Consider the following 57671-nt stretch of genomic DNA (forward strand, 5'->3'; position numbering starts at 1 on the left):
TGAGCTATTACGCACTCTTTAAATGGTGGCTGCTTCTAAGCCAACATCCTAGTTGTCTGTGCAACCCCACATCCTTTTCCACTTAATAGTTATTTGGGGACCTTAGCTGGTGGTCTGGGCTGTTTCCCTTTCGACTATGGATCTTATCACTCACAGTCTGACTCCCGGATATGAATGAATGGCATTCGGAGTTTATCTGAATTCGGTAACCCGAGATGGGCCCCTAGTCCAAACAGTGCTCTACCTCCATCATTCTCAATTCCGAGGCTAGCCCTAAAGCTATTTCGGAGAGAACCAGCTATCTCCAAGTTCGTTTGGAATTTCTCCGCTACCCACACCTCATCCCCGCACTTTTCAACGTACGTGGGTTCGGTCCTCCAGTGCGTTTTACCGCACCTTCAACCTGGACATGGGTAGATCACATGGTTTCGGGTCTACGACAACATACTCATTCGCCCTATTCAGACTCGCTTTCGCTGCGGCTCCGTCTCTTCAACTTAACCTCGCATGCTATCGTAACTCGCCGGTTCATTCTACAAAAGGCACGCTATCACCCATTAACGGGCTCTAACTTGTTGTAGGCACACGGTTTCAGGATCTATTTCACTCCCCTTCCGGGGTGCTTTTCACCTTTCCCTCACGGTACTGGTTCACTATCGGTCACTAGGGAGTATTTAGCCTTGGGAGATGGTCCTCCCGGATTCCGACGGAATTCCTCGTGTTCCGCCGTACTCAGGATCCTCCTAGGTGTTATCCAAATTTCGCCTACGGGGTTTTTACCCTCTTTGACATACTTTTCCAAGTATTTCGACTATCTGAATAGACTACCATATCGGAGTCCTACAACCCCAACAAGCAAGCTTGTTGGTTTGGGCTTTTCCCGTTTCGCTCGCCGCTACTCAGGGAATCGAATTTTCTTTCTCTTCCTGCAGGTACTTAGATGTTTCAGTTCTCTGCGTCTACCTCGACTGCGCTATGTATTCACGCAGACGTAACATCCTATAAAAGATGCTGGGTTTCCCCATTCGGAAATCTCTGGATCATAGCTTACTTACAGCTCCCCAAAGCATATCGGTGTTAGTCCCGTCCTTCATCGGCTCCTAGTGCCAAGGCATCCACCGTGCGCCCTTATTCACTTAACCTTTGACCTTACGGTCGGTTTTGAGTACTTCTTCTAGCGATAGAAGGTTGCTCAAGAAAATAAGCGTTGAACTTATTAAAAAACTCTTTTAACATTTCAACTCGGTGTGTGTTACTTGTTTTGATTTTTTCTTCGATATCCAGTTTTCAATGAACAAAGCATAACGACCATTGTCGTTAATGGAGCCTAGCGGGATCGAACCGCTGACCTCCTGCGTGCAAAGCAGGCGCTCTCCCAGCTGAGCTAAGGCCCCGGGTATTTACTTGAGAGTAGACCTCTCAAAACTGAACAAAGGCAAACGATGTGTAGTCTTCCGAAATATTCCTTAGAAAGGAGGTGATCCAGCCGCACCTTCCGATACGGCTACCTTGTTACGACTTCACCCCAATCATCTATCCCACCTTAGGCGGCTGGCTCCAAAAAGGTTACCTCACCGACTTCGGGTGTTACAAACTCTCGTGGTGTGACGGGCGGTGTGTACAAGGCCCGGGAACGTATTCACCGCGGCGTGCTGATCCGCGATTACTAGCGATTCCGGCTTCATGTAGGCGAGTTGCAGCCTACAATCCGAACTGAGAGAAGCTTTAAGAGATTAGCTTAGCCTCGCGACTTCGCAACTCGTTGTACTTCCCATTGTAGCACGTGTGTAGCCCAGGTCATAAGGGGCATGATGATTTGACGTCATCCCCACCTTCCTCCGGTTTGTCACCGGCAGTCTCGCTAGAGTGCCCAACTAAATGATGGCAACTAACAATAAGGGTTGCGCTCGTTGCGGGACTTAACCCAACATCTCACGACACGAGCTGACGACAACCATGCACCACCTGTCACTTTGCCCCCGAAGGGGAAGCTCTATCTCTAGAGTGGTCAAAGGATGTCAAGACCTGGTAAGGTTCTTCGCGTTGCTTCGAATTAAACCACATGCTCCACCGCTTGTGCGGGCCCCCGTCAATTCCTTTGAGTTTCAACCTTGCGGTCGTACTCCCCAGGCGGAGTGCTTAATGCGTTTGCTGCAGCACTGAAGGGCGGAAACCCTCCAACACTTAGCACTCATCGTTTACGGCGTGGACTACCAGGGTATCTAATCCTGTTCGCTCCCCACGCTTTCGAGCCTCAGCGTCAGTTACAGACCAGAGAGCCGCCTTCGCCACTGGTGTTCCTCCATATATCTACGCATTTCACCGCTACACATGGAATTCCACTCTCCTCTTCTGCACTCAAGTCTCCCAGTTTCCAATGACCCTCCCCGGTTGAGCCGGGGGCTTTCACATCAGACTTAAGAAACCGCCTGCGCTCGCTTTACGCCCAATAAATCCGGACAACGCTTGCCACCTACGTATTACCGCGGCTGCTGGCACGTAGTTAGCCGTGGCTTTCTGGTTAGATACCGTCAAGGGATGAACGTTCTACTCTCATCCTTGTTCTTCTCTAACAACAGAGTTTTACGATCCGAAAACCTTCTTCACTCACGCGGCGTTGCTCGGTCAGACTTTCGTCCATTGCCGAAGATTCCCTACTGCTGCCTCCCGTAGGAGTCTGGGCCGTGTCTCAGTCCCAGTGTGGCCGATCACCCTCTCAGGTCGGCTATGCATCGTTGCCTTGGTGAGCCATTACCTCACCAACTAGCTAATGCACCGCGGGTCCATCCATCAGTGACGCAAAAGCGCCTTTCAACTTTCTTCCATGCGGAAAATAGTGTTATACGGTATTAGCACCTGTTTCCAAGTGTTATCCCCTTCTGATGGGCAGGTTACCCACGTGTTACTCACCCGTTCGCCACTCTTTTTCTTTCGGTGGAGCAAGCTCCGGTGAAAGAAAAAGCGTTCGACTTGCATGTATTAGGCACGCCGCCAGCGTTCGTCCTGAGCCAGGATCAAACTCTCATAATGATTTGTTTGAATGACCATACGGTCATTAAGCTCATAAAAATTAACTTTGCTAGCTATTGCTTGCATGTATTTGTTTCAATAAATTGAAACGTCCTACACATTGGTTCGTTTGCTTGCTTTGTTCAGTTTTCAAAGGTCTACAGTGCTGTGTTAGCAACTTTTATATCATATCAGAGCGACAATTGATTGTCAACTCTTTTTTAAAAGTTTTTTTCGCTCGTTGTTTTTCAACTTCGCAGCGGCTGTCTCAGCGACTTCATTAGAATAACAAATGATTTGTTATTTGTCAACAACTTTTTTTAATTAATTTTGTTGATGTATCAACGTCGATTAACTATTTTAAAATTGCGACTTCGTTATAATATCATCTGTCGAGCTGTGCGTCAACCACTTTTTTCAATTCTTTTTACGAATTCATTTCAGTCATTTGGCACATGTAATAATATACCAACTAAATCCCTTGCGGTCAATCATTTTCTATGGCTTTTTTTAATTTTTACAAACCCGTCTAATCACATTGAATCCAGCTTTTATCGTTCGCATTTAATCCGTTTTCTAGCAATTACCCTGGCTTTTTCCCCTCTAATTCCTCACTGTTTTTCTCCCTGATCCAGCAGACAAGAAAAAAAGCCGCCCATCTCTTGCGAGTGGACGGAGCTTTTTTATCTCATTGTCGGGAATAACAAAACGTCACGAATCGATTGTGCATCGGTCAACAGCATCACTAAGCGGTCGATCCCGATCCCTAATCCACCAGTTGGCGGCATACCGTATTCAAGTGCTTCTAAGAAATCTTCATCCACCCCATGGGCTTCATCATTTCCTGCTTCGCGCTCTTTTTCTTGTCCTTCAAAACGTTCTCTTTGATCGATTGGGTCATTCAATTCCGTGAAGGCATTCGCAAATTCACGACCAACGATAAATAATTCAAAGCGATCCGTAAAGCGTTCATCTTCTGGATTCTTTTTCGCTAATGGCGAAACTTCCACTGGATGACCAAAGACAAAGGTTGGCTGCTGTAACGTTTCTTCAACAAATGTCTCAAAGAATTCATTGATGATATGGCCAACAGTCATGGCATCAGTGATTTCAACATGATGTTCTTTCGCTAAACTACGCGCTTCTTCAACGGACATTGGTTGCCAGAAATCAACACCTGTTTGATTTTTGATTGCATCGACCATATGGATTCGTGCAAAGTCGCTAGCTAAATCGACTTCTTGTCCATCGTATTGGATCGTTGCTGTATGCAAGACTTTTTCAGCAGCATTACGGATAATGCCTTCTGTCAAATCCATCACATCTTTGAAATCTGTATATGCTGTATACGCTTCTAGCATCGTAAACTCGGGATTATGGGTCGTATCGATTCCTTCATTTCGGAAAACGCGGCCGATCTCATAGACTTTTTCCATGCCACCCACGATCAATCGTTTCAAGTGAAGCTCAAGTGCGATTCGTAAATACAGATCCATGTCTAAGGCATTGTGGTGTGTAATGAAGGGACGAGCCGCTGCACCACCTGCTTGATTATGCAATACTGGCGTTTCGACTTCGATATATCCATGTCCGTCAAGGTAACGACGAATTTCGCTAATGATTTGGCTTCGTTTCATGAAACGATCAAAGCTCTCTTTATTACTGATCAAATCCAAGTAACGTTGACGGTAGCGTTGTTCTACGTTCGTCAAGCCATGGTATTTGTCTGGCAATGGACGCAATGCTTTGGATAAGATCACGATTTCTTTGGCTTTGATGGTCACTTCGCCAGTGTCGGTCTTCATGATTTCACCAGATACACCAAAGAAATCACCTAGATCTGCATGCTTGAATACTTCGTAAGGTTCGTCCCCGACTTGGTCTTTACGTACATATATTTGAATACGGCCTTCGCGGTCTTGTAAATGCGCAAAACCAGCCTTCCCTTTTCCACGTTTTGTAACGATTCTTCCTGCAATGCTTGCTGAAAGATTCATTTCGGCTAATTCTTCTTTGGTTCTTTGATCAAATAACTCATGTAACTCGGCAGAATTATGGGTGCGTTCGAATCGCTTGCCAAAAGGATCAATGCCTTCTTCCCGTAGTTTTTCCATCTTTTCACGGCGAACCAACATTTGATCATTCAATTCTTCTTGTGTTTGTCGTTCCTCTGTCACGAGTTTTCCTCCATTCTTAACTTGGGTTTCCTTCTTATAATGCCAATGATGACGCAAAAAATCAAGCCGAACTTTCGGATCGACTTGATTTGTTTCTTATTCCTTAAAAGTTGCTACCGGCTGTTTTTCGGTCTTCTCTACAAATGCATCTAATAAATCAAAAATCGTTTGCTTATCTTCTGCTTGATTGATAGCTGCCTTCACTTTGGCTGCCCGTGAAATACCTTTTAAGTAGTACGCAGCATGTTGGCGGAATTCTCGCGAAGCGATTTTTTCCCCTTTTAGATCAGCCAACCGTTCTAAATGAAGTTTCGCTGTCGAAATTTTTTCTCGTGGTGTTGGTTCCGGCAATAACTCGCCTGTCTCCAAGTATTGCTTGGTGCGGTGGATCATCCACGGATTGCCTAAGGCTGCCCGTCCGATCATCACTGCATCAGCGCCGACTTCTTCCAACATTCGTTTCGCATCTTCAGGGGTTCTGACATCGCCGTTGCCCATAAAAGGAATGGTGATACTTTGCTTCACTTGTTTCAAAACGTCCCAATCAGCCGATCCTTCATACATCTGTACACGGGTTCTGCCATGCATACCGATTGCTGCGGCACCCGCTGCTTCCGCGGCTTGGGCATTCTCAACCGCAAAGACGTGTTGCTCATCCCAACCGATCCGCATTTTGACGGTAACGGGCTTGTCGATCGCACTGGAAACAGCATGGACCATTTCATAAACCTTGTCGGGATCTAAAAGCCACTTCGCACCAGCTTCTGCTTTGATGATTTTGTTTACAGGACACCCCATATTGATATCAATGATATCGGCAGTTGTGTTCTCTGCGACAAATTGCGCTGCTTCTACTAAGGATGCTTTATTCCCACCAAAAATCTGAATACTAAGAGGATGCTCGGTCTCGTCAATAAACAGCATCTCAAGGGTCTTCTTGTTACGCAGTTGAATCCCTCGATCACTGATCATCTCACAGACGACTAAACCCGCGCCAAATTCTTTGACTGTCACACGAAACGCAGAATTGGTGATCCCTGCCATTGGCGCAACGACGACGCGGTTAGGAATCTCAACCGAGCCGATCTGCCATGTCTGTCTATCTTTCACTTACGCTTCCGCCTCTTTCTTCAACGCCGCCAATTCCGTTTCATCAAAATGATACTTGTTGCCACAAAACGAGCAGACTGCCTCTGCCCCATGATCTTCATCGATCATTGCTTGGATCTCCTCAGCCCCTAAGGTGATGATCGCTGTCGCAAATTTTTCTTTCGTACAATCACAGTGGAACTGGACGGGCATTTTTTCTAGTACTTCGATCGTCGTGTCTGGTAACAATGTCGCTAAGACCTCTTCTGGTGATTGGCCTTCATCGATCAAGGTTGACACTCGAGGCAATTCTCCCAAACGTTTTTCGATGGCATCAATGATCTCTTCACTGGCACCAGGCATGATCTGTAGCATAAATCCACCGGCTGCCCGAATCGAATCATCGGTTTCTACTAATACACTCAGACCAACAGCAGAAGGAATCTGTTCTGACACTGCTAAATAATAAGTAAAGTCTTCCCCAAGTTCCCCAGAGACGATCGGTGTTTGTCCAGAGAAAGGTTCTTTTAGCCCTAAGTCTTTGATTACGGTAAAAATTCCTTGGTCTCCCACTGCGCCCCGAACATCCAATTTTCCTTGAGGATTCAATGGCAGACTGATCTGTGGATTTTTTATGTATCCTTTTACGTCCCCACGGCCATTGCTGTCTACGACGATTGCCCCAGCAGGACCATTTCCTTGAATTTTGACGGTCAATTTGTCTTCCCCTTTTAAGGTACTGCCTAATAACAAACTTCCCACCATCGCTCGCCCTAAAGCAGCAGATGCCGTATTCCATGTTTCATGGCGTCGTTGTGCTTCGGCGATCGTCTCTGTTGCCGATACGGCGTATGCTCGGACGAAGCCGTCATATGCGAGTGCTTTTACTAAATAATCCTTCATCTTGATTCTCCTTTTTATTCATTAATGAATCATACTAGGAAGCGCCGCTTTTTTCAACTGAATGTGTTTGAATTTAAGAAAAGTCTTCTTAAATAGAAACAAAAAGGCGCCGAGTTTCCTCGGCGCCTTGATACGTCTTGTTTTAGGCGTTATCATCTTTGTTTTCTTGATCAGTCGGTTGGCTTTCGCTATTGCGGCGAACGTCTTCCAATTGTTGATCAAAATCGTTTGATGATGCATCTTCGCTGTGTTTTTCTGCAGCTTGCTTCTCTGCATCTTTTTCTTCCAGCGCACGTTTCGCTTCTTCAAACGTTTGGGCTTTTTCACTAGGATACTCAGAGCTTTCAGTCCCTGCAGGCATTTTGCCTTCTTCAAACAAGGATTTGATTGCTTTAGCATCCAATGTTTCATGTTCAAGTAGTTTTTCAGCGATCAATTTGTGTTGGGCACGATGTTCTTCAATGATTTCATGGGCTTTTTGATGGGCATCCATTAAAATCTTGCGAACTTCTTGATCAATTTCAAAGGCAACTTGTTCAGAGTATGCTTTTGTTTGACCGTAATCGCGACCGACAAAGACTTGATGGTTTCCTTCATATTGAACTGGACCTAATTTATCGCTCATTCCATATTCTGTCACCATGCTTCTTGCAAGCGCAGTTGCTTGTTCAAAGTCATTGGAAGCCCCCGTTGATTGCACACCGAAGATGATTTCTTCAGCCGTACGTCCACCTAGCAAGCCAACGATTTGTTCAAACATATCTTCTTTAGTCATCAAGAATTGATCTTCTTTCGGCAAGGCGATCATGTACCCACCAGCTCGCCCCCGAGGAATGATGGTTACTTTGTGTACCACACGGGCACGACTCAAGACTAAACCAACAATGGTATGTCCTGCTTCATGGTAAGCAACCATTTCACGTTCGCGTTTGTTGATGACACGGTCTTTCTTCGCAGGACCAGCGATCACGCGGTCTTCTGCTTCATCGATATCTGAAGCATCGATTTTTTTCTTGTTACGACGAGCAGCAACTAAGGCGGCTTCGTTCAAGACGTTTTCCAGATCCGCACCGGCAAAGCCCGGTGTTTGTTGGGCAACGACTTTCAAATCAACATCATCTGATAAAGGTTTGTTCCGAGCATGAACACGGAGGATTGCTTCACGGCCTTTCACGTCTGGACGACCAACTAAAATCTGACGGTCAAAACGACCTGGACGCAGCAACGCTGGATCTAGAACATCCGAACGGTTCGTTGCGGCAATGACGATCACGCCTTCATTCCCATCAAAACCATCCATCTCAACCAATAATTGGTTCAATGTTTGTTCCCGCTCATCATGTCCGCCACCCATACCGGCACCACGTTGGCGACCGACGGCATCGATTTCATCGATAAAGATGATGGCTGGTGCATTTTTCTTCGCTGTTTCAAATAAGTCACGTACCCGGCTTGCACCGACACCGACAAACATTTCAACGAAATCTGAACCAGAGATCGAGTAAAACGGTACGCCAGCTTCACCGGCAACGGCTTTGGCTAGCAACGTTTTCCCGGTTCCCGGAGGTCCCTCAAGTAAGACACCTGCTGGGATACGGGCACCTAATTCAACGAAACGTCGAGGATCTTTCAAGAATTCCACGACTTCGACAAGTTCTTGTTTTTCTTCTTCTGCACCGGCTACGTCTGAAAAACGTACGCGGTTGGCTTTTTTGTCCGCTTCTTTGGCTTTTGATTTGCCAAAGTTCATCACACGGCCGCCACCGCCACCGCCGCCGCCTTGTTGGCTCATCATCATATAGAAGAAGAAAATGATGATCACAAGTGGTAAGAAGCTAACCAAAAGCGATAACCAAATACCACTGTTGGATTCTTCTTCGATGGTAGTTTTGACCCCTTGTGCTGAGGCCAGACTGGTGACTTCGCTCAGCGTAGAATCATTTGGTAAAATGATCGTTGAAAAGCGGGTCGAACTCGCCTGTGTATTGCCTAAAACAGACAAGCTGTTGTCATTGCTGACAGTTTGTTCTTCATTGTATTCACCCACGATTCGATAAACACCGTTAGCGGGTTGGACAGTAAATTGTTTGACCTTCCCGTCTTTCAGTTGTTCTGTAAACGTGGAGTACTCGATCGTTGGGGTCTGCTGATTGCCATTTCCAAAAATGAAATAAACGACCATGACCATCGCCAACAAGACAAGTACATAATATAAGGTATTTTTTACCATACCGTTATTTTTCTTATTCATGCGTACCTCCCTGGCTATTTTGTTTTATCAATCCTGACCATTTAATTGTATCACAATTGATTTAGAACAGTCACTAATTTGACTGATAAACACTAGGTTTTAAGACGCCAACGTAAGGTAAGTTTCGATATTGCTCTGCATAGTCCAGTCCATATCCAACAACAAACTCATTTGGCACATCGAAGCCGACGTAATCAGCATCAATCTCAACAACACGGCCTTCCGGCTTATCTAATAACGTCACGATTTTCACTGATTTCGCTTTACGGTATTTGAATAGATCTACCAGATAAGCCAACGTGCGACCGCTGTCAATGATGTCTTCAACGATCAAAAGATCGCGGCCCTCAACATTTGTATCTAAATCTTTAATGATTTTGACTTCTCCAGATGAAATCATGGCATTGCCATAACTTGAGACATCCATGAAGTCTAACTCCAAGTAACAATCCATCTCACGAACGATGTCTGCCATGAAAGGAACGGCACCTTTCAGTACACCTACGACTAGAGGATTTTTATCCGCATAAGCCGCCGTTAATTCTTGACCAAGTTCCACACAACGATTTTTGATTTCGTCACGGGAAATCAAAATTTTCTCAATATCTTTATCTAGCATAAAGTTCTCCTTCCAACTCTTACTTCTGATATTTATAAAGAAGTATGTAGTGTATTTTATCAGTTTCTGGCGCAATACTCAAATAGGAAAATGCATGAGGTAGTAAGGCAATCACCTGTTTATCAAGGTTTGTGACGACCCAACTTTTTTCTCGCTCTTCATTAGGAATTTTTGAATCGATAAAAAAACGACTGATCTTTTTGGTCAGGCCACGCGCCAAGCGGATTCGGTCTCCTGGCTGACGCTTACGTACGATCAGCTCAGAGGAATAGTTTAGCGGTAAATCTTGGGAAAACTCTGACCAATTTGTGATTTTTTTGGGAATATGCTGTTCATTTATCGGAAAATACCCAATCCATTCCTTTTCAGAAAGATAGATCCCCTCCCCTAAAACCAGACGCTGACTGACTTCTGTCAACGGCGTTGCAGGCTTTTGGGAAACAGCTACAGGTTCCAATAATAATTGGTCATAACTGCGCCGCAGCTGCCACTGTTTGTGCAATGCCAATTGCCATTGCCCTTTCTTTTCGTCTAGCAGACGCAATAACTGCGGCAGCTGTTTTTGATTGAGTGGCTGCTTTGTAAAAACTTCTGCTTGCTGCAAAAACCCCGCATAGAAAAAATAGCGCTGCGCCGGTGAAAACTTCGGCAGCTGTTGCAGATCGATCACTAAGCGAGTAGCTTGCTGTTGAACGAACGCAGACAACCATTGCTGCTGCTCTTGCTGGATCAACTGATTGGCGAACTGCATTTCTACAGAAAGCTGTTGAAAATGTGGCAGCAGTTGCGGATTTTCTGCTTTTAATGCCGGCACTACTTGCTGGCGTAGTCGGTTTCGCAAATACAGCGGTTCGTGATTGCTTTCGTCTTCAAAGTAGGGAATCTGCTGTGCTTGCGCATAGTCGTAAATCGCTGTCTTACTGACACTAAGCAACGGCCGCAACAGGACTCCTGTGTGAAAAGTTTGCTGCTGTTGCATCCCGCCAGCCGATTGCAAGCGGCCTTCTCGCATCATCTTCATCAGCATCGTTTCTACTTGGTCATCACTGTGGTGAGCAGTCAGCAAAACATCATAGCCTTCTTGGGACATGACATCGGCAAAAAACGTATAGCGAAAGTCGCGAGCGCTAGCTTCTACGCCGGTTTCTGGCGGATTTTCCCAGCACCGCTCATAAAAAGGAATGCCGCGTTCTTGGCAGTACTGCCGTAAAAAAGCAGCTTCCTCAGCAGATGCTGGACGCAATTGATGGTTTACATGTGCCACACCAAAGACCTGCTCTTTTTGCATTTCGGGAAACAACTGACAAAAGACCTGCAGCAAGACCATGGAGTCGACTCCCGTCGATACCGCCAGCAAAAAGCGGCGTTTTTTTTCAGGATCGATGGCAGTGAGTTGCCCTCGAACGGTTTGAATGACCATCATTTGCCCTCCTTCTCATTTGGTAGACCCACAAGAAAGAAAGCTGAAACAAAACGAACCAACAGTTTTGTTTCAGCTTTTTCCAACTTGCTATTCATGTTTAGTTACGGCGTCCGCCGCGGCCACCGCGTTTTCCTTCTGTATTTCGACGTAATGATGAAAGACGATCATCACTATCTTTTAGAAAAGAACTCATCAATGAATCGAAGTCTTGTTTATTTACATTCGTAGTTTGATTGCGTGAAAAAGATTTTTTCGGATTTGGTCGATTGAATTCTTTTTTCGGGTATTCACGTTTTTCTTCCGGCTTATCTTCTGCTTTGCGGATCGATAGTCCAATTTTTCCATCGTTGCCGATTGCCGTAACAAGTACTGTCACTTCATCCCCAACAGACAACACGTCGTGAATGTCTTTGACGAATCCGTTTGATACTTCACTGATATGCACCAAACCAGTTTTCCCTTCACCAAGATCAATGAACGCACCAAAATTTGTAATACCAGACACTTTGCCCTTTAGTTTCGCTCCAACTTCGATTGACATATAAAAAATGTTCCTCCTAATTTTTACCCATTTAAAATAATTCAAACTACTGCGCTGAGTAGGTATGACATTGCTTAATCTTGTGACTCTGTGGATGATGATTCTTGTTCGCTTTGCGCAGAACGCTCATTAGTGTTTTGAGAATCCGTTCCATCTGGCAAGACAGGATAAATTTTTTCGCCATCTTTTGAGTAGAAGAATCGGCTGCGGGCCAATTTTGCCACATACTCATCGTCTTGCAATAAGGCAACATCTCGCTCCAATGAAGCCACTTTTTGTTCAGCTTCTTTTTGTTCGGCGACTGTTTCCGCCTTGTATTCCTTTAGTTTTTGCAGGCGCATTTGGTCGTTAAACATCTGAATCCCCACGACTGCAAATATCGCTAATGCCGCCACGAAAAACGCCACCAGCCGACGTCGGCGAAACACGACTTGCCGCCGCTCTTTTTCAAACTTGGCAAATTGCTCTTTCGCATAATCGGTCTGCAATAGTTCTATTTTTTTATTTGATTCTTTTGCCACCTGAACTCGCTCCCGTCGCTGTCTTTGTTTTTTACATTATACCAACATCCGCAAAGCTTGTCTAACTGAAAATGCCGTAAAAATCAAGCATTTTCTGAGATTCTTTCCTCTGAAACAATCTCATACATTTTTGCAGCGTCTTCTTTTTTCGTCGATTCATGCAATTCATTGACTTTTACTTCCAAGACCTTATTCCCGAACTGAATACGCATAGTATCGCCTACTTTGACGTCACTGCTTGACTTGGCTAATTTGCCGTTGATCTGAATACGTCCCTTGTCTGCCACTTCTTTGGCAACAGAGCGACGCTTGATGATGCGGGAGATTTTAAGAAATTTATCTAATCTCATGTTTTTCACCTCTTCTTAATAGTTTCTTTCCAAATGGAACTAACAGCCATTCGCGAATCGTTAACAATTTGATTTTGATCGCTGTCCCGATAAAGGCTGCGCCTCCCAGACCGACACCGCCTAGGCAAAAAATCAACGCCTGTAGTCGATGGGTCAAAGGACCGTTCAATAAGATCGCAACGAAGCTATAATATAAGAATAGCACGCTTGCCATGATCCCTAAACAAAGAAATAATTTTTTTCCATAATTTCCTTCATACCAAAAGCGATTGATGCTACTTTGTGCTCGACGCTGTTCGGAAACCACAAAACAGCATAAGGTCGCTCCTAACCCCAACAGCGTACTGATACTTGCTCCTGCAGTCCCATAAGAAGCGGTCAGTGGCCACATCGATAGACATTTGACCAAAAGACCAATCCCCGCAGCGAGCAAGCCGAAGGTATAGGTATTGCGACTTTGTTGAATGCTTTGATAGGCTTGAATCGTCGCCATCAGAGCGATGGAAAAGACAAACAATACCAGCGCAGCATTGCCAGATCCGTCTTTAAATAAGGCAAAGTTGATATAAGGCAGCAAAATCGCTAACCCTACCGCAGAAGCCGAAGCAATCCCGATCGTTAGGCGCAAATACATTTTTGCCGACTTTTCAAACAGCTGCTGATTTTTTACCGTCAAATACTTGGTCAACGTTGGCAAAAACGTCGAGCTTAACGCCATCGCTACCACAAGACCTAGTTGGACGAGGGGTTGTCCGCGATCATAGATCCCTTTCGAAATCCGGGCTGTTTGTGCCGTCAATCCCCCCGCTTCTAGCGCATTGGTCAATAAAAACGAATCCGCTAACTGGAACAAGATCAAATAGCCGCTATAAATCGTCAACAGACCGCCTTCTAAGAAGAACCGTTTTTTCAACGAGGTGGATAACACAGCGGTATTTTCTCCTATACGGGTGACTGGTTTATGCCATAGCGATAGGCGTTTGCCGTTGATTTGTCGGCTATAATAACTTAAAATCCACCACGCCGCAAGGCCCCCGACTAAGGCACCCATCATGGCGATAGTCCCCGTTTGATAAATCGTCCAGCCCAATTGCTGGAAAGCTGCCGCAGCACCTAAAATCACACCAACTCTAAGCAGCTGCTCTACAACTTGAGACACTGCGGTTGGCACCATTTGTAGATTTCCTTGAAACATTCCTCGATAAAAGGTCAAGGGCGGGACAAACAAAAAGGTAAAGGAAACGACTCGAATCAAGCCAGCCAGTTGATGGTCCCCCATCACTTGCGCGATTGGACCGGCAAATAAAAAGGTCACAGCCCATAAGCCAATCGCCGACCAAAGCACATAAGGCGTCAACGCTTGCAGCCGCTCCTTACTTTTCAAAGGATCAGGTTCTTCAGCAACAATGCGGGAGATAAACTGCGGCAAACCTGACAACGCCAAAGTCATTGCCAATCCATAAATCGGATAGACCTGTTGATACACATAAAACCCTTCGTCGCCTACCAGGTTCTGAAAAGGGACCCGATAAACGGCACTTAAGATTTTTGCGATAAAGGAAGCGATCGTTAAAATAAACGCCCCTTCCATCGTACGCTTCAATTGTGATTTCGGCATCCCTCTGGTTCCTTTCTAGCCTTGGCTGGCGTATTTTTGTTCCCGTAACGCTTTGACAAAATCTTGGATTTCTAATAGCCAGGTGCTTTCTTTCATCACTGGCGGAATCTGTAATTTGATGGTCATTTGCTCATGATCGACACCCATCGTGGCTTTTAATTTAGTGGCTTTCAATGCTTCAAACAGCTGCTCCACCGAATAATTTTTCGTGCCGACTTTACTCAAAGTAAACGACACGGTTTGTTGCTGCTTGCGGATAGTTTCTAACAAGGCACGATCGCCGTTCATTTTGATCTCGCCCACCGTTAAGAGGTGCGCCACTTCTACAGGGTATTCTCCGAAACGGTCTAATAAATCATCTTGAAGTTCATCAACTGCTTCTTGTGATTCCAGCTCACGAATTCGTTTATAGATCTCGATTTTTTGCCGTTCGTCTTCAATATACGAAGTCGGTAAGTAGGCATCGATCCCCAGATCGATCTCAACGGTCGTTTTTTCTGTTTGGGTATTTTTCCCTTGTTTACGAGTGACTGCTTCCGACAGCATTTGTGAGTACATGTCAAACCCGACTGCATCGATAAAGCCGTGCTGTTGCGCCCCCAATAGATTTCCTGCCCCACGAATCGAAAGATCTCGCATCGCGATTTTGAATCCTGAACCTAACTCCGTAAAGTCCTTAATGGCTTGCAGCCGTTTTTCACTGACTTCGTTCAACACTTTTTGCTGTTCATACATGAAATACGCATAAGCGACTCGATTGCTCCGACCGACACGGCCACGCAACTGATACAACGTCGAAAGCCCCATGTAATCGGCATTTTCCACAAACAACGTATTGGCATTGGGAATATCCACACCGGTTTCAATGATCGTCGTCGTCACCAACACATCGTATTGCCCTTCAATAAAGTCAAACAGGGTATTTTCCAATTGGATCTCGGTCATTTGCCCGTGGGCATAAGCGATTCGTGCATCTGGCACTAACGCCTGCAGTTCTTCGACTTTTCGCTCGATCGTATCGACACGATTATAGAGATAAAACACTTGGCCCCCGCGTGCCATCTCCCGTTGGATCGCTTCTCGCACCGCTCCTGGATTCATCTCCATCACATAGGTTTGGATCGGGTAACGATTTTCCGGTGGTGTTTCGATCACAGATAGGTCCCGCACGCCCAGCATCGACATATGCAATGTTCTTGGGATCGGCGTTGCCGTCAACGTCAACACATCGACTTGCGAACGCAGTTGTTTCAAGCGCTCTTTGTGTTTGACCCCAAAACGTTGTTCTTCATCGATCACCAACAAGCCCAAATCAGCAAACTCGACATCTTTTGACAATAATCGGTGGGTCCCCACCAAAATATCGACTTGCCCTTTGCGCACTTGCTCGATCGTTTCATTCTGCTGTTTTTTCGTCCGAAAACGACTCAGCACCCCAACATTGACGGGGAATCCTTCAAAACGATCGACCATCGTTTCATAGTGCTGCTGCGCCAAGATCGTTGTCGGCACTAAGAAAGCCACTTGTTTGCTTTCTTTGATCGCTTTAAAAGCAGCCCGCAGCGCCACTTCTGTTTTCCCAAAACCGACATCTCCAACTAACAAACGGTCCATCGGCTTTTCTTTTTCCATATCCCGCTTGATCTCTGCCGTACTGCGCAGCTGATCATCGGTTTCCGAATAAGGAAAGGCATCTTCAAATTCTTTTTGATAGGCATCGTCTGGTTGAAAGGCATAGCCTTTTTCTGATTCGCGTTTGGCATACAATAAAATCAAATCATCTGCGATGTCTTCAATTTTAGCCGTCACTTTGCGCTTGGTCTTCGCCCACTCACTGCCGCCTAATTTATTGATTTTCGGTGTTTTCGATTCGGAAGCCACATATTTTTGAATCAAATTCAATTGGGTGACTGGAATAAAGAGCTTGTCTTCGTTTTGGTACAAGATCGTCATGTAATCTTGATGGACGCCATCGACTTCTAAGGTTTCCATGCCGATGTACTTTCCGATCCCATGATTCGCATGGACGACATAATCGCCGGTTTTTAACTCATTGTAGCTTTTGAGACGTTCCGCATTGGTGACATTTTGCCGGCGGGCTCTTTTTTTGTTCATCTTTTGGAAAATTTCTTTTTCTGTAACCACCACTAGCTTGTCTTGCGGCATTTCAAAGCCGCTTTGCAAACGTTCCACCACGATTTGGGTGCGTCCCGTAAACAGGCGGTCTTGTTGCGTCTGCACGGCATAGATATCATGATCTCGCAGATCTTGCTCTAACTTCTTGGCCCGTTCTTGGTCACTGACCAGAAAAATCACCGTTTGCTGTTGCTTCTCCCAGCGATCGATCTCAACTTTCAAGAGACCCATTTGGCTGAAAAACTGCTGCATCGGCCGGTATTGGAATTGATGGATCGCTTGGAAGCGAATGTTCCCCATTCCTTTTTGGAATAAAGAAAAGAAGCTGGTCACAAAGGTTTCTTTTTGCAGCAGTTGATGGACATCGATCCCGAATTGCTGTTCAGAAAAGACCCGCAGCTCCGCTAATTTTTGGGTATGCCACTCCGCTTCTTCCCGTTCGATCTCACGATTGGTCTCCATGATCCGAGCATAATCATCGATCATCAAAAAGGCGTCTTCAGAAAAATAATCTAAGACACTCGTTTGCTGACGATAAAGCAAATCCGTGTAATAACGGGCACTTTCACCGGGAATCCCCGCTTGCCATTGGGAGGCCAATTGGCCGAAATAGTCTTCTAAAAACGCGCGATCAGTTACTTCTTTGGTGACCGCCAACCGTTTGTTCAATAATTCTTGTAGCTGCTTTTGCCCCGCAGCTAAATCTTCCGCTGAGAAAACCAATTCGGTAGTCGGTAAAATAGCCACTTGCTGCAGCGTTTCCACTGAGCGTTGCGTTTCCACGTTGAAAGAACGCATCGAGTCGATTTCTACATCGAATAACTCGATCCGTACGGGGTATTCGGCATTTAATGGATAAATATCGAGGATGCTCCCACGAATACTGAATTCGCCGGGTTTGCCAATCATTGACTGCCGTTCGTAACCCATCAAGATCAATTGTTGCGGCAAACGCTCTAAATCGATCTCATCGCCGATTTGCCATTGGAATTGGTTGGCTAACCAGGTTTTCTTTTCAGGCAAATACTTTCGCAAAGCCGCCACCGGCAACACATAGATCCCGGTTTTTCCTTGAGAAACAGCATTCAGCGCTGCCACTCGTTCTTCTCGTGCTTCTGGTGAAGAAAAAGCCATTTCGGCTGACAACACTTCGTCCACTGGGAAAACATAGACATCATCCGTCACGTTGCGCAGATCTTCGGCTAGTTGATTCGTATAATACAGATTTGGTGTCACCACGATCACTTGTTTTTGAAATGCCTGATACACACCGGTGATCGCCAATGTTTTTGCCGATCCAGCTAGACCGGTCAGTAATTGCCGGTGGGCCTGTTCACGTAAACCTGCATGCCAAGCCGCCACTGTCGGCACTTTATTTATTAATTCAATTAAATCCATCTCGGCCCTCCTTAGTTAAATCGATTCATTGTGGCAAGAAAGTCGCCGTTGGTCAAGTAATCACTACTTGCCTCGACTGCCTTATCAATACTTTGTAAAACGATGGGCAGATCGTCTTTTGCAAAAGGACTCAGTACATGATTGACCACGGTTTGTCCTGGACGTGGCCGATCGATCCCGATTTTGATGCGGTCAAAGACTGTCGAGTCCAAATGCGCGATCAAACTCTTGATTCCATTGTGTCCCCCCGCACTGCCTTTTTGGCGCAAGCGGATTTTCCCTAATGCTAAATCAAGGTCATCATAGACCACTACTAATTCTTCTTGGTAGATGCCAAAATAGGTCATCAACGGACCTACCGAACGACCGGATTCATTCATGAAGGTTTGCGGTTTGACCAAAAGGATTTTTTCACCCTTCAAGAAAAACTCTGCCACTTCTGCTTCAAAAGCCGACTTTTTAAAGGTTGCTTGGTACTTTTGTGCCAACGCATCCACTACCATAAAGCCAACATTGTGTTTGGTTTTCTCATATTTTTTGCCGGGATTTCCCAAGCCTACAATCATTTTCATTTTTCGATTACGCTCCATTATTTCTAGTTTCAAGCTGATTCTTCATCTATTTTATCGGTTTTCTTATCCAAACACAAAATACTGGGCACACAAATGCGCCCAGTTCTTTTGCTGAAATAATTATAACACGAAATGGACTGTTATGGTGGCGTCCTCTTGCTCAGTTTTTATCTTTCTTAACGAATCTTAATAAAACGTTGATATATCCTCTTTTTGACGTAATAACAAAGAAAGCATTTACAACTGAAACAGCGATATTTTGTGTAATATTGTTGTGCAAATCACATGACAAATATACTTGAAAATGGTAGGATGATAGCGAGTAAAACAATTATGCGGAAGGAATGATACACAGATGACTGCAAAAACGAACAAAAAAGATCACCAAAAGGTAATTCTTGTTGGAGACGGTGCGGTTGGTTCTAGTTACGCGTTTGCGCTGGTGACCCAAAACATTGCGCAAGAAGTCGGAATCATTGATATAAATACAGCAAAAACAGAAGGCGACGCAATTGATTTGTCCCATGCCTTGGCCTTTACTTCCCCTAAAAAAATCTATGCCGCTTCTTATGAAGATGCACATGATGCTGATTTAGTCGTTATTACAGCTGGTGCGCCTCAAAAACCAGGTGAAACCCGCTTAGATTTGGTTCATAAAAACTTGAAAATCAACCGGGAAGTAGTTACCCAAATCGTTGATTCAGGGTTCAACGGAATCTTCTTAGTAGCAGCAAACCCAGTCGATATTTTGACTTATTCGACTTGGAAATTCTCAGGCTTCCCGAAAGAACGCGTCATCGGTTCAGGTACTTCTTTAGACTCTGCACGTTTCCGTCAAGCTTTGGCTGAATTAGTCGATGTTGATGCCCGTAACGTCCATGCCTATATCTTAGGCGAACACGGGGATTCAGAATTCCCTGTTTGGTCTCATGCCAACGTAGCCGGCTTGCAAATCTATGAATGGGTCAAAAACAACCCAGATATCGATGAAGAAGCAATGGTCAACATTTTCTTCAGCGTTCGTGATGCAGCCTACACCATTATCGAGAAAAAAGGTGCGACTTTCTATGGGATCGCGGTAGCCTTAGCACGGATCACTCGTGCGATCTTAGACGATGAAAATGCTGTTTTACCATTGTCTGTGTACATGAACGGCGAATACGGCTTAAACGACTTGTACATCGGTGCGCCTGCAGTTATCAACGCCCAAGGGATTCAAAAAGTGATTGAGATCCCATTGACGGATGGTGAAAAAGACCGGATGGCCGCTTCTGCAAAACAATTAAAAGATATTCTTGATGAAGCTTTTGCGAAACTAGATGCAGAAGACAATCAATAATTTCTTTCACTTCGTTTAGCTAGTCAACTATGCCACTGAACGAACCTTACAGCTCACTCTTTTTCAGAACAATTTGATCAAGATGATTTGCTGCGGTTCGTTCAGTTTTTTTATGCAAAGAAATGCTTTTCTACAGCTTAGCTAAAGATAGTTTAAGAATTTTCTATTTTTCATGGAAGTTTCATTTGCCATATTCGCTTTCTTGGGGGAATATGGTATGATTTAAGCGTTATTATCTATTATGCCATTAGAAAAAAAGGAGTAGTTGAATGACTCGTTCAAACAAACATACTGACGCCAAGAACAATACCAAGAAAATTGTTCTAATCGTTGTGGCTGCTATATTAGTAGTGATCGCTGGCGGCTATACCTACCGAAGTACATATTATGCAAACCGTTTTTTACCAAAGACTGAAATCGATGGGATCGACATCAGCAACAAAACTGTTGCCGAGGCCAATGCCCTGCTGCATGACCGCTACTCGCAAGAAGATTTCACCATCAAAGAAGGCGATAGCGAATGGAAGACAATCAACCTTGCTCAATTTGGGTTACAAACGGATTTCACCAATGAGCTGCAATCATTAAAAGATGAACAGAACCAGTGGAGTTGGGGAATGGCTTATGTTTCCGCTGCAGAAGAAAAAACACTGGACAATCTCTCGGTGGATCAAGATACGCTAAACAGCGAAACGGACACGATCCAAAAGGAACTAGAAACTTTAAATGAGGATCGTACCAAGTCAGCCGATGCAACATTGGAAAAAGGCGAAGACGGCTTTTCTATCAAACCAGAAGTTGACGGCGATGCCATTGATGTGGACAAAGCAGTAGCAGACTTACAAGAAGCCATCGTCAGTGGCGAAAAGGAATTAAATCTCGTCGATTACGTCACAAAACCAAGTGTGACCGCTGATGATCCTGATCTAACCAAAGAAATGGATTCGTTGAATAAAATCGCCAAAGTAACCGGCAATTATACGATCAACGGAAACACGTTTCAAATTCCAAGAGAATCGATCATGGATTGGCTCTCTTACAAAGATGGCAACACCACGATCGACGAAGACAAAGTAAGAAGCTATGTCGCTTCGATCGGAGAGCAATACAACACCAGCACCAATTCTTCGACCTTCAAGAGTACCAAACAAGGCGAAGTAACGGTTCCAGCCGGCACCCTCAGCTGGACGATCCAAACCGATGCGGAAACAGAAGCATTGATTGAGGCGTTAAAAGCCGGCGAAGACTTCACGCGCACACCGATCGCTCAAGGAAGCACCGATGCTGGCAGCCCGTTATTTGGCAACACGTATATCGAAGTTGATCTGAAAAACCAACACATGTGGTATTATAAAGATGGCGAGCTGGTGCTAGATACGAAAATTATCTCTGGAAAACCAGCCACACCAACGCCAACTGGTGTCTTCTATGTCTGGAACAAAGAAGAAGATGCAACCTTGACCGGTGAAGATTATGCGTCCCCTGTTGATTACTGGATGCCGATCGATTGGACCGGTGTCGGAATCCATGATTCTGATTGGCAAACGGAATACGGTGGTGATCTTTGGAAAACCCGCGGCTCTCACGGCTGTATCAATACTCCGCCAGGCGTGATGAAAGAATTGTACAGCAAAGCCGAAGTCGGGACACCCGTGATCGTGATTTAATGAAAAAAAGAGTCAAACCTTTTTATAGATGAACCAAAAGCCGCAAAAAAAATTCTTTTGCGGCTTTTTTGTTGTTTCCCAAATGTTCCTGTTTACAAAGCGACATTTAATTAATATGCTTAATTAAGCATATTAATTAAAAAGGAGAATCACTTTGGAAAAAGTTGTCTTTATTGATCATTCTACTTTAGCTGGAAGTCTGATTAAAATTTTCGCCCGCAACATCCAAATGCTGTCCGAGGATCAAATCAGCGTGACTGTTGTGACACCAGAACGTCTGATGAATTATCGTTTTTCGCAAGAAAAAATCGTTTTGGTCGATCCTTTGCTTTCTTTAACAGATCCGATGATCAAGCAGGCCATCCCGCCGCGAATCAAGCGCCTGTCATTTCCCATCAATCATTACAGCGGCATGAATGCTGAAGCCATTCTAGAATTGATCCAACAAGCATAGCCTAAAAAAGGCCGACGGAAACCAATGGTTTCTGCCGGCCTTTTCTCATGCCACTTGCCCTCTGCTAGACAATCGCCTCTTCTTGTTCTAACAAAGTAACTTGTTCTCCTTTGTCTTGTAGCGCAGCGACGTGCATCGTGCCCCACTGGCAAAGGGTATCCAATAAGCCGCCTAACGATTCTCCATATTCACTCAAGGAATACTCAACTTTGGGTGGTACTTGATTATAGGATTTGCGGGTAACGATATCAGACTCTTCTAGTTCCCGCAATTGCTGCGTCAACATTTTTTGACTGATGCCAGGAATTTTTCGCCGTAAATCACTAGGACGCAATGCCCCATGGCGTAAATTACAAAGAATGATTGGTTTCCATTTCCCGCCGATGACATCCATCGTTGCTTCTACACCGATATTATAAATTTTTTCTTCCATTTTTTTCACCTCATCAAGTCTGTAAACACACAAATGTTACCAAAATGTGTGTATCAAACAAAAAAGTATGTACTATACAACCTTACCTCCTCATTATATGATGATTACAGAAAAAAATAAAGGAGATGTTTTTATGATCGAAAAATTATCGGATACCGTTACACTGAACAACGGCAGCAAAATCCCCGGTTTGGGGTTAGGTGTCTTTCAAATCCCTGAAGCTGAAACAGCAGAGGTCGTGAAACAGGCCATTATCAATGGGTATCGCCTGATTGATACGGCGGCTATTTACGGCAACGAAACAGGAACAGGGGAAGGAATCAAACAAGGCTTACAAGAAACGGGGTTGGCTCGTGAAGAACTCTTTGTCACTTCCAAACTTTGGAACGATCACTTAACTTATGATGAAACGATCCATGCTTTCAATGAGAGTTTGGCCCGCTTAAACCTCGAGTATCTCGACTTGTACTTGATCCATTGGCCGGGAAACCAGGCATTTCAAGAGTCATGGCGCGCATTGGAAGACTTGTATGCCGCTGGAAAAATCAAAGCAATCGGGGTCAGCAACTTCCAGATTCATCACTTGGAGCAACTATTGGCCGCTGCTAAGGTCGTTCCTGTCGTCAATCAGATCGAACTGCATCCCAAACTTACGCAGCAAGACCTGCGGGACTTTTGTGCTGAAAAGGGGATTGCGATCCAAGCTTGGTCACCTTTGATGCAAGGCAAACTGCTGAAAGAGGAAACCGTCTTGGCGATCGCCGATGCACAGCAAAAATCAGCGGCACAAGTGCTTTTACGCTGGGCTATCCAACAAGGAATCTTAGTCAATGTCAAATCGACACACCCTGAGCGAATGCGCGCCAATGCAGCGATTTTTGATTTCCATTTATCAGAAGATGAAATGGCCCGCTTGAACGCATTAAATGAGGACCTGCGAGTGGGTCCAGATCCAGACACATTCGATTTTCATTAACCAAACGATATACTAAACAAAACCTTAGGAGGAAGTATAATGACAAACACAAACACAGGATTTTCAATGGTTAACCACGTGGGAATCACCGTCAGCAATCTCGAACGTTCCATTCAATTTTATGAAGCATTAACTGGAAAGAAAATCGCTAATCAAGATACGATCGGTGGCAAACGAATGGCGCAAACGCAAGGTTTAGAGGATACATTGATCAAATACGCCAATCTTCATTTAGACAATCTCAACATCGACCTTTTAGAATACGTCGAACCAAAATCCAACAAAGCTAGCTATTCCAATGAGCAAATCAGTGCCATGCATCTTTGTTTTGAAGTCGAAAATATTGATGAAGCCGTTGCTCGTCTAAAAGCCATCGGGGTTGAACCTGACGGTACCCCAATCGTTTTTGAAGAACAAGATGGTTTAAAAAGCGGCTTCGGGACAGGTGTTGCCTACTTTACAGATCCAGATGGCACCAATCTTGAACTGATTGCACCAAAAGGACCATTTCAACGCGGATAATTGAAAAAGGGATGGTGACTTATAGCGCCCTCCCTTTTTATTTACGCAAAACTATCTATTTTTTCAATAGTTCCCCTTCATAGAATCCTTTACAGCGAGTACAATAAATAGATAATCCTTTTTATTCGCTGATTTTCCCAACAAACCTCGCTTGAAAGGAAGTGATCTCGATCGATATTGGTCTTTTGTTGTTGATTTTTACGGGTATTTTTTTCATCGTCTTCCGGTTCTTTTACCGAGAAGAACCCAATTATATATTCGGCTTTCGCACCAAGCGCAGTACAGCCAGTGTCAGCAATTGGCGTTTTTCCCAGCAGTGGTTCTCCCTGTTGGCGATGCTCTTTTTAGGTGCGGTCATTTTGCTGCAGCGCAACGAGCTGATTGAAGAGAAATTTTACCAGATAGCCGTCCTTGGCAGCTATCTTCTGGCAGCACTGCTGGTAGAAATAGCGCTGTATCTCAAAGATTCACGCGCGAGCACCAAAAAGTAAGACAAAAAAGACATTCCGGCGAATGTCTTTTTTCTATTCTTTATTTTGACTGTGGATCGTGATTCCCAACACCAGGGCTAAAATTCCTGAAACCACCCAGATGGTCCGGTGGAATAAGAAAATTCCTAGCAAGCTGCTTAAAACCGCCCCAAAAAAGAAACCGCCGATGATCAAGGAAATAGAAATGATCTTGGGTGTCACTGATCGGTCCTGCTTAAACCCGCGCAAATACAAGTAATCAGCCAGCGAACGTAAATTGCCAGTGGTCATCGTGGTGGCATAGGGCATCCCTGCCAAGCGCCGATAAGCGGCATATTGAATCGCTGCAAAAAAAGATAATCCGGAATCAACCAGGACATTGGGTAAAGAACGCGCAAAAAAGCCCAGAACCAAAATACCGATCGCTTCAAAGATCAACGCAGCATTTTGCCAAACGATCCAACCACCAGTCGGAAAATGATGCTGCAGATAATTCGTCACCACGATCCCCACTAAAAACATACAGATTGGTGGCAGATACCGAAAGGCTTGTTCAAACTGCCCCGTTGAAAGATTGATCCCTAACAAAATAACATTCCCCGACTGCATACTTGCAAACACTTCCCCGTGAAACAAGTAGGTATACGCATCTAAAAAACCGCCAGCCATCGCGAGAAGAATCCCCACCGGCAAGCTTTCATGCACGACAAACTCCGATTTGCTTTTGACACTGCTCAAACTTTTTTCCATTGGTTTCGCCTCTTATTTTTTATACTTTCTGACAGCTTACCGCTTAAAAAGCCGACAACTCGTTATGTTTTGCGGCGTTTAGGTGACTTTTTCGATAACTGACAAATCAACCACCCCAAAAGAACGGCGGTCAGTGCTCCAGCTGAATCCAGCATGACATCTTGAAAAAGCGGCGTCCGTCCTCCCGTCAGCATTTGATGGTATTCATCGATCCCAGCATAGCCGGTAGCTGCTAACCAAGCAAAAAAAGCGGCTAGCCAATACGGCTGTTTTCGAAAAACAAGCGTTAAGAACAGACTGCCCCCTAAGACAAAATAGGTAAAGAAATGCGCGCCTTTACGAATGAAAAATTCCACAAATGAGAAATAGCCTTTTTCCGCAATACTGATCTCCGAACCAGCATAGGAAAAAGAAATCTTCTCTAGCCACTCTTTCAATGGTTCATTTTTTAAGATTCGTGAAAGCAACCCGATTTGTGATTGCTGCTCATAGGTTTGTGAAGAACTGATAAAGAGGATGACCATAACCGCAAGTGCGATACAAAAGTAAAAATTCGGTTCTTTTAGTAATTTTTTCATAGTTTTCACTCCTCATTTTCCTATCTTACCATTTTCATTTGGTGATGCAACTGTTTTTCCAGCAAACCGTGGTGACATTGCACACACAAAAAGAGTGCTTCCGTGAAGATTAGAAGCACTCTTTCTTTTTAAAAATAGCCATCGGTATGAAAAGCCGTCACCCGTTTGGTCGTGAGATTTTAGGGCTTGTGACGTTCAGCTCCTTCAACGATTCTCAGGGCTGTTTTGCGTTTTTTTCTCCAGTAAACAATGACGAACCCATCTCGTAGCCTTCTACATAATGGTTCAACCGATCGACGACCTCTGCTGCCGCTTCTTGTGACGGCGTGATGATCAATAAAATATCAAACCCTGCAATCGTGCCGACAATTTCTGGCAGCTCCATTTCATCAAGATAATTGGCGATCACATCGGCGCCGTTTTCAGCCGTATGAACGACAACTAAAAAGTCAATCTGCGTAATCTTTTTTAGGTACTCATACATCGAAAACGCAATTCTGTCTTCTAGATCCTGCTCTTTGGATTCAAAGATCGAATAATACGGCCGACCGTTTTTAGCATACGTTTTAGCGATGTTCATTTCCCGCATGTCTCTAGAAATCGTGGCTTGGGTAGCTGAAACATTTTCTTTTTTTAATAAATTCATCAATTCTTCTTGAGACTCAATCCGATGTAGGACAAAGAGTTTTTTGATAATTGCTTGTCGCTCTTTTTTTTTCATTTACTTGATCCGCTCCTCTCAAGTCGCCTCGCTTACTGAAATAGTTGATCCGTCTCGTTCACATCTTGAAACGTAGCTTACAAGAACAACATTGAGAAGATTAAAATGGCAAGATTGGAAATTCCAATAACCAGTAACGGTTTGCGCATAAAGCGGGTCCAAGTGGAATAGTTGACCCGAGCCAGCTCCAATCCCCCCATCACGACGCCAGAAGTTGGTGTGATCAAATTCACTAATCCGCAACCAGCAGTAAAGATCATCACCATGACGTTCGGATTGAGTCCGATGCTTTGCGCCAAGGCCCCCATGATCGGGATCGATACATACGCTAGTCCGGAAGTCGATGGAATCAAGAACGATAAGAGCAGATACAAAATGTAGGCGCCAATCACAAATAGGACAGGTGATAGACCTTCTAAAAGATGGGAAGCCCGATCCAAAATAAACAGATCCAAGTACGTCGTTTGCATAATGTAGGAAGCACCCCGTGCCACAACGATGATCAAGACAACGGATAAAATGTCTTTGACCCCATCGATAAAGTTGGTCACGATTTCTTTTTCTGAGAATCCTTGAATCAACGCAATGATGATACTGATGTAGAAGAACCACATGGCCAAATCACCAAAATACCATTCACCGAAGCTATTGCCGGTCAAAAAGGCGGTCCAACCGTCAAACACATGGATATCAAAGTCGCCCCAAGGAATCAAGGAAACCACCATGATCACAAAGGATAAACCAAAAATCGTCAAAATCAGGCGATGTTTTTGCGTAAACACCAAGGCTTCGTTCGTGTCTTTGACAAAATGTTCTTCCATTTCTTTTTGCTCTTGCAGCGATAAGATCGTGGAGCCTTTGTCGGCTTTGACTTTTTTGGCATAAGACATCACCACAAAGATACAGTATGCGGTCGTGACTAACCAAAGCAATGCCCCGACTACTAAGATCGTGCCATTGTTTGGGGCAATATCGATGCTTCGCAAGGCATCCATCGCAACGCCGGTCGCAAAGGGATTGACGGTGGAGCCAATCACGCCGGCACCAGCACCCAGCATAACGGTTCCTGCTGCGACGATCGTATCAAAACCTGATGCCACCATCGTTATTGCTAATAAGGAATAAAAAGGAATCGTTTCTTCCGCCATTCCATAAGTGGAGCCGCCGATCGAAAACAAGATCATTAAAATCGGAATCAAAATCAACTCATTGCCTTTGAGTTTTTTGACCAAATGCTGAATCCCGGCTTCCAAAGCGCCTGTTCGCGTGACGATATTCAAAAAACCACCCAAACAGAGAATAAACACACAGATCTCGATCGCATCACGAAATCCGTTAAAAGGCGCCATAAAGAAATCAGAAAACTTGGCACCCACCACTTGGCTGACCATCTCTTCTTGGCCTGCTGGTAAAGAAGGCGCAAAAGGCTGCCCTGCTAAGAGCCAGGAAGCGACCGTCAAGGCGATAATGATCAGAAATAAGATACTGAATGATGTCAGCGACTTTTTTTCTTTTTGCTTTTTTTTCATCTGTGTTCCCCCTTTTTTGAATCGATCCTATTTGCTGCCAGCCATTACTTGGCAACATGAGAAAAATAATCTTGGTCATAAATAATGAGTTCTTTGTAGCGATAATAAATCTTTCTTTTATGCACGAGCGCCTTGAGCGTTTGACTGACTGTCTCTCGCGTCGTTCCACCGTACTTGGCTATATCATTGATAAAAACTGGAAAAGGGATGCGAATCTGCTCACCTTGTGTCTGCCCATGCTCGATCATCAAAAGACCAATCGTATTAACGACTCTTGTTTGCGCGCTGGAGGTGACACAATACTCGACACGGCGTCTTTGCTTTTCCAACTGCCGGCTCATTTGCTGATTGAGCCACAGCAACTGACTTGTAGACGAAACGACTAGCGGTTCAAACAGTGACATCGCTGCAAACTGCACGACAATGTCTGTTGCAGCGAATGCCGATACATCATAGTTGTCTCTTTCAAACAAGCCAATCAAAGGAAATAACTGATCTGGCCCAACAAAATCTACATAACAATAGGAATCAGTTCCGTCGGTCTTTTCGATCCGCACAAGTCCTTCTATCACAAGGAATATCCGATCTCTTACGTCGCCTTCATAAAAAAGCACTTGACCTTTTTTGTACGTACGGCAGTAAATATGCTCTTTCAAACGCTGCTGATTTTCTTCTTCCAGCCATTGAAAGCTGTTCGCTCTTGTTGATGGATCTTTTATTTGGTGGTCGATCATTTTTCTCACTCCAATGTTTTGGGTCTTGCTTTGCTGCTTCGCTTACTTCCAGGTGATCTGCGTGCCAGCATCATCGATAGCTGCCAGCTTGTCTAAAGAAGTAATCACTGCCCGTTTTTCCGCCCCCATTTTGACAAAGTTCAAAGCGGCTTGTACTTTCGGCAACATACTACCTGGTGAAAAATGGCCTTCATCGACATAGGTTTCCAATTCCGCGGCGGTCACATGATCCAACCACTGCTCACTTTCCTTGCCAAAGTTCAAAGCGATTTTTTCTACGCCCGTTAAAATGATCAGCTGATCCGCATCGACTAATCGAGCCAATTTTTCAGAAGCAAAATCTTTATCGATCACGGCTTCAACACCCAGGCCATTGTCTAGCACGGGAATGCCGCCGCCTCCTGCACAAATGACGATCGTGTTTTGTTCAATCAGCGCTTTGATGCTGGCAACTTCTTGGATCGCTTGTGGTGCAGGACTAGCCACGACTTTCCGCCAGCCACGACCAGCATCTTCCCGGTAGATGGCATCTGAAGCCGCCATGGCTTCTTTGGCAGCCGTTTCCGTTAAGAAAGGCCCGATTGGTTTTGTCGGATGGGCAAATGCTGGATCTTGGGCATCGACTGTAATTTCCGTGACCACAGTCACCACCGGCTTCGCTATTTGTGCTGCTTTCAACTGGATTCTCAGCTCATTTTGCAACCAATAGCCAATACTGCCTTGGGTCATGGCGACACAGGTATCTAAAGGCATTGCTGGGTTTTTGCTAGAATCGCTCGCTTGCTGCTGCAAAACCAGGTTTCCCACTTGGGGACCATTCCCATGAGTAATGATCAAATTGACGTCTTTTCGGATCAAGGGAATCAGATAGTCCACGGTCTGTTTGAGTCGCTCTTTTTGCCCTTTGGCACTGGCATCTTCTGCTAAGATGGCGTTGCCGCCAAGGGCGACAACGATCGTTGGTTTCTTTTCACTCATCTGCTCACTGCTCCTTCTCACACTCTAGGAATAAATAGATCGCCTAATGTTACTGCCATGATCGCTTTGATCGAGTGCATCCGGTTTTCAGCCTCTTCAAATTGACGACCCCAGTGACTACGGAAAATATCGTCTGTGATCTCCATTTCAGAAATGCCAAATTTTTCTTCGATCATTTTTCCATACGTCGTATTCGTATCATGGAACGCTGGCAAGCAGTGCAGCACGATCAAGCCATCGTCTTGTTTTCCGGTGGCCATCACCATTTCGCGGTTGATTTGGTAATCTTTCAACAGCTTCACCCGCTCTTCGAACTGGTCTTCTTCCCCCATTGACACCCAAACATCGGTATACAAGACGTCTGCATCTTTGACGCCTTTTTGGATATCATCTGTTACCATCAACTGACTGCCAGATTCTTTAGCAAATTTGTTGGCATAGTCTGTCACTTCTTGCGCTGGGAAAAGTTCTTTTGGTGTACAGATACGAACGTTGACCCCTAAAATTGCCCCCGTCACTAACAAACTATTCGCCATATTGTTCCGGCCGTCGCCCACATAAACTAGCGTAATGTTTTCCAAGGTGCCGAAGTTTTCTTTGATGGTCATAAAGTCAGCGATCATTTGGGTTGGGTGCCATTCATCGGTTAAGCCATTCCAAACAGGAACACCGGAGAATTTGGCTAAATCTTCAACGACTTGTTGACTGAATCCACGAAACTCAATACCGTCAAACATGCTGCCTAAAACTTTTGCTGTATCTTCGACAGATTCTTTTTTGCCTAGCTGAATATCATTCGCGCCTAAAAATTCTGGATGGGCACCAAGATCGATGGCAGCTGTCGTAAAGGCCGCCCGTGTCCGAGTCGATGTTTTTTCAAACAAAAGGGCAATGTTCTTGCCTTCTAAATAACGATGAGAAATATTTTGTTTTTTCAATTGTTTTAAATAGATTGAAAAATCAATGAGGTATTCTAACTCGGCTTTCGTAAAATCTTTTTCTGCTAAAAAACTTCTTCCTTTAAATACTTGTTCCATCGATGATTCCTCCTCTGATTTAAATATCTTCTCTAACAAATGGCATGCTCATGCAACGAGGACCGCCACGACCACGAACCAATTCACTGCCGGAGATTTTGTGCAATTTGATACCGGCTTCTGCCAACTTCTGATTGGTGATGGTATTGCGGTCATATACGACGACTTCGCCAGGTGCGATCGTCAAGGTATTGGAACCGTCATTCCATTGTTCCCGAGCTGCTGCAATCAAATCACTGCCGCCGCAACGAATCAATTCAACCGTATTTAGTTCTAGATAGCGACATAAAATATTTTCCAACGTGTCCTTTTCTTCTTTGATCGTCACCCCATCACCTGCTCGTGAGATTGAATAAACCGTCAGCTCTCCTTCGATTTCTGGATGGATCGTAAACTTGTCATGATCGACCATTGTAAATACCGTATCTAAATGCATGAATTTGCGCTCTTGACCAATGTCAAACGCTAGAACATACTCAAAGCTTGGCTCATTTTCGAACACTTTGCGGGCCAGCTGCTCAATCGAAGCGGCATCCGTTCGTTGCGAGATACCAATCGCCAACACATGTTTTGACAGAACTAATTCGTCGCCACCTTCGATGCGGGTTGGTTGGGCGCGATCATAAAGCATATGAGGCGGATTTTGCTGGAACATTGGATGATGAGCAAAAATATATTTGCCGTATAACGTTTCGCGCCGTCTTGTTTCTGAATACATGCGATTCAAGGATACTCCGTTACCAATCGTCGCAAAGGGATCTCGTGTAAAATACAAATTTGGCATTGGATCGATCAGAAATGGGTATTGATCATCCACGGTCCCAGCGAGGCTCTGGGTATTTGGCAGCTCCAGTTCATTTTTGGCTAAACCAGCCATAGTTTTGTCGATCAGTTCCCGATCATTGTCACAAGACATAAAATAATCCGTGACTTCTTTGATGATCTCAGGACTTTGGATTGTAGTTTCCGCTAAATAATCCTTGAGAAATTGCTGTTTGATTTCTGGTGACGTGAGCGATTCAGCAGCTAAATCTTCTAGATACAACACCTCCACATCATTTTGACGTAGGACTTCCGCAAACCGATCATGTTCTGCTCTGGCTTGTTCCAAAAAAGGAATATCATCAAATAGCAGGCGGTTCAAATGATCAGGAACAAGGTTCTCCAATTCCCGACCAGGGCGGTGAAGCATGACTTGCTTCAATCGTCCAATCTCTGAAAAAACATGAATAGCATTTGGCATTTTTCTTCCTCCTTCTTCTGTTTACACCTCTATGCTACCTAATTGTATACGCTTTCGCAGTGGTATATTTCGTGTTCTTTTCGCAAAGAATTTGGCATTATGCATGAAAAAGCGAATATCGCTCATCAGGCGTTTTTTTACTCGCTGTTTTTTTTCATATGTAATATTTATCCATCGATTTTTTTCTAAGAATTTGATGAGGATGTGATAGTTTTTTTATTTTTGACGTTTTTCCGCCCTATCAATAGATCAAGGAGATATACATTCCATTTTTTGTTTTTGGTACAGTTTCATCAAGAACCCTTATTTCATAAGGATTCTGATGGTTGCGACCAAATTTCGTTATGCTATACTTAATAAGATCGAAGGAAAAGAAAGGGGTTTGATAGGAATGACCTATTCAATCAATTGGAATCTGGAAACAATCTTTCCGGGAGGCAGCGATTCTGTTCAATTAAAAGAACGCATGAGCCAACTGGAAGAACAAATTGCAAATTACCGAACAACAGTCGATGCATGGTCGCCCAACAGCGAAGACGATGCAGCAAAATTAGAAGAGTTACTTGATTTATCCGCAACTATTAGTCAAGGATTTTCACAATGCGGCAGCTTTATCAATGCCTTGCTTTCAGCGAATGTCAATGACAGCAAAGCCAAAATCCTGACGGGTGACCTCTACGCAAAATTGCCAGCACTGCAAGCAGCACAAACCGTTTTCTCGAAAAAATTGACAGAAATTTCTGAGGATGATTGGACAGCACTAGTTAAAGCGGAAAACTTAGCACCTGTCGCTTTTCGTTTAAGCGAGATTCGCCGCGACGGCAAAGAATTATTATCCGAAGCAGAAGAGACCATCATCAACACTTTAAATTTAGATGGCTTGAATGCTTGGAGCCAACATTACGATACGATCGTTGCCTCGATCGAAATTCCTTTCCTTCAAGAAGACGGCACGACGATCAAGTTTTCAGCTGGTCAAGCCTTCAATAAAATGATGGGCGATCCTGATCCGGAAGTTCGTGCGCGTTTATTCGATACTTGGGAAAAGACGTGGGCAGAAAAAGAAGACCTCTTTGCGGATACCTTGAACCACTTAGACGGTTTCCGCCTTTCTACCTTCAAACTTCACGGTGTCACTGATTACTTGAAGGAACCATTAGAATACAATCGTCTGCAAAAAGCGACATTGGATGCTATGTGGGGCACAATCCAAAAGAACAAACAGCCAATCGTTGATTTCTTGACTCGCAAAGCCCAGCTTTTCGGCAAAGAAAAAATGGAATGGCAAGACCAAGATGCGCCAATCATCCTTGGGGACATGGAAGAAAGAACCTACACCTTTGATGAAGCAGCTGACTTTATTTTGACCAACTTCCGTAAGTTCAGTCCGAAAATGGCTGACTTTGCCCAAGTCGCTTTTGAAAAAAGCTGGATCGAAGCAGAAGATCGTCCCGGCAAACGTCCTGGCGGCTATTGCACCAGCTTGCCAGAAACCAAAGAATCACGTATTTTCATGACCTACAGCAATTCTGTCAACGAAGTAGCGACGCTTGCCCATGAGCTCGGTCACGCTTTTCACAGCAGCGTTCTTTGGGAGCTGCCAGAATTAAACCGCAACTATGCCATGAACGTTGCCGAAACAGCAAGTACCTTTGCTGAATTGATCGTTGCTGATGCAACCCTCAAAGAAGCAACGACAAAAGAAGAAAAAATCAATCTATTGGATGCTAAAATGCAAAATGCGATCGCGATGTTCATGAACATCCACGCACGTTTTATTTTTGAGAACAACTTCTATCAAGCTCGTCAAAAGGGCTTGGTTTCAGCGGAACAAATCACGGAAATGATGACTGCGGCGCAAAAAGAAAGCTATGCGGATGGGTTAGCGACTTATCACCCACATTTCTGGGCAGCCAAATTGCACTTCTTTATTGACGATGTGCCGTTCTACAACTTCCCTTATACCTTTGGTTACCTCTTTAGTATGGGGATCTACGCGTATGCCAATGAAAAAGGGTCTAGCTTTGAAGAAGAATACATTGCTTTATTGCAAGATACTGCTTCAATGACGACGGAAGAACTGGCGCAAAAACACCTTGGTGTCGATTTAACGAAATCAGACTTCTGGCAAGCAGGGATCGACATGGTCCTAAAAGATGTTGCCAGCTTTATGGAATTGACTGAAGACTATATCTAAAAGAAAAAACCCTCTTCCAACAAGACGCTTGGAAGAGGGTTTTTCTATCAGGCATTCAATAAAGTTAAGCCAATCGTTAAGTAGCCGGCGTATAAACACCAAATCAAATAAGGAATAAACAAGTACATCGCGTTTTTGTCGATGCGAGCAAAGAGGATCATACAAATAATCACTGATAACACTAACAAGACAATAATGACCGTTCCTGCCCAGTAAGCATTCCAGCCAAAGAAAACGATACTCCAAAAGAAGTTTAATACTTGCTGGATCGCAAAGAAGATGTAGGCATTCTTTTTAAGCGCTGGATTGACTTTGGCGACGATCAACAGATACAACGCCGTTCCCATAAAGGCATACAAAATCGTCCAAACGATCCCAATGATCCCGCCAGGAGGGGCTAAAAAGGGTTTTTCCATTTGCGCATACGTTCCGGCAATGTCCCCCGCAAACAAACTCGAGATGATTCCTGTTGCTTCAATGCCGATCACACAGACCAGCCAAATTAAAAATTTCATGTTGTCCACTCCTTCTTTTTTTCATAACTCACTAGTTTCATCGTACCATCGAATCGAAAAAAAGCAGAATAGAACGCTTAAAAAAAGAAACGGCCGTGTGGACGTTTCTTTCAAGGTAATTTTGATTATATTCAATGACAGCTACTTTGATTGTTCCTCTTCAAACTTCCGCCGTTCATTTTCTACATATTTGTATAACGAACCGTAGCGGCTGCGATAGCCTTTCTTCCATGGTTTCTCTTTGCCGCAAAAATGCAGCAAAACGGTATGTTCGATGACCCAATCCAAACTCCATTCCCCTAGGCTGATCGTCTCATACGTACGGTTTTTCCGTACATCATAGTTATAGAGCTGATCAGGAATCGCCAGCACCCGATCACCATATAACCCATTTAAAATATCTTGATCCGGCAAAAAGAGGTTCAAATGATTTTTCTCAATGAAGGCTGCGATTTCTGTTTCTTTGACCTCTTGCCGTAGCTGGTGCACATTCATCAGCAAGACACCTGAATTATAGTAGCCTTCTGACTCATAATTGCGCAAACGGACTTTATTGATGACCGTCGTCACTTCTGTCAGCTTGGAATGACTGGCAGCGGCATACAGAAAATCCCCTAACGTCAGCTCATACAAGGGGCGCAAATCATTGATGCACAAAATATCCGCATCCAGATACAGGATTTTTTCCACCTGCTGCGGCAAGTAATTTTGCGCCAACAATCGATAGTAGATTGATTCTGGGTAGCGGTCACTAACTGGCGCGGTTTTAAAGATCGAACCAGAACCGATGATGACGGGATGATAGGTCATCGCCAATTTTTGACAAAAGACCTCTAGCTCTGCACCTTGTCTCAATTCTTTTTCTTGTAAGACATAGACATCGAAAGATGCTGCTGTCGTATGGCGTTTGATTGAATATAACGTTGTTTTTAATTGTTCACTGAATCGATCATCAATCGCAAAAAGTAGATTCATGCTTTTGTTCACTCCTCTGTTACTGGATGCACTCGTTGGGCGAAAAATCGAACGCAGTTGCCCGCATCTTCTGTTCTTCTAGTATACCCGATTTTTAGTCATTCTTTCAGTGAAATAGCCTTTCCAGTGAAAACCATTCCTTGGAAACGCAAAAAAATGCTGCTCCATTCAATGAATGAAACAGCAAATGATCGATGATAAATGGTGACCTCCTAAAACAGATCAGCGACTCGTGGCAAAAGCTTTTGACCACAACAACAATTCATCTAGCATGTCATTGACACCTGCAGCCATGTGCTCACCGGGGTTGAAGGTACTAAAACTTTCAAAATCAGTAAATAAGTTGAAGGCTGGGTTGGTCCGCACGGTGGCAACTTTTTGTTCAGCTAATACGTTGCGCAATTGTTCAGCGGCCCGAATCCCACCGCCAGAACCGTAGCTGACGATCCCAGCAGCTTTATCAAACCATTCTTCCCGAGCAGAATCTACGGCATTTTTCAAGGAAGCTGCAAAACCGTGGTTGTATTCTTGCACGATGAAGATATAGCCATCTAATTCAGAAATTTTTTTGTTCCATGCCATGTTTGGCTCAGCCGTTCCCATAAACGGTAAATCAAATGCCTTTACATCAACGATCTCGAACTGATGCTCTGACCGTTGAGTAGCAATTTCTTGAATATATGCTCCGACTTGCGGACTTACGCGTCCTTCTCTTGTACTGCCTAAAATAATACCAAATTTCATAATAGGTTCCTCCTAAGATTGTTTTCGTTTGTTTTTTAACGATTGGCAAATGTGTCTGCCCAGTCCAATAATTCCGTCAACATATCGTTCATTCCTGCCGTCATATGTTCGCCAGGAGTAAAGGTGGCAAAATTTTCAAAATCAGTAAATAAGTTGAAAGCTGGATTAGTGCGCACCGTGGCTACTTTTTGTTCCGCCAAAATCAAGCGAACTTGCTCCGCGGCCCGAATCCCTCCTGCTGAACCATAGCTGACGATTGCTGCTGCTTTGTTGAACCATTCCTCGCGGGCGCTGTCTAACGCATTTTTCAAGGAAGCCGATAGCCCATGATTGTATTCTTGTACGATGAAGATATAGCCGTCTAATTCAGCGATTTTTTCATTCCACGCTTGGTTCGCTTCGCCTGTACCCATAAAGGGCAAGTCGTAGTCTTTGATATCAATGATTTCAAATGAGCGGTCGCTATGTGCTCGTGCTGTTTGTAAAACGTAATTGGCTACTTGCGGACTCACGCGGCCTTCTCTCGTGCTGCCAACGATGATTCCGATTTTTTGCGCTTTTTTCTTTTCCGGAGTGCGATACACCTCTTTAATCACTTCTTTTTCAATTATTTGTTCTTTTTTCCCAAATCCAAAGACCATTCTTTTGTACTCCTTTTATTGTGTTTTCTTTAACGATGGACTCAGCATATCAAACTTACTTTTAGTAAGTCAATCATTTTGCTTACTTTTTGTTAGAAAAAAATCCCAGCTACTTCCTCTTGACATTCGTTCGGCACCGAACTATAATCAACTCATCGATATCGTTAGGTACCGAACAATAACCTAAAAGGAGTGTTCTCAATGAGTACAATGACCGATCACTTAATGAAACAGCTTCGTTTTATCAGCGAAGCCAGCAATGCTTTTATGAGTCAAAATAACCAACGCCTTTCTGGACAGCAACGCGTCCTAGCCGTTTTAAATTTAGAAGATGGCTTGGTGCAAAATTACCTCGCAGAAGTTTTGGATTTACGGCCAAGTTCCTTGGCAGAACTATTGAAGAAAATGGAAAGCAGTGGGGATATCCAACGCAAAGAAGATGCAGCCGACAAAAGGATCAAACGAATCTTTCTGACAGCAACTGGACGAAAAAAAGCAGAAAAATTACTGGCACAAAAAGAAGCCGCCAGCAGTCAAACGTTTTTTGCTGGGTTAACAGAGGAAGAACAAACCGAATTTGCCCGTCTGCTTGAAAACATCGCTGCTGGGTGGGAAGCTGACTTTCAGCAACAGACGCAACGCTTTATTGACCCGATGGATCGTCTACAAGCTATGCAGGAGATCCGGGAACAGATGATGAAGCAATGGGGTGGAAATTGGCAGGAAATGACGAATGACGATCGCCGAAAAATGAAGCAACAAATGAAAGATACTTGGCAAGATATGGGCGCTGACGAGCGGCGTCAAATGAAAAAGCAGATCAAAGAAGCCATGCGGCAAATGCCATTTCCTGGACACCGCGGCATGTTTGGCAATCGGCCATTTGGGCCATTTGGGCCATTTGATAGTAGCGAGGCGAATGATCCACGGGACACATGGGGAAAAGGCAACTTTTTTGATGCCTACGGGTTTGGACAAGACCGCAAAGCAAGACCTGATTCCGCTTCTAAAGACGAAGCAGCCGAAGATGATTGGCAGGATTTCTAATAGCACCTAATGAAAAAGAAAAAGCTGCAGGACATCTTGCTTGTAGCGGAGGAAAACGAATGGAAACAACGACACCAACAGTGAACAAAAACAAATTTAAAATGAAAGACTTTATCCACCTGATCGTCAGTGTCAATCCCAAGAAAGGCTTGTTTCTTTTAGGGATGCTCTTTAGCCTGATCACGAGTGCCGCCAGTTTGGTCGTGCCGCAGTTGACGAAAACGCTAGTCGATGCCAGCGGCACCCCCACGTTCAGCACCTCCATGCTGGTCGTTTTGATCCTAGCCTTTGTGCTGCAATTAGGCGTAGGCACTTTAGGCGGCTTTCTCTTGCGCTATGTGGGAGAAAGTGCCGTGAAAACATTACGAGAACGTCTTTGGAAACATCTGCTGCATTTGCCAGTCAGCTATTTTGATGACCATAAGTCGGGGGAAAGCAGTTCGCGACTCGTTAATGATACTTCCGTGATCAAAGAACTAGTCACCTCGCAATTTCCCAGCTTTGTCACTGGCTTGATCCAATTGGTTGGTTCGATGATCATCTTGTTTTTGATGGATTGGAAGATGGCGGCGATCATGTTCAGTGCGGTGCCTTTGATCACCTTGATCATGTGGCCGATCGGCAAGATCATGTCGAAACTAGGACGCCAACTACAAGCAGCGACTGCCGATTTCAATGCGGATGCCAGCGAAAAACTCTCAGAGATCCGTTTGATCAAAGCCAGCAACGGAGAAGCTAGTGAACAAGAAAACGGTCGGCGCAACATTGGGGCAATCTTTACCCTCGGGGTCAAGGATGCGAAAGTTAGTGCGATTTTGCAGCCAATCATGACGACGGCAATGCTGGGATTACTCGTAGGAATCCTCGGTTATGGCGCGATCCGTGTCCAAGCCGGCACCTTGACGAGTGGCGCATTGATTGCTTTTCTACTGTATCTCTTTAATATTATTGCGCCTGTGACGACGTTTGCGATGTTCTTTTCACAAGTCCAAAAAGCGATGGGTGCTACGGAACGGATCCAAGAAATTTTGGATACGCCGCTGGAGCCGATCCAGGCAGCACCCAAAGCCGCTATCGACGGCGCAGTCCTACGGGCAGAACAGATCGATTTCAGTTACGATCCCAAACGGCCGATTTTGCAAAACATTTCTTTTGAAGCCAAACCCAACACCGTGATTGCTTTTGCGGGACCAAGCGGCGGCGGAAAATCCACGATCTTCGCTTTACTGGAACGCTTTTATGAACCCACCAGCGGGCGCTTGCTGATTGGTGAACAGCCGATAGCTGACATTGATCTGCAGGACTGGCGGGCACAGATCGGCTATGTTTCCCAAGACAGTGCGGTCTTTGCCGGTACGATTCGGGAAAACTTGCAATACGGATTAAGCCGAACACTGTCAGAGGAGGAATTGTGGCAAGGACTGGCATTGGCTTATGCCGATCAGTTCGTCCAAGAGTTCCCCGAAAAACTAGAAACACAAATCGGCGAACGCGGCGTCAAACTATCTGGCGGGCAAAAACAACGGATCGCCATCGCACGAGCATTCTTGCGAGACCCCAAGCTGCTGATGCTCGATGAAGCGACCGCCAGCCTAGATTCTCAGTCGGAAGAAAAGGTCCAGCGGGCGTTGGATCATCTAATGGAAGGGCGCACGACATTAGTGATCGCCCATCGCTTGTCGACCATCGTGGATGCCGATCAAATCTACTTTATAGAAAAAGGTACCATTACCGGTCAAGGTACCCATGCAGAATTGATCAACAATCACCCGCTTTATGCTGCCTACGTGAATGAACAAATGATCAATTAAAGAATAAAAACTAGAAAAAAACTGCTTATTGATGGATAAGCAGTTTTTTTCTATTAGCCAACGGCTGAATGTTGCTTCTCTTCACGCGCCACAGGCACTTGATTCCCTCGCTGTAATTCTTTCAGCACCTGGTTTTCTGCCCGCAATAAATCCCTTTCGCTTTGGGCAGTAGCAAGCTTTCCTTGATAGACCAAGACTTCTTCTTGGTAGGTTTTGGCGGTCTTTTGGACTTCTTCTTCTAACTGATCGATTTTATGGGTCAATTCTTGATTGATCTGTTCATATTTTAGGTAAAGCTTTTGGGCATTTTCGATATTCGTTTGTTCCAAATTCGCTTTGCTGGATACTCGGGTAGCCAAATAAGTAAGTACACCAGTAATGAGTGACGGCAAGACAACTGTTACGATCGATGTATCCATGATCCTCCCCCATTCTTTTTGATACGATTCATATCATCTGTTCCCAGTATAAAAGATACGATTCGTATCGTCAACTGATGTGATATTTTTTATATCAAATAATACAAAAATAGATACAAATTATATCCAACGTGCTATACTACAAAAAAGGAGGCGATCACTCATGCTTGGCGAACGGCTAAGAACACTCAGACTACGAACCAACCAAACCCAACAGCAGATCGCAGATCAGCTAGGGATCACCCGCGCAGCGTATTCGCATTTCGAAAATGATCGTAACGAACCCGATGGCGAGACCATCGTCAAACTCGCGGAGATTTTTCAAGTATCCACCGATTTTTTATTAGGCAGACAAGTCCCGGCAGGCTTTACGCCGCCCTCTGCAAAAGTTCAAACCGTTGCGGCCCATATTGATGATGACGTCACCGATGAGCAGATGGAAGATATCCTCAGCTATATTGAATTTATAAAACAGCGGCACGCCCAAAAGGAATGATGGAAATGGATAAAGTAGAAGAACTGATGGCCGCCTACCCAGACTTGCACTTTATTTTCGATAAGAATATGCCTGATGGTCAGCAAGGATTGTACATCGATCACCATATTTACTTGAACCCTGACCAATCACAAGAAGACCTCTTGAGCACCATCGGTGAAGAAATCGGTCATTATTTGACCAGTGCTGGCGACATTACCGCCCAAGACACCAACGAAAAACGCAAACAAGAACGCAAAGCCCGTGACATTGGTTCTGCGATCGTGGTCACGCCCTATGATATCATCGCTTGTTTTGAAGAAGGCTGCAAAACGTTGGCGGCATGCGCTGATTTTTTAGGTGTCCCCCCACAAACCTTCAAAGACGCAGTCACCTATTATGCTCGCCGCTTTGACGGTATCAAAACCGAAGAAAACTATACCTTGTTTTTCCATATCGACGGCACGATTGAAGTTGTCAAAACCTTTGGCAATCAAGGTTAAGCCTTTTTTGCACAAAAACAGACGTTCCTTTCCTGCTGCTAAATTCAGCGTTGACGGAACGTCTGTTTTTTATCCTTGCATGTTGACCCGCATCAATACGCGGTTCGGTCGATAGTTTTCTGAGGATTGATGAACCAACGCGCCTTCCTCAAAACGATACAAATTGTATCCATAGCGTTCTTCAAAACGGACCATCCCCTCGCCTTCATCTTCCCCGACAAACGACATACTTGCCACAGTATAGTAAGGAATCCCTGCGATCGTTCCCGTAAATGCATGATGGGTATGTCCACTGAGAATACAAGAGATCTGATACTGCTGCAATAATGCCACCAAACGATTGGCACCGGCCCATGCCGGCGTGCTTGCTTGATAAGGCAACAAATGATGGTGCGTCACAAAAACGATCTTTTTCTCTTTGAGCTGCGCCAGCGTGGCTTGCAGCCATTCAAACTGTCGCTCATCTACGATACCGTCGGCATAGCCGTAACAGGAATTATCGAAAGCCACGACCGCCAATGTCTCCGTTTCATAGACTTGATTAAAAGGTGTATCACTGGCCGTTTCTACTGACTTGCCTTGCCAGCCTTGGCGAAAATGCCGTTTAATATCATGATTGCCTAGCGTTACTACGATCGGCACTGAGCCAAAGGCTTTTTCTAGATAATGCTTCAAAGAGGCATAATCGGCAGGCGCGCCATCTTCGGTCAAATCGCCGCTGATCACCACCAAATCAATCGCCCCTCGCGCCTTGGCATCTTGGATACACTCTTCAAGAGGAATCAAGGGATTTTGCATAGCTGCCAGCATTCCTTGATACCCTTCTTCACAAGGCAGGTAACTTTCTCGAAAATGGATATCTGATATATGCAATATATTCATAGGTTTATCTCAATTTCTTTCTGATGATTCCAGTCAACTGGTCTAATAAGAAGACGGTCACAACGACCCCCAACAAAATAATACTTACCTTGCTCCAGGTTCTGGTTTGAATAGCAAAAATCAATGGTGCACCGATCCCGCCGGCACCGACTAACCCTAACGTTGCCGCACTGCGGACCGCAATTTCAAAATGATTCAACGCAAAGGAACTATAGATGGGTGCTAAATAAGGAACCCGCACGAAAAACATCGTTTGCCAAAAGTTGGCACCGACTGCTTGCATCTCTTCCGTCAAGTGCTCATCCATGGCTTCCATTTCTTCCGTGAACAGCTTGCCCAGCATACCGATCTGGTGGACACCGATCGCCATAACCCCAGCGAAAGGTCCCGGACCTACCACACGGACAAAAATAATCGCATAAACTAGCTCTGGAAATGCCCGCAAGATATTGCAGATCATTTTGCCGATCTTCGCGACCCACGGCGCAGAAGACCATAGGTTGGCGGCACTCAGCAAGGTCACCGGTATCGCGCAGACTGTTGCGATCATCGTTCCTAGACAGGCGATCCCGATCGTCAGTAACAATAAGCTCCACAGATCCTCCCCGCTACCGTCGTAAAAGAAAGACCAGTCTGGCTGACTCAACCCTTGCAGGACATCTCTTCCCATCGCTAAGGAAAAAGTACTCAATCCGGAATAATCCAGCGTCGCTGCAGATAATGCCAGTAAGATAGCAAAGAGTCCCCATAACAGCCAAGTCGTTTTCTTCACTTCTCTGATCATCATAGGAATGACCTCCTTACCCGCTCACTTAGAAAATCAACGATCGCTACCGTTAGCAAAATCGTCAAGATAATGATCGAGACCCGTTCATAATTCAACAATGCCAATGAGGCGTTCAAGATGACCCCGATCCCGCCGGCACCAACATATCCTAACACCGTCGAAGCTCGAACATTGACTTCAAAGGCATAAAAAGTATAGCTGGCAAACTGGCTGATGACTTGAGGTATGATCGCCCAAACAGTCACTTGAAATTTATTTGCCCCTACCGCCGCCGCTGCTTCGATTGGCGCAAAATCAATGGTTTCGATCGCTTGGAACATCAGCTGTGAAACCATACCAAAGGTAAAGACCGCGATGGTCAAAACACCAGTGGCTTCACCGATCCCAAAAATCGCTACGAACAATGCCGCCAACAATAGGTTGGGAATCGTCCGCACCAGCCCTAAGAGAAAACGCATCGGCACAGAGACCCACCGGCTTTCTGTCACGACTGTCGTCGCCAACAGACTCACCGGTATTGCTGCGACCACTCCTAAAACGGTGCCTAAAAAGGACATCTGCAATGTCTTGATCAAGGGCATCATCAGTTGTGGTAAATAACTAAAATCCGGATGCAAAAAGCGAGCCATGAAAGCCGTCATCTGGCTTCGATTCGACCACACTTGGGCAAAATCAGCCCCCGTGATCCAGGCACTGCTTTGAAAAAAGAGCAGCAATAAAAGAATCAGCAGCAGGTGTTTGTACCAATTAAAATGAACTGTTTCTTTCAGTTTCATCGATTTCTCCTGCCTTTTCTTCAAAAATTGCTTTCCCATAGATTTGTTCTAAACGCTGATCCGTCAAAGCGGCTGCGTTGCCGTCAAAAACGATTGCACCTGCTTTTAAGGCAATGATCCTTGTTGCATACTGACGAGCCAAGGGAATCGAATGCAGATTGATGACAATCGTTTTGCCCATTTCTTGATTGATCTTCTTCAAATCCTCCATCACTTTCTCTGTGGTGATGGGATCTAGCGATGCCACGGGTTCATCTGCTAAAATCACTGGCGCTTGTTGGACCAAGGCACGGGCGATGGATACCCGCTGCTGTTGCCCACCACTCAACTGGTCGCTTCTCGTTTGCAGTTTGTCTGACAAGCCGACAGTCGCTAGTGCTTCTTTCGTTCTTTCGTAGTCTTCTTTCGTAAACAACCCTAAAATACTTTTCCATGTCCCGTAATACCCCAAACGACCAGATAGCACATTCTTTTGGACAGTACTACGTTTGACCAAATTGAAGCTTTGGGAGATCAATCCGATTTGTCGGCGAATCAAGCGCAATTCTTTTTTATTGGCTTTCGTGACTGATTTGCCATCTACCCGGATATCTCCTTCAGTGATTGGCACTAAGCGATTGATCGAGCGCAAAAAGGTACTCTTACCAGCACCGCTCAAACCAATGATTGCCACAAATTCTCCTTGTTCAATCGTTACATCTATGTTCTGTAATCCTTTGACCCCATTCGGGTAGACTTTGGATACATTCTCAAAAGTTATCATCTGTCTTCTCCATTATGTAGGGACCGCGGCAAAGTTTCCCCAATCGGTCACGGTCTATCTCACTAAAAAATGCACTGATACTGCGTATTCCACCTATTCCCCTAGTAAATCGCTGCACATCTCCGTGTCCCGTTATCCTTCTACCGCAATCCCTGATTTTTTACTCTGCTGCTCGTTTAGTATAGTCGCGAATGGTATCGTAAGCAGAATCAGCTGCTTCTTCATACCCTTGGTGTCCCCACAAGCTCATTGCTTCGGCGCCTTCTTCATCGTCTGCCATATTCAAGAACACTTCTTTGATCTGCTCTTTTAGTTCAGCATCCATCGTCGGTTGAACGGCAATGGCGTCATTCGGGATGTCCCCTTCGGTTAAGTAAAGAACTTTTAGATCTTCGAATAAATCGTTATCTGGGAAGCTTGACGCAAAGACATTCCGTGCCCCTTGAAACACAAAGGCGGCATCCATCTGACCATTCAAGACTGCAGTGATCTCACTTGGAATATCGTTCACCGTCGTTAATGTAGCATCCGTCGTTGGATCAACTCCTGCATCTTTCAACTCGGCAACTGGGTAAATATAGCCGCTGGCAGAGTTCGGACTCAATGTAGCGATTTTTTTCCCTTTTAAGTCCGTCAATTCTGTCATATCGCTATCCGCACGTACCAAGATCTCCCCTTTGAAGGTATTGGTTTTTTCCCCTTCTAATGGCAAGCCGGTCTCTGGATCATAGGCACCTAATTGAGAAGTCAAAATCGCTTCTGCTGCATCCATATCTTTGGCTTGAACATAAGCGGCTGGCGGCATGATCCCTAAATCAACTTGTCCAGAAGCCATCGCTTCTACGATCGTCGAATAATCCGTTGCTAACGTTACTTCTACTTCACGGTCTAATTTTTTTGATAAATACTCAGCAAACGGTTTTGCTTTGGCTTGCATCGAGCCGTCATTATTGGTCGGTACGAATTGTACCACCAGCTTTTCTTTTTCGGCTGCGGCACTGCTGTCGCTGCTGCTGCTCCCATTCCCACAGCCGGTCAATGCTGCAACTAACGCAATTCCTAACATTCCTTTAACAATTCGTTTCAATGGCATTTTTTCTCCTCCTAATGGTTTGAAGCTTTCTTACATTCAAATCATACCAAGTATCCCTTCAAAATGAAGTGACACATGTCCTATTTTACCTTATTTTTACATACAATTTACATTAGTTTTTATTTATCGTTCGTGTTGAGTCAAAAGGGGAACTAAGCTATACTTAAAGAAAACCATTCAGGAGTGGCTGATTCCCATGAAAAAAATCGATGATACCGCACGCCTCAGGAATTACATTGACACATACGATCTGCAATCTTATATGGACAATGATTTGTTAGCGATGGCCACTTTGCATTCCTTTGAAAAAGAAGAGCACCTGATTCGAACGGGCACGCCTTCTGAATACTTGTATTTTCTCGTGGAAGGAACCGTGATGGTCTATTCCTTCTCTTCGGATACCCAAACGATTTGTATTGATTACGCCAAGCCGGCTGCACCTTTAGGGGAAGCTTCCTCTTTATGGGAACTCTTGCCGAAAAGCAGTGTCAAAGCCGCTTCTGCTTGCGTCTGCGTCTGCATCCCTTTGAATCGCTACCGCAGCACCTTGCAACAAGACGTCCGCTTTTTGCAAACCATCTGTCAGTTGCTCAGTTCCCGCTTGAATTCGGGGATCAACTTAGCGAATTCATTGACGGAACCTGTAGAGACACGGTTGGCCAAATTTATTCTTGCGCATCAAGAAAACCAACACTTTTCCTTTCAGTTAACCACCTGTGCCGCAATCTTGAATGTCAGCTATCGCCACCTGCTGCGAACCTTTACCAGCTTTCGTGAAGACAAGCTGATCGAAAAACAAAAACAAGGCTATGCAATTCTCGATTTCCCCGCTTTAGAGTCGCTTGCCGAAAATTTAAGCCATGTATAAGGAGCAGCCATAAGAATGTTCGGATTTTCCCTGAGTACGCGTTCCTGCTGTTGGTCTTGCCCTTAACTAGCGCTGTGACAAGCATTCTCCACCGAAGAAGGCAAGCGAGACCGGCAACTGCGCCTTATTTTCTTACAAAAAACCCGATCCTTGCTGATATTCAGTCGAGGATCGGGTTTCTTTTGCTTATTTTACGATGGCTAAGAAGTCTTCTCCTTGCAAGACATCGGTTTGATTCATATCCATCACATCTAAATATTGCGGGGTATTCGTCACAACGATTGGTGTAATCGTGGATAAGCCGGCAGCTTTGATCGTATCTAGATCAAACTTCACCAACAAATCACCGCGTTTGACTTGATCGTCTTGTTTAACAAAGACCTCAAAGCCTTTGCCATCTAGCTCCACGGTATCCATACCAATATGCATCAAGACTTCTGCTCCATCCGTGGTGGTCAAACCAACAGCATGGCCGGTAGGAAAGAGCGTCGTGATGGTGCCATCTGCCGGCGCATACAAAGCCCCGACGGTCGGTTCGATGGCGATGCCTTTTCCTAATGCACCAGAAGAAAAGACTTGGTCTTTGACTTCTGCTAAGGGAACCACTTTGCCTTCTAACGGACTACTGAGGATCACTCGTTCTTTAGACGAACTATCTGTGGGTACTGCTGGCTCTTTCGCTGATGTTGCACTGGCATCGGTTGCTGGCTGATCTTCAAAACGTAAGAAGAAGGTCAAGACAAACGCGGCGCCAAAAGCGATAGCCGTGCCGATCGAAGCTGCGATCAGACCACTTAGATCTTTCGTATCTTGTGGGATAAAGGAAGGAAGACTTAGTAAGCTGACTAACCCAAAGGTATAGTTTTCGACTTGGCTGAAGCCGATGAAGGCTCCCCCGATGGCACCACTGATACACGCGGCGATAAATGGTTTTTTCAATGGCAAGGTTACCCCATACACCGTCGGTTCTGTGATCCCAAAAATTGAGGTGATCGTTGAAGAAAGGGCCAAGCCTTTCAATTTCACATTTTTTGTCATAAAGAACACTGCTAGCGCTGCACCACCTTGAGAAAGGACAGCTGGCAACAGCATTGGTACCATGGTATCGACACCGGTTTGACTGAGATTCAACATGATGATCGGCACAAAGCCCCAGTGCATGCCAAACATCACAAAGACTTGCCATAAACCACCCATAACAGCACCAGCGATCAGTGGGCTGAAGTGGTAAATGCTGTCGTAAGCACTACCTAACAAGTTTCCTAAAATCGTTCCTAGTGGACCGACGACAATAAAGGTCAATGGCGCCATGATCAAGAAGACCGCTAAAGGTACACAGATGATCTGTAAGAAGCTAGGAATGACTTTTTTAAAGAAACGCTCCACATAGCTTTGTAAAAAGACCGCTAAAATAATCGGAATGACTGAAGACGTATAAGCACTAGCACCAATAATGACCGGTAGTCCTAAGAAACTCAAGGTTTGTCCAGCCAAAGCGGTAATGTCTGGATGAACCAACGCCATCGCTAAGGAAACCGCTAGAAATTCATTGGTGCGAAACTTTTTCGCTGCAGTAAAAGCCAACATCACTGGTAAATAGGTAAACAACCCATCGGCAATCGCATACAATACGGTGTAGACCCCAGAATCAGCTGCTAACCAATTCAAGGTGACTGCCAGCGTCAAGAAGCCTTTTAAGACCCCGGCACCTGCCATTGCGCCTAAAAACGGCGTGAAGATCGACGAAATAATATCCACCAGTTGATTCAACAGGTTGCCTTTGTCGCCTTTGCTATCTGCTTCACCATCGAAGTTCGCTACTCCATTCAATTCACGGTAAACGTCGCTGACATGACTGCCGATCACCACTTGGTATTGTCCGCCGCTTTGAACGACTTGGATCACGTCATCGTCTTGATTCAAGCGTGCCGTATCCGCTTTGTTCTCATCTTTTAATTTGAAACGCAAGCGGGTCGCACAATGCACCACGCTATTGACATTTTCTTTGCCGCCCACCGCATCGAGGACGCGAACGGCAATTTCTTTATTTGAACTCATTTTTTCAACACTCCTTTTTTAATAAAAAAACCCAGATTGAAAAAACGACCGTCCAACGAGTCTTTTCCTCGCTGACTGTTGTCTTTTCAATCTGGGTATTGCCTGCCTGACAGTAACAATCCGTTAATGATTGAATGTTAATTGGTTTGATCATTGACGACACGTTCGATATGGATCGTTAAGTAGATCATTTCTGATTCACCGATCGATTTGTCGTAGGTTTTGATCAAATATTCGTTGATCCGTTGGACCGTTTGAAACGCTTTAGGGTACTTCGATTGCACAAGGGCAAATAAAAATTCATCTTTTCCCCCCGAAAGTTCATCGCTTAAATAGCGCTGCGCAAAATACTGTAAATGCGTGGTGATCCGTTGATAGTTCAAGGAATCTGGGTTAAAGACTCGTCCATAAAAACGACTGATGATCGCCAGTACGTCACGAACGATCTCTACCGCTTGCATCGTGGTTTCCATCGTACCATTTGCTTGTTCGCTATTGACGATATGAAAGGCGATAAAGCCAATTTCCGATTCCGGCAATGAAATCCCGAAGACTTTTTCAAAATAAGCAACGGCATCTGCTGCAACCGCATACTCTTTCGGATAAAATTTGCGGGTCTCAAACAACAATGGATTCGGCAGCTCAATGCCTTCACGTGCCCGAACTAGCGCATAATGGATATGATCGGTCAGTGTCAAATAAATATTTGGCGACAGCTCGATCCCCAATGACGCTTCTGCATCATCCACCACTTGCTTGACGGCTTCGACTTCTTCCACAGGAATGTCTGAAAACAATTGCTGAAACTGATTTGCGGTAAACGTATCCTTTAACACAAATTCTTTTTCGACAAAGGCTTCATCCACTGGATCGCCGACCTTTTTCTTAAACGCAATGCCACGACCCATATAGATCACTTCCTGACCGGCATCATTGGTCGAGATGACGACATTATTATTTAATATTTTCCCAATAACCATCGTTTTCCCTCACTCCAAAATAAAAAAACCTAGAATCTCCCCATTAGCGCGCTACGGTCAATTCTGGTTTTGCCTGCCGAACAGTAACAATCCTTGTAACTGAAAGAATAATAACACACCCCTGTGGCAGATGCAACCCTTTTCAATCAGAATTTCTGCAACGTGCTTTTCCTTTGTTATACCATTGAACAATTCTCCTTGCAACATCCTTCACTATCTAAATTGAGTTGTTTTTTAATAAAAAAAGGAATGGCTCAGCTGCAGCCATTCCTAATGTATCAGAGTTGCTTTCTTTGCTGTCCCATGCGCCGCTCTTTCATAGCCGTGCCTAACGTACCATAGGTGAAGACCGCGATCCCCAGCCAAATAAACGCAAAGGCGGAAAATTGGGCCAGTGAATAGGTTTCGTGAAACAAAAAGATGGCCAACAAAAGCATGATCGTCGGATTGACGTATTGAATAAACCCAAGCGTAATGTAAGAAACATTTTTCGCTGCTTCCGCAAACAGCAACAACGGAATAGCCGTCACGATCCCGGCACCCATCAATAAGAGATTGGTTTGCAAGGGATAATTCATAAAGCCGACGGTTGAAAACCCTAAAATATACACGAGCGCAAAGGGAAAAATCACCATCGTCTCGATCGTTAACCCAGTGACGGAACTAATAGGGATTCTTTTTTTGATCAAGCCATACGTACTAAAGGAAAAGGCCATGATCAGTGAGGCATAAGGAATCGTTCCTGTTTGAATCGACAATAAGATTACCCCGATACTTGCCAACAGACACGCCAGCATGCCAGTACGACTAAGTCGTTCCCTCAAAAAAACGGTTGCTAACAAGACATTGACTAGCGGATTGATGTAATAGCCTAAGCTGGCTTGCATCACGTGGCCCGCACTCACCGCGAAGATAAAAGTGAACCAGTTGATGGAAATCAGCACAGACGCTAAAACGATCAGTCCAGCAAATGCTTTGTTCTTCCACAGCAGACGCGCTTCTTGTAAAAATTGCGTTTTCTTCCCGGAAAGCACGATAAACAACACCATAAAAACAAAGGACCACACGATTCGGTAGCACATCGTGGCTAACGGGGAAACCCCAACGATTATTTTCCAATATAGTGTGACCAAGCCCCATAATACATAGGCAGACAACCCAAAATAAACGCCTTTATTCTTCATTTTCTCCCTGATTTTTTTCCATGAAAGCAAGTCTTTCCTGAAAAAAAATACTCCTCCTAAACCATAAGTTATCTTATTATATCGAATTTTTTGGTTTTTCATAGAGTTTCATGAAATAAATCAAGAAAAGCACCCTTCAAAGAAAGGTGCCCCTCTTTATTCCAACGGTTCTTCCGTACCTTCCAGCCACACGGCTTCTGGTTTCTGATCACGAATCAAAAATAGCCCCGTTGCAAACAGCAGTCCAGAAGCGATCGTCATCAATAAGAAAGAAACATTCATCCCATGAAGCAACGCACTCGTTCCTGTTAAGGTCGTGCTTTTTTGCGCCACACTATTCATGATCCCGACAAATAATGCTGTCCCGATGGCGCCTGCCACAGTCCGCAAAGAAGTCAATAACGCTGTTCCATGCGCCGTCAGTTGCGGCGGAATATTTTTATTTCCCCACGTCACGAAGGGCATCAACAAACAGCCTGTGGCGGCACAGCGCAGCATGTTCAAAACCACTGCTACCCAAATACCCGTGTGCATATGGATAAAATACATGCCGATGTTGCTCAAGACCAGTGAGCCGCCGCCAAAAAGCGTCAACAGACGGATGCCGACTTTGTCATAGATTCGCCCAGCCACGGGACTTAAGAAAGCCGAGACCAGAGAGCCTGGCAAAACGACTAATCCCGAGATCGTCGCTGATTTGCCTAAAATCGACTGCACGTATAGCGGCATCAGCATCGCCGAACCCATCAAGACCAAGTAAAGCATGATACTGCCAAAGACACTGATGGCATACTCTTTTGTTTTTAAGACCCGCAGATCCAAAAATGGAGTTTCCGCTCTTAACTGACGGAAGACAAAGAAGATCCCTGCTACCAAACCGAGCCCTAAGGTTCCTAAAACGGGTAAGCTGAAAAAGCCATAGCTGCCGATATTGCCAAAGCCTAAAGTAATCCCACCAAAGGCGAAGGCACTCAAAACAAAAGAGGTCTGATCAAATTTGCTGTTGCTTACTGGCAACACATCATCAAAAACCTTTATGGCCCAAATCAGTGAAATCAAAACAATCACGGCAACGATATAAAAAATCGCATGCCAGTTCAAGCGGTCCACGATCACCCCAGCAAGAGTCGGTGCGATCACGGGTGCCGCGGTGATCGATAGTCCATACCAGCCCATCACGACACCAATACGATTGATCGGATAGATCGATAAGAGAATCACTTGCGCCATTGCTGTCAAGATTCCATTGCCTACGGCCTGCAAAATACGAGCAAGCATCATGACTAGAAAATTGGGAGCTGCAGCACAAAGCAGCAAGCCCACCAACGCAATTCCTAAGGCAGCGAGATACAGCTTTTTGGTTGGCACACGATTCATAAGATATGCCGTCAAGGGCATAACGATCGCCATCGCCAAGGAATAACCGCTAGTCAGCCATTGTCCCGTAGTGACGGAAATCTGCAGGTCAGTGACGATGGCGGGTAAAGCCGTCGTCAAGGCGGTCGCCAACATGGATACGGCAATACATGTAATCATTAAATTAATAAAAATCAGCGTCCGCTGACGTTCCGTTCGTTGGACTGTTTCACTCAATCAACGTCCGCCTCCTTCTCAAGATAAAACTGTTCGATTTTTGCTAAGGCTTGACCAAAGGCTTGTTTTTCTTCTGCCGTCAAATAGGTCAGCATTTCTTGGTGCGCCTTGCTACGTTTTTCTTTCATTCGCTGTGCCTCTTCCTTGCCTGCTTCCGTCAGCGAAATCAGATGGATGCGTTTATCTTTCGGATCGACTTCTTTTTGGATCAGCCCTTTTTCAGCCAGTTTTTTTAGTAGTTCGCCAGTGGATGTCGAGCGAATCGCTAAATACGCGGCGAGATCTTTTTGGGTCAACGTCCCTTTTTCGTCCAATACCAGTAGGCAATTGAACTGTCCCCGACCTGGCATAAAACGCCCATATTTTTGTTCCGCATACCGCCGATTTAATTTATACACTTCAAACAATCGTTCCACGATTTCTTGTTCGGAAACCATCGACCTTCAGCTCCTTTCGCCTCTTCACTATTTAGATAGGTACCTAGTTAAAAGTCCGCTCTCCATTTTACATAGGTACCTATCTATTGTCAAGAAAGGATTGACATTGAGAGCGGATGCAGCAACCAAAAACGAAAAAAGCATTGAAACTTACGCTTCAATACTTTCCTCGTGGTTCTTTTTCTCCGCAAACTCTGCCAGCAGTTGCCGAACTTCATCCGTTGATTTGGTATTCATCAATTTTGCTCGCAAATCACTGGCTCCTGGGAAGCCTTTGACATAGATTTTAAAGAAACGATGCAATCCTGCGATCGAGCGTGGCACCATTTTGGCGTAATGATCCTGCAAGTCTAATTGCAGCTGTAGCAAGCCTAATAGCTCTTCTGAGGTATGCTCTTTCGGTTCTTTTTCAAAGGCATAGGGATTCTTGAAAATACCCCGACCGATCATGATTCCGTCTACGCCATATTTTTCTGCTAGCTCTAAACCTTTGGTACGATCAGGGATATCGCCGTTGATCGTCAGCTTCGTTTGTGGGGCGATTCGGTCCCGCAAGGCCACCACTTCAGGAATCAATTCCCAATGGGCATCGACCTTGCTCATTTCTTTGCGGGTTCGTAAATGGATCGAAAGGTTAGCGATATCTTGTTGCAGGACATGGGTCAACCAGGCTTCCATTTCCCCTAGTTCGGTATAGCCCAAACGCGTCTTGACGCTGACCGGCAAGCCGCCAGCTTTGGCTGCTTGGATCAGCTCAGCAGCAACTTCTGGTCGCAAGATTAAGCCGCTGCCTTTGCCTCGTCCGGCAACGTTTGGCACTGGACAGCCCATATTTAAGTCAATCCCTTTAAAGCCCATCTCGGCTAATCCGATACTCATTTCACGGAAATACTCTGGCTTGTCTCCCCAAATGTGGGCTACCATCGGTTGCTCATCTTCGGTGAAGACTAAACGTCCCCGCACACTGTCGCGTCCTTCTGGATGACAGTAACTATCGGAGTTGGTAAATTCCGTAAAGAAAACATCTGGTGCGCCGGCAGCTTGAACGACATGCCGAAAAACGACATCGGTGACATCTTCCATTGGTGCTAGAATAAAAAAAGGCTTCGGCAATTCAGCCCAAAAATTTGTTGTCATGATTTACGCTCCATTTCTTTGTCCAAGGATCTTATTTTATGACCCCACTTGCAAAACAAACCCCATTATACTAAGAATGCGTCAAAGAAGCAAAAGAGCAAGACGACACCCGCCGGTGCTTCGCCTTGCTCTTTTGCAACAGACGCTTAATACTGCCGAATAACTGGCGGTTCATAGGCTTGAATAAAGGCTTCAAGTTCATTCGTTGTTTGCGCAAAACCGATTTTTTCGCGATCGGCCTGCGTCAAGAACTCATTTTCCACCATGTTGTCATACAAGGCTCTCGTTGCGCGGTAAAAGTTGTTCACATCATAAAAAGCACAAGGATTCGGGTTTTGACCGATTCTTGACCACGAGATCATCTCCGTGATTTCTTCCAGCGTCCCGGGACCACCTGGCAGTGCGACAAACGCCTGCGACAATTCGAACATTTTTCGTTTTCTTTCTGACATCGTCTCGACGACATGGAGTTCGGTCAATCCAGGATGTGCTAGTTCCCGATCTTTTAAAAAGGTTGGGATCACCCCGATCACCTGACCGCCATTTTCTAAGACAGCATCTGCCAGCACGCCCATCAAGCCCGCTTTTCCGCCGCCATAGACCAGCGTATTTTGCCGTGAAGCGATCCACTGCCCCAATTCTTGGGCGGCTGTTGCAAAACTAGGTTCATTACCGACACTGGCACCACAATAGACTGCAATTTTCATAAAACTCTCCATCATCCTTCTCAATCATTTTGAAATAGTATATCATGATTCTGATAAAGGTTCTGGGAAAGGATGGAAAAAAAATTATGAACATTGAGGAATATCAACGACTTATCAGTGACTTCTACAAATCCCGCAACTGGTATCAATATGATCCGTTTATTCGGGCGAATTTTTTAGCAGAAGAAGTCGGGGAAGTGAGCCGTGCCATTCGGACATTGGAGATTGGCCGTGACCGTCCCGATGAACAAGAAGGCTTGCCGGAAGAAAAACTGGCAAATCTGACGGAAGAATTGGGCGATGTACTGGATAACTTATTTATTCTCGCCGATAAATACGATATTTCTCTGGAAACAATCATGCAAAAACACAAAGAAAAGCTTTTGTCTCGCTATCAAATGAACCAAGAGACAGAAAAAAACAGCTAACGGGCTACTTGTTGCGTAACGGGCAGCGGCAAAGGTTGCTTTTCCCAAATACAAAAAACCAACGTTTCTGTGGTCAATCGGCCAGTGAAACGTTGATTTTCTTCTATTATATAAAAAGTTGGTTCTCCTTTTTATATAATAGAAGGTGTTTATTGTGCCATTTGCTCTACCAGTTCTTCCAAACCAGTCAAGGCTTGGTAGCCGTAGCCAAAGAGATAATTGTAGTCCATGCTGTAGACTTGTTTGTTTTCGATGGCTTTCATGCTAGAGAGTTTGTCGTTTTTGTATAAGCCTTCAATGATTTCTTGACCGGAAACACTGCCTTCGATCGTTGACCAGTCGCCGACGATCAAGACATCGGGATCCGTTTCGATCAAAGTTTCGACACTGACTTCCCCTGAATAGTCTTGAAACACATTGTTCAGTTTGATCATATCAAAGTTGCTATTGAAAAAAGACTCATCTTGAGCGGCATAGACACTGACAACACTAGGATCAGACATAAAGAGATGGGCAAAGGTTTGCTCTTCTTTGTCTGCTACTTTTTCTTCCAAGGCACTCTGACGATCCTTTAATTCTTTTTCAAAAGCAGCGGCTGCCTCAGGGACATTGAAGAGCTTACCAAGGTTTTCAATGTCTTGATAAACAGAATCAAACGTCGCCCCAGTGACAGAGGTTTCTTGGACATAAGTCGGAATGCCCATCTCGTTCAAGGAATCAACGGTGCCAACGCCCCAATCTTGGTTATCGAAAAGTCCCCCGCGGCCAAAAATCAAATCTGGATCCACACTTAAGGCTGTTTCTTTACTGATATAGTCGCTGCCCAGGTCGTTGAGTTCTGCGTAATCAGCAGCAACTTCCTCATCAGCGGCACCAAAGGTTGCACCGACACCCGCAATCTGATCCTTGAGGCCGAGATGCAGCAGCAATTCCGCTGCTGGTCGTGTGTTGGCAACGACTTTTTTTGGTGCCTCATTAAAGGTTTGATCCTTGGCGGTCCATTGCGTGCCGCCTTCTGCTTTGGTGTAGTTGCTGATGGTTAAGGGATACGTACTTTCTGCCTGTGAGGAAGAAGCCGAAGTTCCTTCATCCTTCGTATTGCCGCAAGCGCTTAATGTAAAAACTGCCAATCCTACCCCAATCATTTTTCCCCATTTATTCATCTGTTTGCTCCTTTTCAAAATAATAATGAAACCCTAATCCGCCTGTGATCGGATGATGGTAAATACTGCATTTCACGCCATAGATTTCTTCGATCAGTTCCTCTGTCAGCAGCGTTTCTGGTTCGCCATAACCTATGACCCGCCCATCTTTTAAGGCATAGATAATGTCGCAATAGTTGGCAGCTTGTTCCAAATTATGCAGCGCCGCCAACAAGCCAATCTTCAGATGTTTGACGGTCTCTAAGATTTCCAGCTGGTAACGGATATCCAAATGATTGGTCGGCTCATCGAGAATCATAAATTTCGGTTCTTGGGTGATGGCACGAGCAAGGACGACCCGCTGTTTTTCGCCTCCTGATAATGAGAGGTAGCTGCGTTTTCTGTAGGCACTTAGCCCTGTTTTGGCTAAGGCTTCGGTGACCAGTTCATGGTCGGCTTTGGTGTCTTGTTCCAACAACCCCTTGTGGGGGGTGCGGCCTAAAAGCACCATCTGTTCTACTGTTAAATCAAAGCTCAACTCATTGAATTGACTGACGACGCTGACTTGCTGGGCGACTTTTTTTTCGGAACTTTTCAAAATATTCATCTTACCCAGATAAATTTCGCCGCTGTCTGGTTTCAACGTTTTGTAGATGGCTTTTAACAACGTGGACTTCCCACTGCCATTAGACCCAATCAAACCGACAAATTGCCCTTGTGCGGTTTGGACGGAGATGTCTTTTAGAATCTGCTGATCCCCGATCGTCAGATTGAGCTTTTCAACTGCCAATTTCATCTCGTCACCCCCCAAAGTTGTATTGTCGTTTGACAATGATATAGATAAAGATCGGTGCGCCAATCAGCGCTGTAATGATCCCGATCGGCAGTTCGACTCCTTGCAGGGTCGAGCGGGCGATCACATCCGCCCAAATCAAAAACAACGCGCCTGTCAAAGCGGTCAAAGGCATCAACAGGCGATGATCCGAGCCGCTGACTCCACGTACGATATGAGGAATGATCAAGCCGACAAAGCCGATCATCCCAGAATTCGCAACGATGATACTAGTTAATAGCGCTGCTAGCAGCATGTAAAAACGCCGATAGAAGGTCAGCTTGACCCCTAAGGTGGAAGCAACTTCATCCCCCAGCAAAAGCGTATTCAAAACACGGTATTGCGTCAGGAAGAACAGCGTGATCAAAGAAACCAGAACCACGATAAAGCCCAATTTGTTCCAAGAAGCCGAGGCTAAGCTGCCCATCGACCAAAACGCTACGGTCTTCATCCCTTCTGCATTGCTAGCCAGATAGATGATCAAGTTTGAAACAGAGCTACATAAGGCACTGACGATCGTCCCCGACAGCACAAGTTTTGTGGAAGTCATTTTCCCACCAATACTGGCAAGCAGCAGCACCAAAATAGTCGCAATCCCCGCTCCTGCAAAGGCGCCAAACGATAAGCCCAGCTGCAAGA

The 57671-nt window shown here is 44.9% G+C and carries 53 protein-coding genes, 1 tRNA gene, 2 rRNA genes and 1 pseudogene (2 of these 57 running past the window's edge); 13 read left to right on the forward strand and 44 right to left on the reverse strand.

The window, feature by feature from the left end; all coding sequences use genetic code 11:
- From IGI92_RS15100 to pth, 15 genes and pseudogenes are all read right to left on the reverse strand, one after another.
- A 23S ribosomal RNA gene (locus IGI92_RS15100) occupies window positions 1–1142 on the reverse strand (it extends 1773 nt beyond the left edge of the window).
- Window positions 1143–1321: 179 nt separating this feature from the next.
- Window positions 1322–1394 (reverse strand) — tRNA-Ala (locus IGI92_RS15105).
- Window positions 1395–1470: 76 nt separating this feature from the next.
- A 16S ribosomal RNA gene (locus tag IGI92_RS15110) occupies window positions 1471–3030 on the reverse strand.
- Together the 16S and 23S rRNA genes with 1 tRNA gene alongside form the textbook arrangement of a ribosomal RNA operon.
- 662 nt (window positions 3031–3692) lie before the next feature.
- A complete protein-coding gene (lysS, locus tag IGI92_RS15115; RefSeq protein WP_005230758.1) occupies window positions 3693–5186 on the reverse strand; it encodes a lysine--tRNA ligase in 1494 nt (497 codons plus the stop codon).
- A 96-nt stretch (window positions 5187–5282) separates the two neighbouring features.
- A complete protein-coding gene (gene dusB / locus IGI92_RS15120) occupies window positions 5283–6296 on the reverse strand; it encodes a tRNA dihydrouridine synthase DusB (RefSeq protein ID WP_005233357.1) in 1014 nt (337 codons plus the stop codon).
- Window positions 6297–7178, reverse strand: coding sequence for an Hsp33 family molecular chaperone HslO (gene hslO, locus IGI92_RS15125; protein ID WP_005233356.1), 882 nt, complete (start codon window positions 7176–7178; stop codon window positions 6297–6299). It abuts the gene before it with no gap.
- Window positions 7179–7427: 249 nt separating this feature from the next.
- Window positions 7428–9429 (reverse strand): annotated as a pseudogene (gene ftsH / locus IGI92_RS15130) (ATP-dependent zinc metalloprotease FtsH); the annotation flags it as partial.
- Window positions 9430–9502: 73 nt separating this feature from the next.
- Window positions 9503–10048, reverse strand: a complete 546-nt coding sequence (hpt, locus tag IGI92_RS15135) for a hypoxanthine phosphoribosyltransferase (RefSeq protein WP_005230750.1) — start codon at window positions 10046–10048, stop codon at window positions 9503–9505.
- Between the two features lie 19 nt (window positions 10049–10067).
- On the reverse strand, window positions 10068–11468 hold the full coding sequence (gene tilS / locus IGI92_RS15140; protein WP_301405439.1) for a tRNA lysidine(34) synthetase TilS: 1401 nt from the start codon (window positions 11466–11468) through the stop codon (window positions 10068–10070).
- Between the two features lie 100 nt (window positions 11469–11568).
- Window positions 11569–12012: a S1 domain-containing RNA-binding protein gene (locus tag IGI92_RS15145; RefSeq protein WP_005233352.1), complete on the reverse strand. Its 444-nt coding sequence runs from the start codon at window positions 12010–12012 to the stop codon at window positions 11569–11571.
- A gap of 74 nt (window positions 12013–12086) precedes the next feature.
- On the reverse strand, window positions 12087–12533 hold the full coding sequence (locus IGI92_RS15150; RefSeq protein ID WP_005233351.1) for an FtsB family cell division protein: 447 nt from the start codon (window positions 12531–12533) through the stop codon (window positions 12087–12089).
- Between the two features lie 83 nt (window positions 12534–12616).
- Complete coding sequence (locus tag IGI92_RS15155; RefSeq protein WP_005230745.1) at window positions 12617–12883, reverse strand: RNA-binding S4 domain-containing protein; 267 nt, start codon at window positions 12881–12883, stop codon at window positions 12617–12619.
- Window positions 12870–14501, reverse strand: coding sequence for a polysaccharide biosynthesis protein (locus tag IGI92_RS15160; RefSeq protein ID WP_301389083.1), 1632 nt, complete (start codon window positions 14499–14501; stop codon window positions 12870–12872). Before IGI92_RS15160 ends, IGI92_RS15155 begins: the two co-directional genes overlap by 14 nt.
- 15 nt (window positions 14502–14516) lie before the next feature.
- Window positions 14517–18035 (reverse strand): transcription-repair coupling factor, encoded by a 3519-nt coding sequence (mfd, locus tag IGI92_RS15165; protein WP_301389085.1) that lies wholly within the window; start codon window positions 18033–18035, stop codon window positions 14517–14519.
- 11 nt (window positions 18036–18046) lie between these two features.
- Window positions 18047–18607: an aminoacyl-tRNA hydrolase gene (pth, locus tag IGI92_RS15170; RefSeq protein WP_008380153.1), complete on the reverse strand. Its 561-nt coding sequence runs from the start codon at window positions 18605–18607 to the stop codon at window positions 18047–18049.
- Window positions 18608–18962: 355 nt separating this feature from the next.
- Here pth and IGI92_RS15175 point away from each other — a divergent pair, with 355 nt between their 5' ends.
- From IGI92_RS15175 to IGI92_RS15185, 3 genes are all read left to right on the forward strand, one after another.
- Window positions 18963–19946, forward strand: a complete 984-nt coding sequence (locus IGI92_RS15175; RefSeq protein ID WP_005230720.1) for an L-lactate dehydrogenase — start codon at window positions 18963–18965, stop codon at window positions 19944–19946.
- A 269-nt stretch (window positions 19947–20215) separates the two neighbouring features.
- Entirely contained in the window at window positions 20216–21613 is a 1398-nt protein-coding gene (locus tag IGI92_RS15180) for a L,D-transpeptidase family protein (protein WP_005233342.1), read from the forward strand.
- A gap of 154 nt (window positions 21614–21767) precedes the next feature.
- Window positions 21768–22067 (forward strand): hypothetical protein, encoded by a 300-nt coding sequence (locus IGI92_RS15185; RefSeq protein ID WP_430607307.1) that lies wholly within the window; start codon window positions 21768–21770, stop codon window positions 22065–22067.
- Window positions 22068–22131: 64 nt separating this feature from the next.
- On the opposite strand, the gene IGI92_RS15190 is transcribed toward IGI92_RS15185, so the two are convergent.
- The gene (locus tag IGI92_RS15190; protein WP_315044491.1) at window positions 22132–22500 is read right to left on the reverse strand and encodes a winged helix-turn-helix transcriptional regulator; all 369 of its coding nucleotides are present in this window, start codon (window positions 22498–22500) and stop codon (window positions 22132–22134) included.
- Window positions 22501–22597: 97 nt separating this feature from the next.
- Between IGI92_RS15190 and IGI92_RS15195 the strand changes: the two genes are divergently transcribed.
- The 3 genes from IGI92_RS15195 (at window position 22598) to IGI92_RS15205 (ending at window position 24489) form a co-directional block, all read left to right on the forward strand.
- Entirely contained in the window at window positions 22598–23476 is an 879-nt protein-coding gene (locus tag IGI92_RS15195; RefSeq protein ID WP_016611992.1) for an aldo/keto reductase, read from the forward strand.
- Window positions 23477–23515: 39 nt separating this feature from the next.
- Window positions 23516–23998, forward strand: coding sequence for a VOC family protein (locus IGI92_RS15200; RefSeq protein ID WP_005233337.1), 483 nt, complete (start codon window positions 23516–23518; stop codon window positions 23996–23998).
- Window positions 23999–24159: 161 nt separating this feature from the next.
- Window positions 24160–24489 carry an SdpI family protein gene (locus tag IGI92_RS15205; protein ID WP_086372407.1) on the forward strand — a complete coding sequence of 110 codons (330 nt, stop codon included), beginning with the start codon at window positions 24160–24162 and terminating at the stop codon, window positions 24487–24489.
- A 33-nt stretch (window positions 24490–24522) separates the two neighbouring features.
- Here the strand turns inward: IGI92_RS15205 and IGI92_RS15210 are convergent, their stop codons facing one another.
- From IGI92_RS15210 to arcA, 8 genes are all read right to left on the reverse strand, one after another.
- Window positions 24523–25218 carry a YoaK family protein gene (locus tag IGI92_RS15210; RefSeq protein ID WP_016620325.1) on the reverse strand — a complete coding sequence of 232 codons (696 nt, stop codon included), beginning with the start codon at window positions 25216–25218 and terminating at the stop codon, window positions 24523–24525.
- Between the two features lie 62 nt (window positions 25219–25280).
- Window positions 25281–25796 (reverse strand): VanZ family protein, encoded by a 516-nt coding sequence (locus IGI92_RS15215; RefSeq protein ID WP_005233334.1) that lies wholly within the window; start codon window positions 25794–25796, stop codon window positions 25281–25283.
- A gap of 214 nt (window positions 25797–26010) precedes the next feature.
- Window positions 26011–26517, reverse strand: a complete 507-nt coding sequence (locus tag IGI92_RS15220; protein WP_005233333.1) for an arginine repressor — start codon at window positions 26515–26517, stop codon at window positions 26011–26013.
- 77 nt (window positions 26518–26594) lie between these two features.
- Window positions 26595–28046: a YfcC family protein gene (locus IGI92_RS15225; RefSeq protein ID WP_008380167.1), complete on the reverse strand. Its 1452-nt coding sequence runs from the start codon at window positions 28044–28046 to the stop codon at window positions 26595–26597.
- A gap of 44 nt (window positions 28047–28090) precedes the next feature.
- Window positions 28091–28780 (reverse strand): Crp/Fnr family transcriptional regulator, encoded by a 690-nt coding sequence (locus IGI92_RS15230; RefSeq protein WP_430607311.1) that lies wholly within the window; start codon window positions 28778–28780, stop codon window positions 28091–28093.
- Window positions 28781–28822: 42 nt separating this feature from the next.
- Entirely contained in the window at window positions 28823–29758 is a 936-nt protein-coding gene (gene arcC, locus IGI92_RS15235; protein WP_005233327.1) for a carbamate kinase, read from the reverse strand.
- A 17-nt stretch (window positions 29759–29775) separates the two neighbouring features.
- Window positions 29776–30795 carry an ornithine carbamoyltransferase gene (gene argF / locus IGI92_RS15240; RefSeq protein WP_061053383.1) on the reverse strand — a complete coding sequence of 340 codons (1020 nt, stop codon included), beginning with the start codon at window positions 30793–30795 and terminating at the stop codon, window positions 29776–29778.
- A 19-nt stretch (window positions 30796–30814) separates the two neighbouring features.
- A complete protein-coding gene (gene arcA / locus IGI92_RS15245) occupies window positions 30815–32038 on the reverse strand; it encodes an arginine deiminase (RefSeq protein ID WP_061053384.1) in 1224 nt (407 codons plus the stop codon).
- Between the two features lie 391 nt (window positions 32039–32429).
- Between arcA and IGI92_RS15250 the strand changes: the two genes are divergently transcribed.
- Window positions 32430–34235 (forward strand): M3 family oligoendopeptidase, encoded by a 1806-nt coding sequence (locus tag IGI92_RS15250; RefSeq protein ID WP_430607312.1) that lies wholly within the window; start codon window positions 32430–32432, stop codon window positions 34233–34235.
- Window positions 34236–34282: 47 nt separating this feature from the next.
- Here IGI92_RS15250 and IGI92_RS15255 read toward each other — a convergent pair whose 3' ends face one another.
- The 4 genes from IGI92_RS15255 to IGI92_RS15270 form a co-directional block, all read right to left on the reverse strand.
- Window positions 34283–34750 carry a TspO/MBR family protein gene (locus IGI92_RS15255; protein ID WP_086298770.1) on the reverse strand — a complete coding sequence of 156 codons (468 nt, stop codon included), beginning with the start codon at window positions 34748–34750 and terminating at the stop codon, window positions 34283–34285.
- 141 nt (window positions 34751–34891) lie between these two features.
- The gene (locus IGI92_RS15260; RefSeq protein ID WP_005233315.1) at window positions 34892–35725 is read right to left on the reverse strand and encodes a glycosyltransferase family 8 protein; all 834 of its coding nucleotides are present in this window, start codon (window positions 35723–35725) and stop codon (window positions 34892–34894) included.
- A gap of 222 nt (window positions 35726–35947) precedes the next feature.
- Window positions 35948–36469 (reverse strand): NADPH-dependent FMN reductase, encoded by a 522-nt coding sequence (locus tag IGI92_RS15265; RefSeq protein WP_430607313.1) that lies wholly within the window; start codon window positions 36467–36469, stop codon window positions 35948–35950.
- 35 nt (window positions 36470–36504) lie between these two features.
- Entirely contained in the window at window positions 36505–37110 is a 606-nt protein-coding gene (locus tag IGI92_RS15270; RefSeq protein WP_005233311.1) for an NADPH-dependent FMN reductase, read from the reverse strand.
- Between the two features lie 201 nt (window positions 37111–37311).
- On the opposite strand from IGI92_RS15270, the gene IGI92_RS15275 reads away from it, so the two are divergent.
- Together IGI92_RS15275 and IGI92_RS15280 are read left to right on the forward strand one after the other, a co-directional pair.
- Window positions 37312–38157, forward strand: a complete 846-nt coding sequence (locus IGI92_RS15275) for a MarR family transcriptional regulator (RefSeq protein WP_430607314.1) — start codon at window positions 37312–37314, stop codon at window positions 38155–38157.
- A gap of 59 nt (window positions 38158–38216) precedes the next feature.
- Complete coding sequence (locus IGI92_RS15280) at window positions 38217–39968, forward strand: ABC transporter ATP-binding protein (RefSeq protein ID WP_008380198.1); 1752 nt, start codon at window positions 38217–38219, stop codon at window positions 39966–39968.
- Between the two features lie 53 nt (window positions 39969–40021).
- Here the strand turns inward: IGI92_RS15280 and IGI92_RS15285 are convergent, their stop codons facing one another.
- Window positions 40022–40387 (reverse strand): hypothetical protein, encoded by a 366-nt coding sequence (locus IGI92_RS15285; protein WP_005233306.1) that lies wholly within the window; start codon window positions 40385–40387, stop codon window positions 40022–40024.
- 163 nt (window positions 40388–40550) lie between these two features.
- Between IGI92_RS15285 and IGI92_RS15290 the strand changes: the two genes are divergently transcribed.
- Both IGI92_RS15290 and IGI92_RS15295 read left to right on the forward strand, forming a co-directional pair.
- The gene (locus tag IGI92_RS15290; protein ID WP_005230670.1) at window positions 40551–40883 is read left to right on the forward strand and encodes a helix-turn-helix domain-containing protein; all 333 of its coding nucleotides are present in this window, start codon (window positions 40551–40553) and stop codon (window positions 40881–40883) included.
- Between the two features lie 5 nt (window positions 40884–40888).
- Window positions 40889–41365 (forward strand): ImmA/IrrE family metallo-endopeptidase, encoded by a 477-nt coding sequence (locus IGI92_RS15295; RefSeq protein WP_034858679.1) that lies wholly within the window; start codon window positions 40889–40891, stop codon window positions 41363–41365.
- 69 nt (window positions 41366–41434) lie between these two features.
- Here the strand turns inward: IGI92_RS15295 and IGI92_RS15300 are convergent, their stop codons facing one another.
- From IGI92_RS15300 to IGI92_RS15320, 5 genes are all read right to left on the reverse strand, one after another.
- Complete coding sequence (locus tag IGI92_RS15300; RefSeq protein ID WP_008380205.1) at window positions 41435–42247, reverse strand: metallophosphoesterase family protein; 813 nt, start codon at window positions 42245–42247, stop codon at window positions 41435–41437.
- Between the two features lie 4 nt (window positions 42248–42251).
- Window positions 42252–43034, reverse strand: a complete 783-nt coding sequence (phnE, locus tag IGI92_RS15305) for a phosphonate ABC transporter, permease protein PhnE (RefSeq protein WP_430607316.1) — start codon at window positions 43032–43034, stop codon at window positions 42252–42254.
- Window positions 43031–43810: a phosphonate ABC transporter, permease protein PhnE gene (phnE, locus tag IGI92_RS15310; protein WP_008380208.1), complete on the reverse strand. Its 780-nt coding sequence runs from the start codon at window positions 43808–43810 to the stop codon at window positions 43031–43033. Before phnE (IGI92_RS15310) ends, phnE (IGI92_RS15305) begins: the two co-directional genes overlap by 4 nt.
- Window positions 43782–44573, reverse strand: coding sequence for a phosphonate ABC transporter ATP-binding protein (phnC, locus tag IGI92_RS15315; protein ID WP_005230661.1), 792 nt, complete (start codon window positions 44571–44573; stop codon window positions 43782–43784). The genes phnE (IGI92_RS15310) and phnC overlap by 29 nt, the downstream gene beginning before the upstream one ends.
- A gap of 160 nt (window positions 44574–44733) precedes the next feature.
- The gene (locus tag IGI92_RS15320) at window positions 44734–45666 is read right to left on the reverse strand and encodes a phosphate/phosphite/phosphonate ABC transporter substrate-binding protein (protein ID WP_008380209.1); all 933 of its coding nucleotides are present in this window, start codon (window positions 45664–45666) and stop codon (window positions 44734–44736) included.
- 196 nt (window positions 45667–45862) lie between these two features.
- On the opposite strand from IGI92_RS15320, the gene IGI92_RS15325 reads away from it, so the two are divergent.
- On the forward strand, window positions 45863–46534 hold the full coding sequence (locus IGI92_RS15325; RefSeq protein WP_008380210.1) for a cyclic nucleotide-binding domain-containing protein: 672 nt from the start codon (window positions 45863–45865) through the stop codon (window positions 46532–46534).
- A 186-nt stretch (window positions 46535–46720) separates the two neighbouring features.
- Here IGI92_RS15325 and IGI92_RS15330 read toward each other — a convergent pair whose 3' ends face one another.
- The 7 genes from IGI92_RS15330 to IGI92_RS15360 form a co-directional block, all read right to left on the reverse strand.
- Window positions 46721–48592 carry a beta-glucoside-specific PTS transporter subunit IIABC gene (locus IGI92_RS15330; protein WP_016620311.1) on the reverse strand — a complete coding sequence of 624 codons (1872 nt, stop codon included), beginning with the start codon at window positions 48590–48592 and terminating at the stop codon, window positions 46721–46723.
- Between the two features lie 137 nt (window positions 48593–48729).
- A complete protein-coding gene (gene licT, locus IGI92_RS15335) occupies window positions 48730–49572 on the reverse strand; it encodes a BglG family transcription antiterminator LicT (RefSeq protein ID WP_430607320.1) in 843 nt (280 codons plus the stop codon).
- 278 nt (window positions 49573–49850) lie between these two features.
- Window positions 49851–50756 (reverse strand): EamA family transporter RarD, encoded by a 906-nt coding sequence (rarD, locus tag IGI92_RS15340; RefSeq protein ID WP_430607322.1) that lies wholly within the window; start codon window positions 50754–50756, stop codon window positions 49851–49853.
- Window positions 50757–50912: 156 nt separating this feature from the next.
- The gene (locus IGI92_RS15345; protein ID WP_430607324.1) at window positions 50913–52349 is read right to left on the reverse strand and encodes an MDR family MFS transporter; all 1437 of its coding nucleotides are present in this window, start codon (window positions 52347–52349) and stop codon (window positions 50913–50915) included.
- Window positions 52346–52786: a MarR family winged helix-turn-helix transcriptional regulator gene (locus tag IGI92_RS15350; RefSeq protein WP_086316644.1), complete on the reverse strand. Its 441-nt coding sequence runs from the start codon at window positions 52784–52786 to the stop codon at window positions 52346–52348. Before IGI92_RS15350 ends, IGI92_RS15345 begins: the two co-directional genes overlap by 4 nt.
- Before the next feature lie 150 nt (window positions 52787–52936).
- Complete coding sequence (locus tag IGI92_RS15355) at window positions 52937–53923, reverse strand: tRNA dihydrouridine synthase (protein ID WP_005230648.1); 987 nt, start codon at window positions 53921–53923, stop codon at window positions 52937–52939.
- 146 nt (window positions 53924–54069) lie between these two features.
- Window positions 54070–54630 (reverse strand): TIGR00730 family Rossman fold protein, encoded by a 561-nt coding sequence (locus tag IGI92_RS15360; protein ID WP_087664537.1) that lies wholly within the window; start codon window positions 54628–54630, stop codon window positions 54070–54072.
- An 86-nt stretch (window positions 54631–54716) separates the two neighbouring features.
- Here IGI92_RS15360 and IGI92_RS15365 point away from each other — a divergent pair, with 86 nt between their 5' ends.
- Window positions 54717–55058 (forward strand): MazG nucleotide pyrophosphohydrolase domain-containing protein, encoded by a 342-nt coding sequence (locus IGI92_RS15365; RefSeq protein WP_429975066.1) that lies wholly within the window; start codon window positions 54717–54719, stop codon window positions 55056–55058.
- Between the two features lie 149 nt (window positions 55059–55207).
- Here IGI92_RS15365 and IGI92_RS15370 read toward each other — a convergent pair whose 3' ends face one another.
- The 3 genes in view from IGI92_RS15370 to IGI92_RS15380 are tightly spaced (at most 4 nt apart) and all read right to left on the reverse strand, a layout consistent with a single transcriptional unit that may run on beyond the window.
- Window positions 55208–56221: an ABC transporter substrate-binding protein gene (locus tag IGI92_RS15370; protein WP_430607327.1), complete on the reverse strand. Its 1014-nt coding sequence runs from the start codon at window positions 56219–56221 to the stop codon at window positions 55208–55210.
- Window positions 56214–56996, reverse strand: a complete 783-nt coding sequence (locus IGI92_RS15375) for an ABC transporter ATP-binding protein (protein ID WP_430607328.1) — start codon at window positions 56994–56996, stop codon at window positions 56214–56216. The genes IGI92_RS15370 and IGI92_RS15375 overlap by 8 nt, the downstream gene beginning before the upstream one ends.
- A gap of 4 nt (window positions 56997–57000) precedes the next feature.
- Window positions 57001–57671: the 3' portion of a FecCD family ABC transporter permease gene (locus IGI92_RS15380; protein ID WP_005233272.1), read on the reverse strand. The gene runs 403 nt beyond the window's last position; the window shows 671 of its 1074 coding nt (coding positions 404–1074); its start codon lies off the right edge, out of view — the gene reads right to left on this strand; it ends in the stop codon at window positions 57001–57003.

This window comes from Enterococcus sp. DIV2379, assembly GCF_050542965.1.
GTDB lineage: Bacteria > Bacillota > Bacilli > Lactobacillales > Enterococcaceae > Enterococcus_D > Enterococcus_D entomosocium.

What these genes read in the sequence shown, in the direction of transcription:
- IGI92_RS15370 (WP_430607327.1), bottom strand. Translation starts at nt 56,221, where the DNA reads ATGAATAAATGGGGAAAAATGATTGGGGTAGGATTGGCAGTTTTTACA.
- hslO (WP_005233356.1), bottom strand. Translation starts at nt 7,178, where the DNA reads ATGAAGGATTATTTAGTAAAAGCACTCGCATATGACGGCTTCGTCCGA.
- rarD (WP_430607322.1), bottom strand. Translation starts at nt 50,756, where the DNA reads ATGAAGAATAAAGGCGTTTATTTTGGGTTGTCTGCCTATGTATTATGG.
- IGI92_RS15255 (WP_086298770.1), bottom strand. Translation starts at nt 34,750, where the DNA reads ATGAAATTTTTAATTTGGCTGGTCTGTGTGATCGGCATTGAAGCAACA.
- IGI92_RS15330 (WP_016620311.1), bottom strand. Translation starts at nt 48,592, where the DNA reads ATGAGTTCAAATAAAGAAATTGCCGTTCGCGTCCTCGATGCGGTGGGC.
- IGI92_RS15350 (WP_086316644.1), bottom strand. Translation starts at nt 52,786, where the DNA reads ATGGTTTCCGAACAAGAAATCGTGGAACGATTGTTTGAAGTGTATAAA.
- hpt (WP_005230750.1), bottom strand. Translation starts at nt 10,048, where the DNA reads ATGCTAGATAAAGATATTGAGAAAATTTTGATTTCCCGTGACGAAATC.
- pth (WP_008380153.1), bottom strand. Translation starts at nt 18,607, where the DNA reads ATGAAAATGATTGTAGGCTTGGGAAATCCCGGCAAAAAATATGAGAAA.
- IGI92_RS15365 (WP_429975066.1), top strand. Translation starts at nt 54,717, where the DNA reads ATGAACATTGAGGAATATCAACGACTTATCAGTGACTTCTACAAATCC.
- phnE (WP_008380208.1), bottom strand. Translation starts at nt 43,810, where the DNA reads ATGAAACTGAAAGAAACAGTTCATTTTAATTGGTACAAACACCTGCTG.
- phnC (WP_005230661.1), bottom strand. Translation starts at nt 44,573, where the DNA reads ATGATAACTTTTGAGAATGTATCCAAAGTCTACCCGAATGGGGTCAAA.
- IGI92_RS15225 (WP_008380167.1), bottom strand. Translation starts at nt 28,046, where the DNA reads ATGAAAAAAAAGCAAAAAGAAAAAAAGTCGCTGACATCATTCAGTATC.
- IGI92_RS15200 (WP_005233337.1), top strand. Translation starts at nt 23,516, where the DNA reads ATGACAAACACAAACACAGGATTTTCAATGGTTAACCACGTGGGAATC.
- IGI92_RS15285 (WP_005233306.1), bottom strand. Translation starts at nt 40,387, where the DNA reads ATGGATACATCGATCGTAACAGTTGTCTTGCCGTCACTCATTACTGGT.
- IGI92_RS15260 (WP_005233315.1), bottom strand. Translation starts at nt 35,725, where the DNA reads ATGAATCTACTTTTTGCGATTGATGATCGATTCAGTGAACAATTAAAA.
- IGI92_RS15275 (WP_430607314.1), top strand. Translation starts at nt 37,312, where the DNA reads ATGAGTACAATGACCGATCACTTAATGAAACAGCTTCGTTTTATCAGC.
- IGI92_RS15265 (WP_430607313.1), bottom strand. Translation starts at nt 36,469, where the DNA reads ATGAAATTTGGTATTATTTTAGGCAGTACAAGAGAAGGACGCGTAAGT.
- IGI92_RS15375 (WP_430607328.1), bottom strand. Translation starts at nt 56,996, where the DNA reads ATGAAATTGGCAGTTGAAAAGCTCAATCTGACGATCGGGGATCAGCAG.
- IGI92_RS15280 (WP_008380198.1), top strand. Translation starts at nt 38,217, where the DNA reads ATGGAAACAACGACACCAACAGTGAACAAAAACAAATTTAAAATGAAA.
- mfd (WP_301389085.1), bottom strand. Translation starts at nt 18,035, where the DNA reads ATGGATTTAATTGAATTAATAAATAAAGTGCCGACAGTGGCGGCTTGG.
- licT (WP_430607320.1), bottom strand. Translation starts at nt 49,572, where the DNA reads ATGGTTATTGGGAAAATATTAAATAATAATGTCGTCATCTCGACCAAT.
- IGI92_RS15355 (WP_005230648.1), bottom strand. Translation starts at nt 53,923, where the DNA reads ATGACAACAAATTTTTGGGCTGAATTGCCGAAGCCTTTTTTTATTCTA.
- phnE (WP_430607316.1), bottom strand. Translation starts at nt 43,034, where the DNA reads ATGATGATCAGAGAAGTGAAGAAAACGACTTGGCTGTTATGGGGACTC.
- IGI92_RS15325 (WP_008380210.1), top strand. Translation starts at nt 45,863, where the DNA reads ATGAAAAAAATCGATGATACCGCACGCCTCAGGAATTACATTGACACA.
- IGI92_RS15145 (WP_005233352.1), bottom strand. Translation starts at nt 12,012, where the DNA reads ATGTCAATCGAAGTTGGAGCGAAACTAAAGGGCAAAGTGTCTGGTATT.
- arcC (WP_005233327.1), bottom strand. Translation starts at nt 29,758, where the DNA reads ATGAGTGAAAAGAAACCAACGATCGTTGTCGCCCTTGGCGGCAACGCC.
- IGI92_RS15230 (WP_430607311.1), bottom strand. Translation starts at nt 28,780, where the DNA reads ATGATCGACCACCAAATAAAAGATCCATCAACAAGAGCGAACAGCTTT.
- IGI92_RS15215 (WP_005233334.1), bottom strand. Translation starts at nt 25,796, where the DNA reads ATGAAAAAATTACTAAAAGAACCGAATTTTTACTTTTGTATCGCACTT.
- IGI92_RS15290 (WP_005230670.1), top strand. Translation starts at nt 40,551, where the DNA reads ATGCTTGGCGAACGGCTAAGAACACTCAGACTACGAACCAACCAAACC.
- IGI92_RS15175 (WP_005230720.1), top strand. Translation starts at nt 18,963, where the DNA reads ATGACTGCAAAAACGAACAAAAAAGATCACCAAAAGGTAATTCTTGTT.
- IGI92_RS15195 (WP_016611992.1), top strand. Translation starts at nt 22,598, where the DNA reads ATGATGATTACAGAAAAAAATAAAGGAGATGTTTTTATGATCGAAAAA.
- IGI92_RS15190 (WP_315044491.1), bottom strand. Translation starts at nt 22,500, where the DNA reads ATGGAAGAAAAAATTTATAATATCGGTGTAGAAGCAACGATGGATGTC.
- IGI92_RS15210 (WP_016620325.1), bottom strand. Translation starts at nt 25,218, where the DNA reads ATGGAAAAAAGTTTGAGCAGTGTCAAAAGCAAATCGGAGTTTGTCGTG.
- IGI92_RS15250 (WP_430607312.1), top strand. Translation starts at nt 32,430, where the DNA reads ATGACCTATTCAATCAATTGGAATCTGGAAACAATCTTTCCGGGAGGC.
- IGI92_RS15300 (WP_008380205.1), bottom strand. Translation starts at nt 42,247, where the DNA reads ATGAATATATTGCATATATCAGATATCCATTTTCGAGAAAGTTACCTG.
- IGI92_RS15155 (WP_005230745.1), bottom strand. Translation starts at nt 12,883, where the DNA reads ATGAGATTAGATAAATTTCTTAAAATCTCCCGCATCATCAAGCGTCGC.
- IGI92_RS15320 (WP_008380209.1), bottom strand. Translation starts at nt 45,666, where the DNA reads ATGCCATTGAAACGAATTGTTAAAGGAATGTTAGGAATTGCGTTAGTT.
- IGI92_RS15180 (WP_005233342.1), top strand. Translation starts at nt 20,216, where the DNA reads ATGACTCGTTCAAACAAACATACTGACGCCAAGAACAATACCAAGAAA.
- IGI92_RS15220 (WP_005233333.1), bottom strand. Translation starts at nt 26,517, where the DNA reads ATGAAAAAAAAAGAGCGACAAGCAATTATCAAAAAACTCTTTGTCCTA.
- IGI92_RS15360 (WP_087664537.1), bottom strand. Translation starts at nt 54,630, where the DNA reads ATGAAAATTGCAGTCTATTGTGGTGCCAGTGTCGGTAATGAACCTAGT.
- tilS (WP_301405439.1), bottom strand. Translation starts at nt 11,468, where the DNA reads ATGGTCATTCAAACCGTTCGAGGGCAACTCACTGCCATCGATCCTGAA.
- IGI92_RS15270 (WP_005233311.1), bottom strand. Translation starts at nt 37,110, where the DNA reads ATGGTCTTTGGATTTGGGAAAAAAGAACAAATAATTGAAAAAGAAGTG.
- IGI92_RS15160 (WP_301389083.1), bottom strand. Translation starts at nt 14,501, where the DNA reads ATGCCGAAATCACAATTGAAGCGTACGATGGAAGGGGCGTTTATTTTA.
- IGI92_RS15295 (WP_034858679.1), top strand. Translation starts at nt 40,889, where the DNA reads ATGGATAAAGTAGAAGAACTGATGGCCGCCTACCCAGACTTGCACTTT.
- argF (WP_061053383.1), bottom strand. Translation starts at nt 30,795, where the DNA reads ATGGAACAAGTATTTAAAGGAAGAAGTTTTTTAGCAGAAAAAGATTTT.
- arcA (WP_061053384.1), bottom strand. Translation starts at nt 32,038, where the DNA reads ATGCCAAATGCTATTCATGTTTTTTCAGAGATTGGACGATTGAAGCAA.